The 57,671-nt window shown below is 39.4% G+C and carries 48 protein-coding genes (1 of these 48 running past the window's edge); 28 read left to right on the top strand and 20 right to left on the bottom strand.

What is annotated here, in order from left to right; all coding sequences use genetic code 11:
* Both tsf and rpsB read right to left on the bottom strand, forming a co-directional pair.
* Positions 1-230, bottom strand: the beginning of a protein-coding gene (tsf, locus tag C9J51_RS15900) for a translation elongation factor Ts (RefSeq protein WP_045037470.1). 616 nt of this gene lie to the left of the window's left edge; only the first 230 of its 846 coding nucleotides appear in the window; the start codon lies at positions 228-230; its stop codon lies beyond the left edge, outside the window.
* A 118-nt stretch (positions 231-348) separates the two neighbouring features.
* The gene (rpsB, locus tag C9J51_RS15895; RefSeq protein WP_036793406.1) at positions 349-1,077 is read right to left on the bottom strand and encodes a 30S ribosomal protein S2; all 729 of its coding nucleotides are present in this window, start codon (positions 1,075-1,077) and stop codon (positions 349-351) included.
* Positions 1,078-1,445: 368 nt separating this feature from the next.
* On the opposite strand from rpsB, the gene map reads away from it, so the two are divergent.
* Both map and glnD read left to right on the top strand, forming a co-directional pair.
* A complete protein-coding gene (gene map / locus C9J51_RS15890; protein ID WP_045037471.1) occupies positions 1,446-2,285 on the top strand; it encodes a type I methionyl aminopeptidase in 840 nt (279 codons plus the stop codon).
* Positions 2,286-2,428: 143 nt separating this feature from the next.
* A complete protein-coding gene (glnD, locus tag C9J51_RS15885) occupies positions 2,429-5,050 on the top strand; it encodes a bifunctional uridylyltransferase/uridylyl-removing protein GlnD (protein WP_045037472.1) in 2,622 nt (873 codons plus the stop codon).
* A gap of 103 nt (positions 5,051-5,153) precedes the next feature.
* Here the strand turns inward: glnD and C9J51_RS15880 are convergent, their stop codons facing one another.
* From C9J51_RS15880 to C9J51_RS15870, 3 genes are all read right to left on the bottom strand, one after another.
* Positions 5,154-5,615, bottom strand: a complete 462-nt coding sequence (locus C9J51_RS15880; RefSeq protein ID WP_045037473.1) for a flavodoxin — start codon at positions 5,613-5,615, stop codon at positions 5,154-5,156.
* 147 nt (positions 5,616-5,762) lie between these two features.
* Positions 5,763-6,500: a tRNA pseudouridine(65) synthase TruC gene (gene truC / locus C9J51_RS15875; protein ID WP_045037474.1), complete on the bottom strand. Its 738-nt coding sequence runs from the start codon at positions 6,498-6,500 to the stop codon at positions 5,763-5,765.
* A 9-nt stretch (positions 6,501-6,509) separates the two neighbouring features.
* The gene (locus C9J51_RS15870; RefSeq protein ID WP_322788514.1) at positions 6,510-6,830 is read right to left on the bottom strand and encodes a YqcC family protein; all 321 of its coding nucleotides are present in this window, start codon (positions 6,828-6,830) and stop codon (positions 6,510-6,512) included.
* A 153-nt stretch (positions 6,831-6,983) separates the two neighbouring features.
* On the opposite strand from C9J51_RS15870, the gene C9J51_RS15865 reads away from it, so the two are divergent.
* The 4 genes from C9J51_RS15865 (at position 6,984) to C9J51_RS15845 (ending at position 11,352) form a co-directional block, all read left to right on the top strand.
* Entirely contained in the window at positions 6,984-8,030 is a 1,047-nt protein-coding gene (locus C9J51_RS15865) for a DUF3549 family protein (protein ID WP_082301507.1), read from the top strand.
* Between the two features lie 33 nt (positions 8,031-8,063).
* The gene (locus C9J51_RS15860; protein ID WP_045037476.1) at positions 8,064-8,378 is read left to right on the top strand and encodes a DUF3301 domain-containing protein; all 315 of its coding nucleotides are present in this window, start codon (positions 8,064-8,066) and stop codon (positions 8,376-8,378) included.
* Positions 8,379-10,823: 2,445 nt separating this feature from the next.
* The gene (locus tag C9J51_RS15850; RefSeq protein WP_045037477.1) at positions 10,824-11,054 is read left to right on the top strand and encodes a DUF2789 family protein; all 231 of its coding nucleotides are present in this window, start codon (positions 10,824-10,826) and stop codon (positions 11,052-11,054) included.
* A gap of 22 nt (positions 11,055-11,076) precedes the next feature.
* On the top strand, positions 11,077-11,352 hold the full coding sequence (locus tag C9J51_RS15845) for a hypothetical protein (RefSeq protein WP_373455736.1): 276 nt from the start codon (positions 11,077-11,079) through the stop codon (positions 11,350-11,352).
* A 40-nt stretch (positions 11,353-11,392) separates the two neighbouring features.
* On the opposite strand, the gene C9J51_RS15840 is transcribed toward C9J51_RS15845, so the two are convergent.
* The gene (locus tag C9J51_RS15840) at positions 11,393-12,169 is read right to left on the bottom strand and encodes a Zn-ribbon-containing protein (protein ID WP_045037479.1); all 777 of its coding nucleotides are present in this window, start codon (positions 12,167-12,169) and stop codon (positions 11,393-11,395) included.
* 3 nt (positions 12,170-12,172) lie between these two features.
* Positions 12,173-12,727, bottom strand: a complete 555-nt coding sequence (gene syd, locus C9J51_RS15835) for a SecY-interacting protein (protein WP_045037480.1) — start codon at positions 12,725-12,727, stop codon at positions 12,173-12,175.
* Positions 12,728-12,813: 86 nt separating this feature from the next.
* Between syd and queF the strand changes: the two genes are divergently transcribed.
* The 5 genes from queF to xni all read left to right on the top strand — a co-directional run bounded on the left by queF (position 12,814) and on the right by xni (position 20,199).
* Positions 12,814-13,665 (top strand): NADPH-dependent 7-cyano-7-deazaguanine reductase QueF, encoded by an 852-nt coding sequence (queF, locus tag C9J51_RS15830; protein WP_045037481.1) that lies wholly within the window; start codon positions 12,814-12,816, stop codon positions 13,663-13,665.
* Between the two features lie 121 nt (positions 13,666-13,786).
* Positions 13,787-16,066, top strand: coding sequence for a tetratricopeptide repeat protein (locus tag C9J51_RS15825; RefSeq protein WP_107275242.1), 2,280 nt, complete (start codon positions 13,787-13,789; stop codon positions 16,064-16,066).
* Between the two features lie 131 nt (positions 16,067-16,197).
* Positions 16,198-17,745 carry a GGDEF domain-containing protein gene (locus C9J51_RS15820; RefSeq protein ID WP_107275241.1) on the top strand — a complete coding sequence of 516 codons (1,548 nt, stop codon included), beginning with the start codon at positions 16,198-16,200 and terminating at the stop codon, positions 17,743-17,745.
* A 223-nt stretch (positions 17,746-17,968) separates the two neighbouring features.
* A complete protein-coding gene (gene ppnN, locus C9J51_RS15815) occupies positions 17,969-19,342 on the top strand; it encodes a nucleotide 5'-monophosphate nucleosidase PpnN (protein WP_045037483.1) in 1,374 nt (457 codons plus the stop codon).
* A gap of 77 nt (positions 19,343-19,419) precedes the next feature.
* Positions 19,420-20,199, top strand: a complete 780-nt coding sequence (gene xni, locus C9J51_RS15810) for a flap endonuclease Xni (RefSeq protein ID WP_045037484.1) — start codon at positions 19,420-19,422, stop codon at positions 20,197-20,199.
* 80 nt (positions 20,200-20,279) lie between these two features.
* On the opposite strand, the gene rlmM is transcribed toward xni, so the two are convergent.
* The 4 genes from rlmM to C9J51_RS15790 are packed head-to-tail and all read right to left on the bottom strand — an operon-like array spanning position 20,280 to position 23,381.
* Positions 20,280-21,365, bottom strand: coding sequence for a 23S rRNA (cytidine(2498)-2'-O)-methyltransferase RlmM (rlmM, locus tag C9J51_RS15805; protein WP_045037485.1), 1,086 nt, complete (start codon positions 21,363-21,365; stop codon positions 20,280-20,282).
* Between the two features lie 10 nt (positions 21,366-21,375).
* Positions 21,376-21,780 (bottom strand): DUF423 domain-containing protein, encoded by a 405-nt coding sequence (locus tag C9J51_RS15800; RefSeq protein WP_373455654.1) that lies wholly within the window; start codon positions 21,778-21,780, stop codon positions 21,376-21,378.
* Between the two features lie 10 nt (positions 21,781-21,790).
* On the bottom strand, positions 21,791-22,480 hold the full coding sequence (locus C9J51_RS15795) for an alpha/beta family hydrolase (protein WP_045037486.1): 690 nt from the start codon (positions 22,478-22,480) through the stop codon (positions 21,791-21,793).
* Entirely contained in the window at positions 22,461-23,381 is a 921-nt protein-coding gene (locus tag C9J51_RS15790) for a transcriptional regulator GcvA (protein ID WP_045037487.1), read from the bottom strand. The genes C9J51_RS15795 and C9J51_RS15790 overlap by 20 nt, the downstream gene beginning before the upstream one ends.
* Positions 23,382-23,746: 365 nt before the next feature.
* Between C9J51_RS15790 and csdA the strand changes: the two genes are divergently transcribed.
* Positions 23,747-24,967, top strand: coding sequence for a cysteine desulfurase CsdA (gene csdA / locus C9J51_RS15785; protein ID WP_045040364.1), 1,221 nt, complete (start codon positions 23,747-23,749; stop codon positions 24,965-24,967).
* A 20-nt stretch (positions 24,968-24,987) separates the two neighbouring features.
* On the top strand, positions 24,988-25,425 hold the full coding sequence (csdE, locus tag C9J51_RS15780; protein WP_231579408.1) for a cysteine desulfurase sulfur acceptor subunit CsdE: 438 nt from the start codon (positions 24,988-24,990) through the stop codon (positions 25,423-25,425).
* Between the two features lie 100 nt (positions 25,426-25,525).
* Here csdE and tcdA read toward each other — a convergent pair whose 3' ends face one another.
* Both tcdA and mltA read right to left on the bottom strand, forming a co-directional pair.
* Entirely contained in the window at positions 25,526-26,335 is an 810-nt protein-coding gene (gene tcdA / locus C9J51_RS15775) for a tRNA cyclic N6-threonylcarbamoyladenosine(37) synthase TcdA (protein WP_045037489.1), read from the bottom strand.
* Positions 26,336-26,452: 117 nt separating this feature from the next.
* A complete protein-coding gene (gene mltA / locus C9J51_RS15770; RefSeq protein ID WP_045040365.1) occupies positions 26,453-27,586 on the bottom strand; it encodes a murein transglycosylase A in 1,134 nt (377 codons plus the stop codon).
* A gap of 488 nt (positions 27,587-28,074) precedes the next feature.
* Between mltA and argA the strand changes: the two genes are divergently transcribed.
* From argA to C9J51_RS15755, 5 genes are all read left to right on the top strand, one after another.
* Complete coding sequence (argA, locus tag C9J51_RS15765; protein ID WP_170073320.1) at positions 28,075-29,412, top strand: amino-acid N-acetyltransferase; 1,338 nt, start codon at positions 28,075-28,077, stop codon at positions 29,410-29,412.
* A 126-nt stretch (positions 29,413-29,538) separates the two neighbouring features.
* On the top strand, positions 29,539-29,694 hold the full coding sequence (locus C9J51_RS19670; protein WP_219908204.1) for a DUF5993 family protein: 156 nt from the start codon (positions 29,539-29,541) through the stop codon (positions 29,692-29,694).
* A 9-nt stretch (positions 29,695-29,703) separates the two neighbouring features.
* Positions 29,704-30,243 carry a disulfide bond formation protein B gene (locus tag C9J51_RS15760; protein ID WP_045037492.1) on the top strand — a complete coding sequence of 180 codons (540 nt, stop codon included), beginning with the start codon at positions 29,704-29,706 and terminating at the stop codon, positions 30,241-30,243.
* Between the two features lie 152 nt (positions 30,244-30,395).
* The gene (locus tag C9J51_RS19780; protein WP_373455679.1) at positions 30,396-30,554 is read left to right on the top strand and encodes a DUF5993 family protein; all 159 of its coding nucleotides are present in this window, start codon (positions 30,396-30,398) and stop codon (positions 30,552-30,554) included.
* 7 nt (positions 30,555-30,561) lie between these two features.
* Positions 30,562-31,113, top strand: a complete 552-nt coding sequence (locus tag C9J51_RS15755) for a disulfide bond formation protein B (RefSeq protein WP_045037493.1) — start codon at positions 30,562-30,564, stop codon at positions 31,111-31,113.
* Positions 31,114-31,176: 63 nt separating this feature from the next.
* On the opposite strand, the gene recD is transcribed toward C9J51_RS15755, so the two are convergent.
* From recD to C9J51_RS15735, 4 genes are all read right to left on the bottom strand, one after another.
* Positions 31,177-33,243 carry an exodeoxyribonuclease V subunit alpha gene (gene recD, locus C9J51_RS15750; protein ID WP_045040366.1) on the bottom strand — a complete coding sequence of 689 codons (2,067 nt, stop codon included), beginning with the start codon at positions 33,241-33,243 and terminating at the stop codon, positions 31,177-31,179.
* Positions 33,236-36,856: an exodeoxyribonuclease V subunit beta gene (recB, locus tag C9J51_RS15745; RefSeq protein WP_045040367.1), complete on the bottom strand. Its 3,621-nt coding sequence runs from the start codon at positions 36,854-36,856 to the stop codon at positions 33,236-33,238. Before recB ends, recD begins: the two co-directional genes overlap by 8 nt.
* A 285-nt stretch (positions 36,857-37,141) precedes the next feature.
* Positions 37,142-40,603 (bottom strand): exodeoxyribonuclease V subunit gamma, encoded by a 3,462-nt coding sequence (recC, locus tag C9J51_RS15740; protein ID WP_045040368.1) that lies wholly within the window; start codon positions 40,601-40,603, stop codon positions 37,142-37,144.
* Between the two features lie 214 nt (positions 40,604-40,817).
* Entirely contained in the window at positions 40,818-41,810 is a 993-nt protein-coding gene (locus C9J51_RS15735) for a TDT family transporter (protein ID WP_107237662.1), read from the bottom strand.
* 164 nt (positions 41,811-41,974) lie between these two features.
* Between C9J51_RS15735 and C9J51_RS15730 the strand changes: the two genes are divergently transcribed.
* On the top strand, positions 41,975-42,862 hold the full coding sequence (locus C9J51_RS15730) for a LysR family transcriptional regulator (RefSeq protein ID WP_045040369.1): 888 nt from the start codon (positions 41,975-41,977) through the stop codon (positions 42,860-42,862).
* On the opposite strand, the gene C9J51_RS15725 is transcribed toward C9J51_RS15730, so the two are convergent.
* Positions 42,859-43,545, bottom strand: coding sequence for a DNA-3-methyladenine glycosylase I (locus tag C9J51_RS15725; RefSeq protein ID WP_107237663.1), 687 nt, complete (start codon positions 43,543-43,545; stop codon positions 42,859-42,861). The two genes, C9J51_RS15730 and C9J51_RS15725, sit on opposite strands and share 4 nt — an antisense overlap.
* Positions 43,546-43,627: 82 nt before the next feature.
* On the opposite strand from C9J51_RS15725, the gene C9J51_RS15720 reads away from it, so the two are divergent.
* Entirely contained in the window at positions 43,628-43,930 is a 303-nt protein-coding gene (locus tag C9J51_RS15720) for a YebG family protein (RefSeq protein WP_045040370.1), read from the top strand.
* A gap of 336 nt (positions 43,931-44,266) precedes the next feature.
* Positions 44,267-45,298, top strand: a complete 1,032-nt coding sequence (gene dapD / locus C9J51_RS15715; protein WP_045040371.1) for a 2,3,4,5-tetrahydropyridine-2,6-dicarboxylate N-succinyltransferase — start codon at positions 44,267-44,269, stop codon at positions 45,296-45,298.
* Between the two features lie 79 nt (positions 45,299-45,377).
* On the opposite strand, the gene C9J51_RS15710 is transcribed toward dapD, so the two are convergent.
* Positions 45,378-45,701 carry a hypothetical protein gene (locus tag C9J51_RS15710; RefSeq protein ID WP_045038838.1) on the bottom strand — a complete coding sequence of 108 codons (324 nt, stop codon included), beginning with the start codon at positions 45,699-45,701 and terminating at the stop codon, positions 45,378-45,380.
* A gap of 321 nt (positions 45,702-46,022) precedes the next feature.
* On the opposite strand from C9J51_RS15710, the gene C9J51_RS15705 reads away from it, so the two are divergent.
* The 7 genes from C9J51_RS15705 (at position 46,023) to C9J51_RS15675 (ending at position 55,659) form a co-directional block, all read left to right on the top strand.
* Positions 46,023-47,765: a pyridoxal phosphate-dependent decarboxylase family protein gene (locus tag C9J51_RS15705; protein ID WP_045040373.1), complete on the top strand. Its 1,743-nt coding sequence runs from the start codon at positions 46,023-46,025 to the stop codon at positions 47,763-47,765.
* A gap of 71 nt (positions 47,766-47,836) precedes the next feature.
* Positions 47,837-49,282, top strand: coding sequence for a putative glutamine/gamma-aminobutyrate antiporter GadC (gadC, locus tag C9J51_RS15700; protein ID WP_045040374.1), 1,446 nt, complete (start codon positions 47,837-47,839; stop codon positions 49,280-49,282).
* 56 nt (positions 49,283-49,338) lie between these two features.
* Entirely contained in the window at positions 49,339-50,772 is a 1,434-nt protein-coding gene (gadC, locus tag C9J51_RS15695) for a putative glutamine/gamma-aminobutyrate antiporter GadC (RefSeq protein ID WP_045040375.1), read from the top strand.
* 207 nt (positions 50,773-50,979) lie between these two features.
* Positions 50,980-52,500: a putative glutamine/gamma-aminobutyrate antiporter GadC gene (gene gadC / locus C9J51_RS15690; protein ID WP_082064278.1), complete on the top strand. Its 1,521-nt coding sequence runs from the start codon at positions 50,980-50,982 to the stop codon at positions 52,498-52,500.
* Between the two features lie 16 nt (positions 52,501-52,516).
* Positions 52,517-53,461 (top strand): glutaminase A, encoded by a 945-nt coding sequence (glsA, locus tag C9J51_RS15685; protein WP_045040376.1) that lies wholly within the window; start codon positions 52,517-52,519, stop codon positions 53,459-53,461.
* Between the two features lie 15 nt (positions 53,462-53,476).
* Complete coding sequence (locus C9J51_RS15680; RefSeq protein ID WP_045038833.1) at positions 53,477-54,877, top strand: glutamate decarboxylase; 1,401 nt, start codon at positions 53,477-53,479, stop codon at positions 54,875-54,877.
* 167 nt (positions 54,878-55,044) lie between these two features.
* Positions 55,045-55,659: a trimeric intracellular cation channel family protein gene (locus C9J51_RS15675; RefSeq protein WP_107275239.1), complete on the top strand. Its 615-nt coding sequence runs from the start codon at positions 55,045-55,047 to the stop codon at positions 55,657-55,659.
* Positions 55,660-55,662: 3 nt separating this feature from the next.
* Here C9J51_RS15675 and C9J51_RS15670 read toward each other — a convergent pair whose 3' ends face one another.
* Complete coding sequence (locus C9J51_RS15670; RefSeq protein ID WP_107275238.1) at positions 55,663-56,901, bottom strand: MFS transporter; 1,239 nt, start codon at positions 56,899-56,901, stop codon at positions 55,663-55,665.
* Between the last annotated feature and the right edge of the window lie 770 nt (positions 56,902-57,671).

The raw sequence follows: 57,671 nt of genomic DNA, 5'->3' as shown, positions 1-57,671 counted from the left end.
TTTACTTCAACAAGAGCTGCTTTACCGTCAGCATCTTTGATGATGATAGTACCTTCAGCTGCTACGTTACCTGCTTTTTTAGCAGCTTTAGCAGCACCGCTCTTACGCATGTTTTCGATTGCTAGCTCAATATCAGCGTTAGCTTCTACTAGTGCTTTCTTACAATCCATCATACCTGCGCCAGTACGTTCACGCAGTTCTTTAACTAGGGCAGCTGTAACTGTTGCCATGTGATAATCCTCAGATTTGAATTCGTTGAGTAAAAATCAGGGGCCATTATCGGCCCCTGGTAACCATTCTTAGTTTACGCAAGGTAACTTAAGATGCTTTATGTAAAGCAGCAGGCTATTAAGCTTCAGCTACGAAACCGTCTTCTTCTGCTTGAACAGCGATATCTTGGTTACGAGCTTCTTTAACAGTTTGAGCTACAGCACCAGTGTAAAGCTGAATCGCGCGGATTGCGTCATCGTTACCTGGGATAACGAAGTCAACGCCGTCTGGATCAGAGTTAGTATCAACAACAGCAAATACTGGGATACCTAGGTTGTTAGCTTCTTTGATTGCGATGTGCTCACAGTCAGCGCCGATTACGAACATTGCGTCTGGTAGGCCGCCCATGTTCTTAATACCACCTAGTGATTTCTCAAGCTTTTCCATTTCACGAGTACGCATAAGCGCTTCTTTCTTGGTTAGCTTTTCGAAAGTACCATCAATAGATTGAGCTTCAAGTTCTTTAAGACGCTTGATTGATTGACGAACAGTTTTCCAGTTAGTCAACATACCACCCAACCAACGGTTGTTTACGTAGTACTGGTCACAGCTGATTGCTGCTTCTTTGATTGATTCGCTAGCTGCGCGCTTAGTACCAACGAAAAGAACTTTACCTTTACGTGCAGCAATTTTTTCAATTTCAGCTAGTGCTGCATTGAACATTGGTACAGTTTTTTCTAGGTTGATGATGTGTACACGGTTACGAGCGCCGAAAATGAATGGCTTCATTTTTGGGTTCCAGTAACGAGTTTGGTGACCAAAGTGTACACCAGCCTGAAGCATGTCGCGCATTGATACAGTTGCCATTGAATAATCCTCAAATGGGGTTAGGCGTCCACATATCCCATCTTAAAACCGACCCTATGATGACGTATAGCCATCGTTATCTAGTATAGATAACTGAGCACCCCGGCAGATGTGTCGATATGTGTGAATAATAAATAAAGTATGTGTAATCCAATCAAGTTGCACCATTACACACATTAACCTCACCACTAGGGTTAAATTATTGCTTATAACAGAAACAAAATCACTGTTTACGGCGCGCTTTATACCATAGAACGACCAATAAAATCCAGTCAAAATTGGATATGAGAACTAATCTTATCTTCCCTTTAACCCCTTGCGGCTGGTAATATAGATCCACACAGAAACATACAGATTGAGACGATTTTATGAGCATTAAGATCAAAACGGCTGAAGAAATTGAAAAAATGCGTGTTGCTGGCCGCTTGGCTGCTGACGTATTAGAAATGATCGAACCGCATGTAAAGGCAGGTGTAACGACAGAAGAGCTAGACAAAATCTGTCATGACTACATCACTCAAGTTCAACAAGCGATTCCAGCACCGTTGAACTACCACGGCTTTCCTAAATCTGTGTGTACCTCTATTAACCACGTTGTTTGCCACGGCATTCCTGCATCAGCAGATGAGATTGTTGTAGAAGCTAACGGCAAATATAACAAGCCCGCAATATTAAAAGATGGCGACATCATTAATATTGACGTGACAGTGATTAAAGATGGTTACCACGGTGATACTTCAAAAATGTTTGAAGTAGGTGAAGTATCTCTTGAAGACAAACGCCTTTGTCGTGTTGCTCAAGAAAGCCTTTATCTGGCAATCAAAAAAGTAAAACCGGGCGCGAAAATTGGCGATCTTGGTACCGCCATTCAGAAATTCATTAAAGCGGGTAGTAGTCGTTTTTCTATCGTGAAAGATTATTGTGGTCATGGTATTGGTAACGAATTCCATGAAGAGCCACAAGTGGTTCACTACAAAAATGGTGATCGCACGGTAATGAAAGAAGGCATGTGTTTTACTATTGAGCCAATGATCAATGCGGGTAAATTCAGCTGTGAATCTGACGAACAAGATGGTTGGACAGTTTACACAGTTGATGGTAAAAAATCAGCGCAATGGGAACACACACTACTTGTTACTAAAGATGGCTGTGAAATCTTAACACTACGTAAAGATGAAACCTTGCCACGCTTAATGCATAACGCATAACGCATAATTCGTTATCGGCATTAGCACCGTAACTAAAATCAAAAAAACCGACCGTTTGCGTCGGTTTTTTTATATCTAGCGATACAGTTCACCATTCGAAATGGTTATAGTAAATGTAAGATACCCTTACTGCACGGACAGCCATGACAGATATTTTAGCGACTCAACTTTCTGATTACCTCGACGATGCCATTACTCTCGACAGCTTACGTAGTGCCCTTTCCCATTTTGCTGAACAACAAAAACGACAATTTAAACAGCAAAAATCCATTATCGATTTAGTGACTGAACGCAGTCATTTTATCGATCAATTATTGATTCGGCTATGGCGTTTTTATGGGTTTGAACAACAACCAGATTTAGCTTTAATTGCCGTTGGTGGTTATGGCCGAGGCGAATTACACCCGCTGTCTGATGTCGATCTGCTTATCTTAAGTCAGCACCCATTAGAAGAAGCTGTTGCGGCTAATGTCAGCGCGCTAATAACGTTATTATGGGACTTACGCTTAGAAGTCGGTCAAAGCGTACGAACAGTTGATGAATGTATCGCAGTTGGTAAAGATGATCTTACTGTCGCGACGAATTTAACTGAATCACGCTTTTTATGTGGTAACCAGCAAACCTTTCATCAATTAACGGTGGCGATTAACTCACCGCAGTTTTGGCCAAGCGAAATATTCTTTCAAGCCAAATGTGAAGAACAACGGGTGCGTCATGCCCGCTATCACGATACAACCTATAACCTTGAACCTGATATAAAATCAAGTCCCGGCGGGCTACGTGATATTCATACCTTAAGTTGGGTCGCACGGCGTCATTTTGGTGCCACCAGCTTATTGGAAATGAGTCACCACGGTTTTTTAACTGATGCTGAATACCGCGAACTGGTTGAATGCCAAAATGCGTTATGGCGAATTCGATTTGCACTCCACATTGAATTACGTCGCTATGATAATCGGCTCACCTTTGATCACCAGACATCTGTCGCAGAAAACCTCGATTATCATGGTGAAGGTAATCAAGCAGTCGAAATGATGATGAAGGCTTTTTATCGCATTTTACGTCGCGTGGCAGAACTCAATAAAATGTTACTACAACTGTTTAATGAAGCGATCATTAAACCCGACTCTCGGCTTGCGCCCATTGTACTTAATGATGATTTTCAATTACGCGGTAATTTAATCGAAGCCACCAAACCGGCCTTATTCCAAGCCCGACCAGAAACCATTCTCGATATGTTTCTTCATATTGCGCAAAATTCTGATATTGAAGGTATTGCTGCACCAACATTGCGTCAATTACGCACCGCTAGACGTCGTCTCAATCGTTTTCTCATTGAGATCCCAGCGGCCCGTGAAAAATTCATGGAATTAGTACGTCAACCTAATGCACTTCAAAAGGCATTTCAATTAATGCATCGTCACGGGGTTATTGCCGCCTACTTACCCCAATGGAGCCACATCGTGGGTCAGATGCAATTTGACTTATTTCATGTGTATACCGTTGATGAACACAGTATTCGAGTGATTAAAAATCTACATAAATTTAACGATCCTAATCAGCATTCACAGCATCCGATTTGTTGTGAGGTTTATCCGCGTTTAATCAAAAAAGAAATCTTAATCTTAGCTGCAATATTTCATGATATAGCAAAAGGTCGCGGCGGGGATCACTCTAAATTAGGCGCAGTTGATGCTTATGATTTTTGTATTGAACATGGGTTATCTCACCCCGATGCAGAAACGGTGTCATGGTTAGTACAAAAACATTTATTGATGTCAGTTACGGCTCAACGACGTGATATTTATGATCCTGAAGTGGTGGCAGAATTTGCGAAACAAATGGGTGATGAAGAACATTTAGATTATTTGGTGTGTTTAACCGTGGCTGACATTTGTGCCACCAACCAAGATTTGTGGAATAGTTGGAAACGTACTTTACTAGCAGAACTTTATTACTCAACCCAAAAGACATTACGTCGCGGGTTAGAAAAAACACCCGATATGCGCGATCGCATTCGTCATAATCAACAGTTAGCATCAGCAATATTACGCGGTAAAGGCTTTATGCCACGTGATATTGAAGTGTTATGGCGACGTTTTAAAGCCGATTACTTTCTACGTCATACTCATAAACAACTCGCATGGCATGCACAAGCGTTATTAAAACACAGTGGCGATAAACCAATTATCTTGATGAGTAAGAAAGCTACCCGTGGCGGCACTGAAGTGTTTATCTACAGCAAGGATAAAGCCAAACTATTTGCGATTGTGGTCTCTGAATTGGATAAGAAAAATTTAAGTATCCATGATGCCCAAATCATGAACAGTAAAGATGGCTATACGCTAGATACTTTTATGGTGCTTGATCCCAACGGCAAAGCAATCAATGAGAATCGTCATACGGGGATCATTAGAAATTTAACCAAAGCCCTTACCGCGATGAAATCTGAACGTAAAATTCGCCGAGCACCACGTAAACTGCTTCATTTTAATGTGCCAACAAAGGTTGAGTTTTTATCAACTAAAACTGGACGTAAAACCATGATGGAATTAGTTGCGTTAGATATGCCAGGATTACTAGCGAAGATCGGCGCTGTATTTGCAGATCTTAATGTCAGTTTACAAGCTGCAAAAATAACCACTATCGGTGAGCGAGCAGAAGACTTTTTTATTATCGTTAATGACACGGGTGGGCGCTTAACCAAAGAACAACAACAATTATTACGCCAAACATTAATTACCACAATCAATAAGCATGCCTAAATAATCACAATGCGGTAAAAAGTAAATCCACATACCCCGTTAGTTATTAACGGGGTAACGTTCTATTTTAATATCTATCATCAATGTTAAAGTAACACTGACATTATGCTGCTACTTGATCTGCACTAGCAATAAATTGTGTAAACCAGCTATCGGCAACATCTAATGGATCAAAATGTATCCCAGCATCAATATCTAATCGAGGTTGAACCGACGTTGAATGAAGTTCAGTTAATAACGCATCAAATTTACGTCCTGCACCACAAAAACGATCTTCTCCATAGCTAGAATCACCTAATGCTATTACACCGTAGTGTTGCTTAGGCAATAACGGGAATTGATCTTTCAATGCAACGTACAGAGGCAATAGATTCTCAGGGATCTCACCTTGCCCCGTTGTCGAAGAAATCACTAACACGGTATCAGCATCATAAGCCATAAAATCATCTAACGTTGAGTCAAAAAAAATCTCAACTTGCGCCGATGTTAATTTAGCGGCTAATGTCTCAGCTAACGCTTCTGCTCCACCATATACAGAGCCTACAAATATGCCTAACTTATTCATTTTCCGCTCTCCTTTGCTGTCAGACGTCCTCAATAAGGGACTATTACCAATCTGGCAACTCCACCAAAGAAAAGCAAGTTATGGTGTGAATTAAAACTAATAAATTTGCACTACCGCTCATTCATGACGATTAAGTGCTATTTTATATTACGCATCAAGCAACAGTAATGATGACCAATTAAATCTTGTCAGAACACGTTGCCAAACATCATCAACCTCTGCGCGAATATCAACAGCAGCACCTGTAACAGGATGATTAAATTGTAATCGTGACGCATGTAACATTAATCGATGGCAATCAAGATTTTCGCGAAACATGCGGTTGTGCTTACCATCACCATAATTCACATCACCAATCATATGGTGATCTAAATGATGCATATGGCGGCGTAATTGATGTTTACGTCCTGTTTCTGGTTTCAGCTCGATCAAGCTATAACGACTAGTCGCATAACGTCCCACGGCAATATCCGTTTCAACTGTCGCTAACGGTGAATAAGCGGTTATTGCCTCTTGCGGCTCTTTATCTTCAGTGGCTTTTTTGTCGGCAATTTTATCTAACATGACTTTTAGTGGGTAATCCAACACTGCCGCTTCTTTAATCCAACCTCTCACAATCGCATGATAAGTTTTATGCATTTCTCGACCAGCAAAAACGGGCATCATCATTGCGGCAATTTCACTGGATAAGCCAAATAAAAGGACACCTGATGTTGGCCTATCTAAACGGTGTAATGGAAACACATGTTGACCAATTTGATCACGTAATGTTTGCACCACAAACACAGTTTCATGACTGTCTAACCAAGAGCGATGCACCAACATACCTGCGGGTTTATTAATCGCAATTAACGTATCATCTCGGTATAAAATTTCCAGTTCCATTCTATTCTCTTAGTCTTTAAACAATTGATCAATTTCACGCACTGTCGTCACAATATCTATTGTTCCAACTTGATTTTTCATTGCCTCTTCCACATAAGGCGAAATAGAAAATTGAGTCGGTAACGGTAACCGCTGCACGATCAAATAACGTAATTTGGGAATAAAAATCCATTGTAACCATTGATGACAAGCCAAGGTATCAATCGCAAATGGTTCAATACTCGCTAACGCTTGAGGATCAGGAGCAATAGTTTCCCAATATTGATGTTGTTGTAGAATATTTTCTAATTGAGTGAGTAATTGCTGACTTTGATGATACTTATCCACCATAACCCCTCTTTTATTGATAATAAAAACGGCGCAGGATAGCATTTCAGTTCCAACGCCCCAACTATATTATGGTGATTAGCAACCTATTCACAGGTATGCTGAGCCGATGCTACTAATTATACTGACGAGCTGATTGAAGGAGCTTTATTTATTATGTCCATGGAAACATTTCATACTTTAACCCAACTACTTGATAATGCTGGTTGTCGTTATAATATTTTTGATTTGGGTCGTCGAGTTAATGAAATTGAGAGTGAGCAATTTAAAGCCGTCGAAGAAAATCGTCAGCCTTACCCATGGCCACTTCAGCAGCATGCTCATATTGCTATTTCATTTTGGCAACATCAACAACCACCTTGGGTATGGTTTTTACGCTTACCACTAGATGAACGTGGACTGCTAAAACAAGCCGCTGTCGGTGATTTCATTAAATATGTTATTGAAGCCATGGGCGCGAGCTTAAACAGTACCCCAACCGAAGAAGAACAACAAAAGCTCGCCAATAACCCTTATACATTTAAACCCAATGACGACAAGATGGCGATTTTTAATGCGCAACTACGGGTATTACTTAATTTACCACCAAGTCAATATTATGCAGATGCACAAGCTTATTTATCAGGCCAACAAGATTGGCAGCAATGGCAACATATTGGCTTGCAAGGATTAGCCGATATATGCGCGCGTATATCGCAACACAACAATGCAACCTCGTTACGTAAAGCGTTAAACCATCTACCCATGACGCCTTTGTATGCATTACTAGGTTGCCTTGAGCATTGCTCTATTCCAGCAGCTCTTACCCAACGAATAACAGAACGATTAACGCTAGAATGCCAACAACGACAACCCGATTTATTTTTAATTGCGGCTTTAGTGCGCGCCCTTGCGGGTAGTACTCCACAGCACTTAAAACAAACATTAACCACTATTTTAAACCAACCTTCGTTATGTCACCGAGAGGTACTTATCGCTATCGCTGGTCGGTGTTGGAGTGGCTTTTCTGATATAGACATCGCGTCATTATTTTTATTACGCTTAGCTGAAACTGAAGATCAAACATTGTTTAATCAATTATTTACTGATCTTGTCATGCAACCATTATTACGTGGCATCATGTTACAAATACTTCATGGCCAAGCGGATCCTGCATTGATCATTGCCATTCAAAAATTACAACAGCATGCTAAGAATCACTAATCGCATTCATCGTTTATAAGGGCTTTTTACTCTATGGATAACCTGTTCGGTATTTTAATTATTGCTATTATCGGCTTTTTATTTTGGCAGCAACGACGCCAAACTGAATTAGCGCAGTATTACATTGAGCAGCGTTGTAAAAATATGGGCTTGCAAATGATCAGCTTTGCTCGCGGTGAACAAAAGCTCAAAGATCATCATGGTGAATGGGGGTGGCGGACAGTGTTTGTGTTTGAGTTTTCAACCGATGGTATGGATGTCTATCAAGGCTATATTGAAATGAAACGTTTACGTGCGAGCTATTTTTATGTGCCCCCGCACCGTATTCCAGAAGGCTGTGATTATTAATTTAGCGAGTCAAAAAAGAATGGGCGCGACAATAAATATTGTCACGCCCTTAGATATTACTTTTGCAGCAATCCAGCTACTGTCGTGCTCCCTGCTATCAATCCTTGATATACTTAAATCCCCAGATAAATCTTAACTTCATCCTAGAAGTCATTCTTCGGTAATCCCTGACCCATCAGCATATCCAACACTGACTCTCTCTCCACTGGGAGGTGTCCTTTGCTTCATTAGAAGTTATTCCTGACTTCGTTTTGAAGAGTTCCCTATTCCATCCTAGAATATTGTCATCCTGACTAATAGATATCCTATCTATGGCTCTCTATCCCAGAGAAACCCATGCATCCTAGCTAGATGATTAATCCGTATCACCTATGTGCTCTTCCTGAGCGGCCAACTCCGTGGCTGTTCCTTAATCCTTGTCAGCTCCAGCTGATAACAATATATTACTCGATCATAAAAATGACGCAATAATAAATATTCTATTAATTATCAATCATAATAATTAACAATAATTAACCTTAGCACAAGGCATTGATATATATCATTTTTACCACCTTGCTGTGACAATTTATTGACACTAATAACGAAAAAATCCTACACACTTGTAAGAGATCTCTTACAACATCAATAGAAAAAAGCCATTAATAATAACAATAGGATCATTTAGTGCGAGATGCGAGATGCGAGATGCGAGATGCGAGATGCGAGATGCGAGATGCATGTAAAAACAAGTTACCTAAATGGGTCAAATTTAATATACCGTGATAATTAAATACCTGACTTTTTTGGATCGTACAAAAAAGAGCGGGCGCGACTTTCGTCGCGCCCTGAGGTCTTACTTGCAGCTATCCCGCTACTATGTTGCTCCCTGCATCCATCCTTTGATTGCTGTGTTCCGTCAGCATTATCCTTTGTACTTCATCCTGAAGTTGTTCCTATGGCTATCCTAACCCGTCATCACATCCTGTTCTGACTCTCATCTCCTTCCTGGAGGTGTCCTTTACTTCATCCTGAAGTGATCCTTTATGCCTCAAATCTTAGAGGTGTCCCTTACTTCATCCTGAAGTGATCCTTTATGCCTCAAATCCTAGAGGTGTTCCTTACTTCGTCCTGAAGTGATCCTTTATGCCTCAAATCCTAGAGGTGTTCCTTACTTCGTCCTGAAGTTATCCTAGCCTTCCTGACAGATAAACATCCTGTTTATCTTTTATACCGCATCCCACAGTATTCCTTTCACATTCCATGTTTGATAAACCATCCTAGCTTACCAATATCTCATCCTGAGACTGCCTGTATCCGTGGCGCTTTCCTGTTCCGTTATGTCGTATCCTTTCGACACCACTAATATTATGTGAATTACTTAATAAATCCTACATAGCTCAAAATATCTTTTTTATTATCTTATAATTAACCAAGCGACACATTAAGAATAAAACCAACAATAACAATAAGTTAATACCAAAATACAATTATAGTGTCATTATCCTTATGCTTATCTCCCACAGATTTGTAAGAGATCTCGCACACAGGCAATAGTCAAAAACTATTCATTATTTGTCATACTTTATCACAACAAGTAAAATATCGTTATTACACAAGGAGATAAAGGTGCGAGGTGCGAGGTGCGAGGTGCGAGGTGCGAGGTGCGAGGTGCGAATAAAAGCAAGTTCCCCAAAAAGAATCAGATTTAATACTGCTGCCATTAAATAATTTTATTTGAGGATTATACAAAAAAGAGAGGGCGCGACTTTCGTCGCACCCTTAGGTCTTACGTGCAGCAATCCCGCTACGATGTTGCTCCTTGCATCCTTCCTTTGACTGCTGTGTTCCGTCAGCATTGTCCTTTATACTTCATCCTGAAGTTGTTCCATTGGCCATCCTAACCCGTCATCACATCCTGTTCTGACTCTCATCTCCTTCCTGGAGGTGTCCTTTACTTCATCCTGAAGTGATCCTTTATGCCTCAATCCTAGAGGTGTTCCTTACTTCGTCCTGAAGTTATCCTAGTCTTCCTGACAGATAAACGTCCTGCTTATCTTGATACCATATCCTATGGTGTTCCCTTCACATTCCATATCCGATAAACCATCCTAGTTTACCAGTACCTCATCCTGAGACTGCCTATATCCGTGGCTCTTTCCTGTTCCGTTGTGTCGTATCCTTTCGACACCACTAAGATTACGCTTTTCATTATTAACTACAATCTATACATAAAGGTTTTTTAATATTTTTTTCATTTAATTTCACATTAAAATTAAAAAGTACTTATAAATCAAAAATATAAATATTAACAGATGATAATTAACACCACATATACACTCAATATCTCACGCACTTGTGAGAGATCTCTTACAACGAGACTAGTCATTTGACTAATGGTAACTATTTATACTGATATCCACTATACTCATAAACAAACAAAACATGGCTAAATAAGGAATAAAAATGGAAGCATTCAACCACAATTTAGCGAGTTTATTCAGCCAATTAGGATTAGATAATTCAACCGACTTTATTGAGCATTTTTTACAAACGCATTCATTAACACAACCACAAAAATTAGCAGAAGCGCCCTTTTTCACCGTAGCTCAACAACAGTTTATTAATGAGGCACAACAACAAGATGCTGATTGGTGTGAAGTCATCGATCAATTAGATGTGCTACTGCGAAAATAATCACAATATTGACCAAGGAATCATGATGTCAACCATCACTCAAGAAATAGAACAGGCGATAGCAAGCTTAGTGGCTGAAAATAAACAACCCTCAACGGCATTGATTAAAGCACGTCTTACCACATCACTGCCTATTCCTGTGATTATAAAAGCACTACAAGCATGGCAAAAAAATGCCAAAGTACCGCATATAGAAAAGCAACAACAGGTATTAACGACCGAGCAACGCCTTGAACAACTTGAGCAACAGCTACTGGTACTTTCGACACGTTTAGCGCGATTAGAAGCTGATCGCTAGTCATAAAAAAGCACCTAATTTAAAGGTGCTTTTTTAATTACTATTGAAAGTTCCACGACATATTAGACACAATTCGACAACGATCACATTTAAACTGAAATAAGCCATGTAATGCTTCTGGCACTCGCCATTCACCATCACAACTTGGGCATCGACGGGCAAATTCAGCCGCTTTACTTTCACCGCCAACACGGTATTGATAATAATAAGTTGGTACTTCAGTGGTGGTTTCGATATGACGGCATAATTCGCGCCCACGCACAAACAATTCACTGTCTACATCACCAATTTCAGCCAATGCCATACTCACCGCAGTTGGACTTTTAATCGCCATTTGAATTTCATCAAAAGCTTGCCACTCTGTCTGCCATTTAATAATCGCTTTATAGTCATTATCTGTCGTCGCCCCGGTTTGGTATAACGGGATTGGCAATAATGTGTCACCACTACGAAGTGGTGAGCAACTATGCACATAAGTGGTGTAAAGCACTTGCCATGAAGGTGAAAAACTTTCAGCAACCGAATCAGAATTAAGATCAATCCCTAATATTTTTACTTTAGGTGCCAGTAAACACGCGACCGTTAATTGCTCATAACACTGATCCACTTGCGGACTATTAAATCGAGAATGAAGACTTTCTTTCTCCGGGCACACAACGCGAACGCGAAAGATACCATCATCAATAACGACAGGAAATTCACGTCCAAGTACTTGACCGTTATAGCGCAATGCATCCATTAAGCCATTAATGGCAGTATCTACTTGCGATAACGTTGTGTTATCAAAACATTCAAATTGTAACTCAACAACAAACACGTATTACACCTCAGCGACTAATGGCTGCAATTGCTGTAAGAACATCACTACATCATTTGCTAACACTTGACGAGTATCTTTACCCAATGTTTCTAACACCACTTGGCCGGTCATATTACAAATAGAAATGACTTGTGATTCATCATCTACAACCGCAATAAATACCGTGGGTTTCAGCTTCATTCGGCGTTGAGTCACCAAATGTCCAAGAATATTTTGTTGTAAACGTTCAATATCATCGTCATTAAATGCCTGTAATAAATCCAAAGATAAATCACCAAACATAGCACTCATATCACCACTATATTGCGAGCCATAAAAAGCATTAATGTCACTATGAAGTGATAAATCCATGCCTTTTTCGACGCCATCTAGAGCAATCATAGACTGGCGAACAATGGGTTTCCAAGTTACATTTTGACCATCATCAACAATAACGCAGGGTGAAATAAGCCCCACTAAATGCTCACTTTCGGGAAAACCGCGATCGGCATCACACCATGCTTGTAAATAACGAGCAGAAAAATCAGATAAAGCGCAGGTAACAGGATGATTCATTCGCAACCTCATAAAAGATTCAGTAAACTTTAGGTTTAAACCGTTTCGACGGACATCTATTCTAATCCAAGAGTGTCATAGACAGTATGAGTAAATATAAAGACGCTAAAGAATTAGCAGGTTTAACCCTTGGCAAAAAGACAGAGTATAAAGATCAATATGATCCATCACTACTGCAACCCGTACCAAGAAGCTTAAACCGCACCGATATTAATATCAGCGATGATGCACTGCCATTTACTGGCTATGATATTTGGACATTATACGAATTATCTTGGCTCAATAATAAAGGCTTACCACAAGTTGCCATTGGTGAAGTTCGCTTACCCGTAACAAGCCCAAATCTTATTGAATCAAAATCTTTCAAGCTATACCTTAACAGTTTTAATCAAACCCGTTTTGATAGCTGGCAAGATATTGCAGATACACTGCAAATTGATTTATCTCGCTGTGCTGGTGAAGATGTTGATGTCACCATTCAACCTCTGACTGATTTTAATGAGCAGCCGATTGTTAATTTCTTTGGCGAATGCATTGACGATCAAGACATTGAAATTAACGACTATGCTTTTAAGCCAGAATATCTTGAAGGTGCCGCTGATAACAACGATGTTGTAGAAGAAATTGTTCATAGTCACCTACTAAAATCAAACTGCTTAATCACTAATCAGCCTGATTGGGGTAGTGTACGTATTGCTTATAAAGGCAATCGTATCGACCGTGAAAAATTACTGCGTTACATTGTGTCATTCCGTAATCACAATGAATTCCACGAACAATGTGTTGAACGTATTTTCAACGATATTATGCGTTTCTGCCAACCAGAATTATTAACGGTTTATGCGCGCTATACCCGTCGTGGTGGTTTAGATATTAATCCATACCGTACCAATATGGGTAAAACGCCAAGTGATAATTTCCGCCTAGCACGTCAGTAATTAGATCCTAACGACGAATTCAACATTAAGTCCGGCAAAAATCTTTACTTTGCTGGACTTGATGTATTAACCCAGTAAAATCAACACTATCTTATGTGTTATTCTGCTGTTTTGAGATTATATGAATTTTCGGGGCCTATTTCTTTCTGGGTTAGTATTACTAACAACTTCATTTGATCTTCAAGCAAAACTTTATAGCTCGCCGATCCTCACTGAGGCACATAATTTATTAGTTAATCAGCCACAACGAACACTTATTATCACTCAAAACTATCTCGAACAACGACGTCTTAGCAAACCTCAAGATCCATCCCGAATTCATCTTAACGGTGAAGCTGATCATTCAACCCGCACACCACTTAATACCGTTAATGCACTACAACTTCAAGCTCAAGCTCTATCACTATTACAACGGCCAGAACTAGCGATTAAAGCGATTAGAAAAGCTGAAAAAAAAGCCTTTGATAATAATTTTATGTTCAGTGTTTTTGAAAGCCGTATCTTATTGGCACAATTTTATTGGATTAACTTAAGTAATAGTGCAACTGCCCTAAAAATACTCAACACCCTTAGCGTTGATATAAAACATTCACAACCAATAAAACAAACCCGCCAACAACAAGAATTAAAATATCAATCTTTAATGCTGCGAGCTCGAATTGAGTCAAGTTTAAATAAAGACGAAGCTGCGGAAAAACTATTTATCAAAGCTAAAGGGTATTTAGTTGCTTTTGACGATAAAGATGAAACCATTAATTATCAGCTCACATTAGGCCAACATTATTTACGTCATCATCATTATGATATGGCACTTGATCGCTTATTAAGCGGTTATTGGCTCGCGGTTGAACATGAAGATCAACCCCAAATTGCGCGTGCTAACTATGAATTAGCACAACTGTTTGAAGAACGTCATGTGTTTGATAAAGCATTAGAACATGCGACTCAAGCGGGAGAGTTTTTTGAACGCTATAAACGCACTCAACAATTAGCAAAAACATTAACCTTAATTGCTTCAATCTATGAGCAACAAGGTCGTTATAATCTTGCTTTAGTGCATTATTTTAATGCGCTCGACCAAGAAAACCAGCTTAAACATGATGTTCGTTCAGCCTCTTTACGACTTAATATTGCACGGGTTTACTTACACTTATATAACTACCCAAAAACAGAACAATACATTATTCAAGCGCGTAATCTTGCTCTTCAAAGTGGTAATGAAAATATTGTAGCGGAAAGCCAAATTCTACAAGGGCAATTAGAGCTCGAAAAAGGCGCATTAGACGATGCCATTACTTCATTGCAAGCAGGATTAATTTCAGCCAGTCGTATTGGTGCGACAGATTTGCAATTAATAGGCGAATCAATATTGTCAAAAGCGTTTGAAAAACAAAATGACTATTACAACGCTTTACTCAGCCAACGTCGTTATGAACAACTGTATGTTGGTAAACAAAAAAACGCGACCAAAAGTAATACTGAAGTATTTAAGCAACAACAAAAAATGATGGAACGCTCACTGAAGCTTGAAGAGATGGAACGAGAGCAATTCATTAATAAAAATGCGCTCTATAAACAGCAACAAATATCTTTAGCCCTTATTGGGGGATTGGTTCTTTTATTGTTACTATTATGGCGTCGCCAACATATAAATAAACAATTAAAACAGCAACTTACAAAGCTAACCACCGATTACTATACTCATCCACGTAGTGGGTTACGTAATTTGCGAATGCTTAATGCTCGTTTAGCTAACTCACTCCAACAAAGTAGCGCTAACTTTGAACAATGGCATCTTGGTGAAATTATTAATGAACCGTTAAGTGATCGGTTACGCTTTGCCTTATTTGAAGTCTCTTTTTTAAAAAATATTTATCTGGAAAAAGGTTACCAACAAGGGCTTGCTGCTGAAAAGGAATTTGGTGATTATTTACAACAACAAGTATTAGAACCCGCGCGTATTTATCATTTTTCTGATGCGATGTTTTTATATATCGAACCCAATGCACGTTTGAGCTGTGATCCCAAACAACTTGCCGACTCAATCCAGCAGCTAATTGATAATTATACTTTGCCATTAAATATCGAAACCGCATTACAAATAGGCATGGCCGAATACCCCTTTTTACCACGATCATATACCGCGATTAATGATCAAGAATTAATTGATATTTTACTAATGACTGTTGATGCTGGCGTCAGCCTCAATAATAAATATTCAGGTAGCCACTGGGTTCACTTATCCGCGATTGATGCCGCCCCCGCAGCCAGTTTTGTAAGTGACAATATTCGTCGATCTTGTATTAAAGGAATAGCAAAAGGATTAGTAAAAGTACGCAGTTCAACCAACAATGAAATAATTTGGAACTACGATCACAATATTAACAAAGATATCAACTAAATATATAAATGTTTCAAAAGTTTGTAAAATAGCGCTAACTATTGTCATTTATTTTTGGTAGCCTACTTTAAAAATAACTATAACATTATGAATTAAATGATATTTAAAGTATTAATACAGATACATAACCAATGATAGATATTAGCGAAATTGTTGCTGAAGTTAACACTCTAAAACAACAATTAGACCACGCTCAACTCTCTTACCGTGATTCTAACCTAAAATCGCGGCGTGAAATTGTAATATTAAAACGTCTAATTACTCGCTTAACCATTGCTTGTCGAGGTATTGATAATGAACTCGACAACACCTTGCAATCTATAACCCATGATCTTGAACAACCTTTAGAGATTAGTCGTCTGATTCCTCGGTTAGCGATTGTTGAACGGCTAGTTACTCAACAAGCTGATGTGATCCAACATCAAAATAACCACCTACAGCAACAAATTAATCAACGCAGCCATACCCTGATACAACATCAAAATTTACCCATGTCATTACAGCAAGATTTAGATCATCTTGTTAGCCAACAACCGACCACATTATTAGATAATCATCAGCGTATAGTTCGCTTACTTGAGTTGTATGAGCGCAGTATAAAATCACTAACAGCCACCGATAACAAAAACACATTATCTAATGATAATCAGCCCAACTTTAGTGTTGAATTAGTTGCCGAATTACAACAAATCATCACCGAAATAGACTTTATCAATGATCAAGGTCAGCAACTATTTTCTATTCGCAATCAATTAGCACAAGGTGTCGACCAACAAACACTGCTGGCTTTATTAATCCAAGTTTTACGCCTTATTGTCTCAGGTACCCATAATGAGCGTTACGCATCGCAACGATTTCTAAATACACTGAATAGCGATTTAGCCTCACTCCAAAAAAATACCGCCCAAACGGCCAGTTCTTTTTCTGTATTGCATCAACATCGACATGATTTTAATACTGGTATATCAACGATTGTCTCTAATATTGATCAACAACTTACTACACCAGAGGGCATTACTGCCTCATGGGAAAATATTATTTATGAATTACAACAATTAGCACAGCGTAATAGCCAATTAGAGCAACGGGAACAAGCGTTAATTGAACAGTTAAATCATACCGATAATAAAGTGCAGCAATTACAACAACAAACGTATAGTTATCGCCAACGATTAAGCCAACAAGAACAAAATATTTTTCGAGATAAATTAACCTTAACCTATAACCGCAGCGCGTTTAATGATCGTATTGAACATGAGTATCAACGTTGGCTACGCTATCAAAATCCATTACTGCTAGTGCTGATTGATATCGATAATTTTACCCAGTTAAATAATAACTATGGTCACCATGCGGGTGACAAAGCGCTTAAAATTATCGCACAAACGATTAGTCACCAATTAAATCCAACCGATTTTATTGCTCGCTTTAATGAAGATGCTTTTATATTGCTACTAACCGATATCGATCAGCAACAATGCCAGCAATTAATGAACAATATTCAAACTGCGATCACTCAATTACCATTACATTTTAAAGGTCAGAGTATTTCGATATCGGTGTCTATTTGCACCTCATTTTTCAACCATAATGACACACCTAAAAATGTTATCCAACGTATTGAAACCGCACTGCGTCACAGCCAAATCCAACGTTGTAACACTGTTATTCATCAATAATTAACCCGCCTCAACAATCGTGTCTATCGCGATATTAGGTTCTTATATTATTATTATCATTTACTGGTCAAAGATAAAATCACTGTGTATGGTAATGAAAGAAAAACAAATTATCTTACTGTTCTTTATTTGATTTTTGCACCAGTCCTGTAGTGAATACACCTTGCCTTCTGCCTTATCTTAAAAAAGAACATGCTGTTTCATCATTACCAGGGAGGTTATTATGATAACGCATATCAGCCCTATCGGCGCCATGAACCTATTGTCTCAAATAGAAGCCGACAGCCTAAAAGCAACCGCATCCAGTGATTTATACCGTCTCTATCGAAACTGCTCGCTGGCGGTTTTAAACTCAGGCAGCCATACGGATAATTCCAAAGAATTACTTGAAAAACATCTCGATTTTGCAATTAATTTATTACGTCGTGAACGTGGTATTAAAATCGAGCTGGTGAACCCACCCGAACATGCTTTTGTTGATGGTCGTATTATTCGTGGCATTCAAGAACACATGTTTTCAGTATTACGCGATATTATTTATGTCGATATGCACATCGCACGTCGTAATGATATTGACCTTGCCAGCGCCCCGCACATTACCGATTTTGTGTTTAGTCTGTTACGTAATGCTCGCACCCTACATGCAGGTGAAGATCCTAATATTATCGTATGTTGGGGTGGTCATTCCATTAACCCAATTGAATACCAATATACCCGTGAAGTCGGCAATGAATTAGGGTTACGTGAACTCAACATTTGTACAGGCTGTGGACCAGGCGCCATGGAAGGTCCAATGAAAGGTGCAGCCATTGGCCATGCTAAACAACGTTACTCTGGCAGCCGCTTTATTGGTTTAACTGAACCATCAATTATTGCCGCAGAGCCACCAAACCCGATTGTTAATGAGTTGGTTATTTTACCTGACATAGAAAAACGGTTAGAAGCCTTTGTGCGAGTGGGCCATGGGATCATTATTTTCCCCGGTGGCGCAGGTACAGCAGAAGAACTACTTTATATTTTAGGGATTTTGATGCATCCCGATAACGCTGAACAACCACTGCCATTAATCCTCACCGGTCCCAAAGAAAGTGAAGCCTACTTCCGTACCCTAGATGACTTTATTCGTGACACGTTAGGTGACGCTGCCACCCAGCATTATCAAATTATTATTGATGATCCCACTGAGGTTGCGCAAGTAATGAAAGCATCGATGACGCGAGTAAAAGAACATCGCTTAGCAACGGGTGATGCTTATTGCTTTAACTGGTCACTGACGATCCCTGAAGATTTCCAAATGCCATTTGCACCGACACATAAAGCGATGGCGAGTTTAGATTTACATATGGATCAACCAAAAGAAAAACTGGCGGCTAATTTACGTCGAGCCTTCTCTGGTATCGTGGCTGGTAATGTCAAAGAAGAAGGCATTCATGAAATTGAGCAATATGGTCGATTTAAGATCGACGGTGATAAAGTCCTAATGCAACGGATGGATAAACTATTGAAAAATTTTGTAGAACAACAACGAATGAAATTACCCGGCAGTCAATATGAGCCGTGTTATGAAATCGTTAATACGCATGATCAAACAAAATAATATCGTCATTTGCTCATAGTTTTGCGTACAATAAGGAGCCTAAGCGCTCCTTTTATTCATCTAAATAGAATTTATTTATGGCTATCCACCTTGTTATTATTGATGCATTAAATCTTATTCGCCGCGTTCATGCAGCGCAACCGGGGCAACCCGATGTCGACAACACCGCAAGAGTGTGCTGTCAGGCATTACAGAAAATCATTAATAGCACGGAACCGAGCCATATTGTGGCGGTGTTTGACCATAATAGTGATGATCGCGGTTGGCGAGCAGAATTACTGCCGCATTATAAAGAAGGCCGTAAACCGATGCCGCCTGAACTATTAACGGGCATGAATATTATTCAAGATGCGTTTATGACCATTGGTATTGATTCATTATTATCTGATGGCGATGAAGCAGATGATCTCGTCGCAACACTAGCCTTAAAAGTCGCTTCTCGTCATGAGCAAGTTACTATCGTTTCAACCGACAAAGGCTATTGTCAGTTACTACAACCGACGTTACGTATTCGTGATTACTTCCAACAACGTTGGCTTGATAGCCCTTTTATTGAAAAAGAATACGGGGTTAAACCGCAGTTATTAACTGACTATTGGGGATTAGCAGGCATCAGCTCCAGTAAAATCCCGGGTATTGCAGGCATTGGTCCTAAAGCGGCGGTGGAATTATTAAGCCTCTACCCTAATCTTGACGCGATTCTAACCGCGACCGATCTTGCTCCTAAATGGCAAAAGAAAATCACTGGCAATGAAGAAACAGCACGAGCATCAAAAGCGGTAGCAAGCCTAAAAACTGATTTAGAACTTGGCTTTAATTTACAAGATATCCGTTATCACGATGTCACTCAGAATTAATTCAGCGTAAATTCCAGCCATAAAAAAACGCCACCCTCAAAAGGATGGCGTTAATAATAATCCGTTACGCTACCTTCAAATTAATATGCAGAGCGATTATCCAAGCGTTGAATATGCACCGTGATTTCTTCACGGTCATGGTACAAATGCTTAGCCTGAAGTTTAAACTTAACCCCATTTTTAATCAGTAGTACTTTTAGATTTTCAATATCTTGTAGTACTTCGTCATAACGGCCTTTCATTGGCAGTTTAAGGTTAAAAATAGCTTCTTTGGCCCATGCTTTAATTAACCATTCACCAATAAGGTGCGCCACACGGGCTGGTTTTTCAATCATGTCACACACAATCCACGTAATATTCTTACGTGCTGGCTCATATTTAAAACCATCAACGGCGTGGTATTTAACTTGGCCGGTATCCATTAAGCTTTGCGCCATAGTACCGTTATCAATCGCATGAACAAACATCGAACGTTTCACTAATTGATACGTCCAACCACCAGGACAGGCGCCTAAGTCAACACTCCACATACCTGGGGCTAAACGCTCATCCCACTCTTCACGTGGAATAAACACATGAAATGCTTCTTCTAATTTCAGCGTTGAGCGGCTTGGTGCATCTGATGGGAATTTAAGACGAGGAATACCCATAAAGAACTGTGAGTTATTTTGCGGGTAAGAATAGCCAACAAAACAACAACCAGGAGCAATAAAGCACACGTGTAACACTGGCTTTTTATGGTTATCTTTAACGTATAAAATATTACGCTTACGCATTGCTTGACGTAATGGCACTGTAAATTTACGACAGAACTTTAATAGCTCTTTCGCTTCATTAGTATCCGGTGTTTCAATACGTAAATCACCACAGATAGGGAAATCATCACCAATGGCTTCTAGAATAGGTGAAATACGATCTTCTGTTGGCAAACCAGTTAGCATTGCTGACGTTGCAAACATTTGGCGAGCAAAGATCAACTGCGAGAATGGCTGCAATTGAATAAACTTATTTGCATCACCTGCTTGGTAAAACTCAAATAACACATAACCTGAATTGTTTTTCGCCCGAGGGAAACCAAACAATTCCAGCGTATTTGCTTTGTCTTGAACCTCTCCGGCACATTCTTTCTCAAAGCCAGGACGACAGTACAATAAAACTTGATTCACGTTGGAACCCTCAAGCTGAACGCCAGGCTGCTATTGCAAGCATCACCCAGCCAATAATAAAACATATTCCACCCATCGGAGTGACGGGACCAAACCACTTAATGCTAGTTAAAGCTAACGCATATAAACTGCCACTAAAACAAATTATACCGAGGCCAAAAAACAGCGCCGCGTATGATAACGCTTTTGATGGCAAAAAGCGTGACAATATTCCACAAGCTAATAATGCTAAGGTATGCCATGCCTGATATTGAACCCCAACCTTAAACACATCGAGTAAGTGGGGCGCTAAGCGATGGCTTAACCCATGCGCAGCAAATGCACCCAATGCCACCATGACCACACCACTGCATGCAGCACACACTAACATTAATCGTGATTGATGACGCTGTTTAACGGTTAATTCAACCATCATTAATGTTCCCTTACTCTGCTTCTTCACTATTGACACAATTTTTAATAAAGACCGCTAATGCCTCAATTGCTATTGTGATATTTTCAGCTTCAGTATGACCCGATGCTTTTCGCGGTTTAAAGCCGTGATCACCATCAGCTAAAAACTGGTAACTCACCTGCGGTGAAAATACCCATTGTTCAACTTCACTACGCACCCCAAAGGTATCGCGTTCACCTTGTAAAATAAGGGTGGGAACCGTGATAGTTGCTAGATGATCGCCGCGATAATTTTCAGGCTTCGCTGGCGGATGAAACGGAAAACCAAGACAAGCAACACCGCGAACTTTCGCCGCACAGTTATGAACTAGAGGCGTTTGGGCTGCAATATCCGTCACCATCAAACTCGCCATTCGTCCCCCCATTGATTTACCGCCAATCACTAACTTACCATTATCAAACTGATCAATATGCGTTTGGAAGTCGGCTAATAATTTTGGCTGGCGATCAGGTGGACGCTTTTTACCGTCTTCAGCACGTTTGATCATATAAGGAAAATTAAACCGTACCACTTGAATATTATGGGCTGCTAACCCTTGCGCAACCGTGGTCATGAAAGCATGATCCATCCCTGCACCAGCACCATGGGCAAATAAAAACGTCGCTACAGCATGCTCAGCATTAGGGCCATCAATCAGATACTCACACTTCTTCAATGACATCAGGCATATCCTCTTGCTCTTTACGGGCTTTATTTAAAATCCAATCACGGAAAATTTGAATACGTCCGGTGTCTGCTTGTTTTTCCTGACACACAAAATAAAACGCATTTTTGCTGACCAAAATCTCATCAAATGGACACACTAACCGTCCTGCTTCTAATTCTGGTTGCGCCAACACATTATTACCTAATGCAATACCTTGGCCATGAGCCGCAGCCTGCAATACCATCGTCGAATGACTAAAGATCGGTCCTTGATTCACATTAACGTCTTTCACATCATAATGACGAACATAGTTCTTCCACTCTTTACGAGAAGTATCATGCAGCAAAGTGTGTAATTTTAAATCATCAATAGTGCGTAACGGTTTCGTCCCAACCAATAACATGGGTGAACATACCGGCATCATAAATTCTTGATACAGTTTATCCGCACGTAACCCCGACCAATTACCTCTACCGTAATAAATTGCTACATCAACATCATCAGTTAATGAACCTTCATCAAGATCAACCGCTTTTATACGGACGTCTATTTCAGGGTGTTGTTCATTAAAGTCAGTTAATCTAGGGACCAACCATTGAATCGCAAAACTAGGAGGTAAACTAATGGTTAATGCACCTTTAGAGCCTCTTTCAAGTACTTTATCCGTCGCATCTGAAATTGATGAAAAGACATCTTTAATATCAAGAAAATAGCTTTGCCCTTCTTCAGTTAATAACAATGAACGATTGCGACGACGGAATAACTTTAACCCTAAAAATTCCTCTAAGGCTTTAATTTGATGGCTAACTGCGGCTTGAGTAACAAACAATTCTTCAGCTGCACGAGTGAAACTTAAATGCCTTGCAGCAGCTTCAAACACCTTCAATGAGTTGAGCGGGGGTAAACGTCTTGACATACTTTTCGAGGCTCTCTAATGCATTAGTTTTTTTCATCTCAAACATTATAAATTGTCCATTGTTTAAGTGCTATATAAACCCTATTATTCGTTCCGTAATGTTGATGAACATTTTGTGTTTTGCCCTCTGGCTAACCGCTGAATTGACATTGCGATGTTGTGTTTGCATATTGTCCGGATCCTGCCGGATAGGTAGTTATCTACCTCTTTACTTCCTGTATTTTGACTTATTTGTCAAAGTAATTGTTAGCACTGCGCCCCAACGCAGTGCTATTTTTTTATTCATTTAAAATCACCGCAACACTTGCTCTTCCTCGCATTTATTAGCATCATCGATAATTCAAATTTCTGTAATGTGACTAGCTATGACCATACCATTCGATATCAAGCAAATTCAAACCCAATTTCCTGCACTGCAACATTCAGATGTCGGACCGCAAACGGTTTATTTAGATAGCGCAGCAACAGCTCAAAAGCCTGCGATTGTTATCGATACGCTAACTCATTATTACCGTGGTTATAATGCCAATGTCCATCGTGGTAGCCATAGCTTAACCGCCAATGCGACCCTGACTTTTGAACAAGCACGTGCCACCGTACAACATTTTATTGGTGCTGCCAGTCCTAAAGAAATCATTTGGACTCGTGGTGCAACCGAAGCCTTAAATCTCATTGCGCAAACCTATGCCCGTACCCATTTACAAGCAGGGGATGAGATTTTAGTCAGTGAACTTGAGCACCATGCCAACATTGTGCCTTGGCAAATGGTCGCTGAACAAACCGGGGCTAAAGTCGTTAAAATTCCAATGCGTAAAGATTGCACATTAGATATTGATGCTTATCTGCGTTTATTGTCGAATAAAACCAAAATTGTTGCTGTTGCTCATATCACGAATGTTACTGGTACTCGCAATCCAATTGAATCAATGATAGCCGCAGCTCACCAATATGGCGCAGTGGTCGTGGTTGATGGCGCGCAAGGGATCGCACATGAACCCGTTGATATTCAAGCACTTGATGCCGATTTCTATGTGTTTTCAGGGCATAAAATTTATGCACCCGCAGGTATCGGGGCACTTTATGGTAAACAAGCACTACTTGAAGCGATGCCACCCTGGCACGGCGGCGGTAAAATGGTCGATAAAGTCTCATTTAATGGCACTAGCTATGCGGGTTTACCGGGGAAATTTGAAGCGGGTACCCCCAACGTTGCTGGCAGCTTAGCGCTTGCAGCAGCCATTGACTGGTTACAAAGTATCGATCGCCAAGGCGCAGAACAACACATTGCCGATTTACGTCAACAAGCCTTAGACGGGATTCAGGATATTGATGGATTGCGTATTATTGGTCTTCAACCTCATGCAAGCTTATTTTCTTTTGTCGTCGATGGCGTTCATCATCAAGATATTGCTACATTGCTAGATCAACAGCATATTGCGCTGCGTGCTGGTCATCATTGCGCTCATCCAATGCTTGATGCACTAGGCTTAACAGGAACATTACGGGTATCATTAGCACTTTATAATGATCAACAAGATGTAGCGCGATTTATTGCAGCACTGCATAAAGCCTGTGATTTATTATAGTTACAGCCAAGGAAAACAACATGACCACCACTATGACGCTTCCTCAGCACCCTTTTGGCTCTGAGATCACAACCACTGATATCATTGCCCAAATGCAAACCGCAACGGGGTGGGAAGATCGCTATCGTAACGTTATTCAACTCGGTAAAAAACTACCACAACTGGATGACAGCTATAAGCAAGATCAACTTAAAATCAGCGGCTGTGAATCACAAGTGTGGTTACATCATCAAGTTGTTGATGAACACTATTACTTTATTGCGGATTCAGATGCGCGAATTGTGCGTGGTTTAATTACCTTAGTGCTCGCCGCTTATAATGGTAGAACCGCGGCTGAAATTAACGCTTTTGATATCGATACCTACTTTGATAATTTAGGCCTAATTACCCATCTTAGTCCTTCACGTGGCAATGGTTTAAAGGCAATTGTTGAACAAATAAAACAGCTTGCGCACTAATAATTCATCGAATTAACGCCTATTACTGCCCACTAGATACAAAAAAGCGGACTCCAATGGTGATCCGCTTTTTAGTCTTTATTATCGTGTAGACGACATATTATTGACGATGTTTTTCAATCAACTTCTTAATAATATGTGCCACCGCAACAAAACCAAAACTGGCTGTAACTACCGTTGCCGCACCAAAACCACTGGCACAATCCATTCGTTTAGGCCCTTCTGCCGTCGCTTTTACCGCACATACAGAACCATCTGCTTGGGGGTATTTCAAATGCTCAGTGGAATAAACACAATCAATCCCAAATTTACGCTTAGCATTTTTAGTGAAGTTATGGTGGTGACGCAATGTTTCACGTAATTTTCTAGCCAATGGATCTTGAATCGTTTTGGTTAAATCTGTGACTTGAATTTGAGTAGGATCTGTTTGTCCACCAGCGCCACCGATTGTAATAACTTTAATTTTATTACTTTTACAATACGCCAATAATGATGCTTTTGCTTTAAGGCTATCAATCGCATCTAATACATAATCAAATTCTTTTGATAAATACTGGGCTTGGTTTTCAGGACTAATAAAATCATCAATTAAATTAACTTTACAGTCAGGGTTAATCAATTGAATACGCGCAGCCATTACTTCAATTTTACTTTGACCAATAGTGCCTGTCATTGCATGAATTTGACGGTTGATATTAGTTACACAAACATCATCCATATCAATTAAAGTTAACTCACCCACACCAGATCGTGCTAACGCTTCTGCTGCCCATGAGCCAACACCACCGATACCAATCACACACACATGTGCAGCGCGAAGAATTTCAACTTCACTGTTGCCATATAAACGACGAGTGCCGCCAAAACGTTGATTATAACTATCGGATGCTGGGGTATCTAATTCACGCATACTGGTTCTACACTGCTAGAGATGGATAAACAAAGAGTGCGTTTTTATACGCACTCTCAAAACAATTGTCTAGTCAGACCAAGGAGATCACCGTTGTGAATGCCTCAATCATCACTATTATCGTGGCATTAACCATGGATCTTGAGTTGCTGTACCTTTAAGACCTAAACGCCATACGCGGCCAAAATGCTTATAACGGCCAGCATCAGTACCCGCTTGCTTACCTTTACCATGGTATAAATCAAGATGATTACGCTTCACCGCACCACCTGTATCTAATGCTAATAATAATCGAAGTACATGTTTACCGGTCCAGTTACCTTTCGCATCTAACTGTGGTACTTCTGCTAATAATACCGATCCCATTGGAATATATTTACGATCAGCGGCAACCGCTGCATTGGCTAATAATGGAATACCAGCACTGCCTTTCACATCTAATGTTTTACGTGGTGAGAAAAATACAAATGATGGATTTTGCTCTAATAATTCACGTACTTCACTTTCACTATGATTAGCTACCCAATTTTGAATCGCTTGCAGTGACATCTTTGATTTAGGCACTTCACCACGATCAATTAACACGCGGCCAATACTGACATAACGATGGCCATTTTTACCGGCATAACCAAAATATTGCAGCTGGTTATTATCTTCAAAATGAACAAAACCACTGCCTTGTACTTCCATCATAAACACATCAAGCATCGATTTACTGTAACCCAGCACTAACCCTTTACCCGCTAACGCACCATCATAGATTTGCTCGCGTGAAGGACAACGACCTTTACAGGTTGGCATTGCATAAATCGGGTAACGATAGGCACCCATTGGTTTATGACGTAATTCAATCACTGGAGAGTAATAACCCGTAAACATCACGTTACCTTCACCATTAGCACCCCCCATTTGTGCCGCTTGGATACCGTATTTAGCTAACGTACTTGGATTACCACTGTGCTTAGCCCAATTTTCTACTTGGTTATACAAGGGTTCAAATTTACGCGCCATTGACGATGAACGCGAGGTAACCATTTTTGCTTGTGGGGCAAATGTACTGTAATCATGAGGCTTATTTGATTCAACGTGTGACACTTTATTTAGCACATGATTAAAATGCTGACCTAAATATTGGTGTGCTAACGGATTACCAGCTGTCGCTAAGCTCGGTTTTTCCGTTGTCGTACTCTCTGGGGATGAACACCCTACCAAGCTAAAAAGAATAATTGCAACTGTTGCTTTACGTAACACGATAGATAAGCCTATAAAAGTTTTATAAAAAGGTAAAAAGATGATTACTCGTTTACTTTTGTTACAGCAGTAAACCGATGCCAATACTAACAAACACCATCTACAAATAAGTAATTATTTCACAGAATCTACAAATAAATGACATAACAAGATCGAAATGCTTAAGACTAATAGAGACCAATTAAAGTTCCATTAAAAGAATAAAATATACGCCTATCGCTAAAAAACACACTTTAAGATAAATCTAATTATCTTAAAAGTGCATTTTATTCATAAAGATAAGTATACCTCAATGATAGTTATTAGTATCGAATTCTCAGATTAAGAACCAACTGTATTCATCATTAATACTCAATATTAATAACGACCAATATGAATATTTAATCAACTATAGTGATTATTACTAATTTGACTCAAATCACATTTAAATGCTGCACAAACGAAGTAATTGCTTTAATTTATTGGTTATAAATTAAACATAGATATGGATATCGCTTGTGAATACACGTAAAACCCCCTTGGTAAAAGGATTCCGTCAATCAGCCCCTTATTTAAATGCCCATGTAGGTAAAACCATGGTGATCATGGTTGGGGGTGAAGCCATTGCTGACCCTAATTTTGCCAATATTGTTAATGATATCGCTTTACTGCACAGTTTAGGTATTCATATTGTGATGGTGTACGGCGCTCGACCTCAAATAACCACCCTCTTAGAACAGCAGCATTATAATAGTCCCTACCACAAAGGCATCAGAATCACCGATGCACATAGCCTCGAAATAGCTAAACAAGCCGCAGGGCAACTCCAACTGGATATCACTGCTCGCTTTTCAATGGGGCTTAATAACACCCCGATGGCGGGTTCACAAATTAACGTCATTAGCGGTAACTTTATTATTGCACAACCATTAGGCATCGATGATGGGATTGATTTTTGTCATAGCGGTAAAATTCGCCGTATCAATAACAGCGCCATCACCAGCCAATTAGAACAAGGATCAATTGTATTACTCGGCCCTATTGCCAGCTCTGTCACTGGTGAATGTTTTAATCTTACCTCAGAAGAAATTGCCACTCAGGTCGCGATTCGATTACGGGCTGATAAATTAATTGGCTTTTGTTCAGAACAGGGGGTTATTGATAGTAATAATGACATTATTTCAGAGTTATTACCCCATGACGCAGAACAGGTATTGCGACAGCTGATCGATAATGACGAGCAACAAAGTGGGACTGGCCGTTTTCTTCGCGGCGCGATTACCGCTTGCCATGCTGGCGTACCTCGCAGCCATTTATTGAGCTATAAACAAGATGGCGCACTGATTCAAGAACTGTTTTCGCTCGATGGAATTGGCACTCAGATTGTAATGTCAAACGCAGAGAAAATACGTCGCGCTGATATTAATGATATTGGTGGTATTTTAGATTTGATTCAACCGTTAGAAGCAGAAGGTATTTTAGTTCGCCGTTCTCGTGAACAACTAGAACGTGAAATTACCCTTTTTACCGTCATTGAACTTGATAATCTTATTATTGGTTGTGCCGCTCTTTACCCTTATCCTGATGAAAAAATGGCAGAAATGGCATGTGTTGCGATTCATCCTGATTTTAGAGACGGTGATCGCGGAGTATTGTTACTCAACAAGTTATGTCAACAAGCTCGAGATACAGGTCTTAATAAAATCTTCGTCCTCACCACCCGTAGTGTGCATTGGTTTCGTGAGCAGGGATTTTATGAATGTGATATCGAACAATTACCAATGATAAAAAAAGATCTCTATAACTATCAACGTCGTTCCAAAATACTTATAACAAATATAATCTAATAACCACTAAACTTGTAACAAAATGTTAATTCACCATTCAGTAATGTATGATAGCTTTAAAGTTAGTCACTTTAATGTAACAACAATAACTACTATACATACAAAAGAAAGGTTAAATAATCACTTATGATGAGTTTATTATTTCTACTTGTATTCGTTGCAATGCTCTGCGCGTTTACTGGAATAAAAGGTGCCAGTTATATTATTTTTGCTATCACTGTTGTTTTGGGACTGTATTGGTTCCATCACCATGCAACAGATCCCTTATCAATTTTACTCTAAGGGGGATGCATGAATAATAAAAATGTTGTACTACTTAATACACTTGGTCTATTAGGGATCACCTTCGTTCTATTAATGGCATCAGTACTTCAAGTTGTACTCAATGAATTACCGTGTCCCCTCTGTTTATTACAGCGCTTAGGCTTCATGCTCGTGATGTTTGGTTTTATGCTCAACGTCATTTATGGTCCACAACAACGTCACTATGGCGTATTAATCATCGGTGCACTCTTTGGTGCCGCGACCGCATTACGCCAAGTGTCATTACACGTCATTCCAGGTACGCCGGGATTTGGCAGTCCGATATTTGGGATCCATTATTATACTTGGGCATTTATTATCTTTAGTCTCACTATCGTAGGTATTGCTGTATTGCAACTACTATGGAATAAAGACTGTAATAATAACGATTATAAAATGAATAAGTTTGGTAAGTTTGTATGCTTACTGGCTATTTTTGCCGTAGTGGTTAACGTAGTATCGACATTCATTGAATGTGGTCCTTATCAGTGTCCAGATAATCCAATAACCTATTGGTTATTTAATTAATATAAAAACACGATGACAAACGCCAGCTTATCTTTAATATGCTGGCGTTTTTTATTGTTTTTTTACTGTCAATTTAACGCTATCATCAACAAATACGCATAAGGTATACTGTATAAATTGTATCGTTATTCAAAAAAGGTCTATTGTTATTCATGCTATGTATTTTTGTTTTCTGTCTCATATTAATAACAATGCTAACTGCACTTAAAGGCAAAAAGAAACTGAGTTATGCCATGTTTGTCTTAACATTCATTGCAGCATCTATTCTGCTTAAACATCACATTGTATATACCCTTCCAATTTCAATTTAAGTACGTTATGAACAATCAACTTATTAATCGACTCAATATTTTAGGTTTACTCGGGATCACTGCAATACTTGCGACGGGATCAGTTATTCAATTAGTTTTTCATGAATTACCTTGCCCTTTATGCTTACTACAACGCGTAGGATTCATGATGGTCATGTTTGGCTTTATGCTAAATATTCTTTTTGGTCCTCAGCAACCGCATTACGGTATTATTTTATTTGGCGCATTATTTGGTGCAGCCGCGGCATTACGCCAAGTTTCATTGCACCTATTACCCAATGATCTCGGTTATGGTAGTCCCTTATTAGGAATGCATTATTATACGTGGGCTTTTGTTATTTTCATGATGACAATCATTGGAGTCGCAGCCTTACTATGCCTTTGGCGTCCTGAAAAAAATCCCAGTAATTACCATGTCAAAAGTATGGGTAAATTAGTCTGTTATCTTGCCGTTGCCGTTGTAATTATTAATATTGTATCAACCTTCATTATGACAGGGCCTCATGTTACTCCGGCGGATCCTCATAGCTATTGGTTACTTGATCAATTCAAAAAATAATATTTAAATAACACAATGCCAGCACTGATGCTGGCATTGTTCACTCAAAGATAACCAATAACATTACACTAATAGTTGTGCTAACCCGCTGGCGCGTTCAGTTCGAACTTGCACAGTTTTAGTAATAATGTCCATCGGTGCATACAAGTACAGCCGCGACTTAGCACGCGTAATACCAGTATAAATTAATTCACGGGTTAGTATTGGTGTGTATTCCGCAGGTAATACCATGACTGTATCCGCAAATTCCGAACCTTGTGATTTATGGATCGTCATCGCATACACTACTTCATGCTCAGGAATACGACTCGGTAAAATTCCGCGAACAGTGCCATCTGGCATTTCAAAATACACCCGTAATCGACGCCGACCACCATCAGAATCACCCTCAGGTTCTAACATCGTCATACCAATATCACCGTTAAATAACCCTAATGCGTGATCATTACGCGTGATCATAATCGGACGTCCGACATACCAGGTTTCATCATTGGGTGAAATGCGACCACGATGAGTCAATTCTTTTTCAATCCGTTGGTTTAAGCCAACAACCCCAAAATCCCCTTCACGTAAGGCACATAATAATCTGACATTCGCAAAGGCTTTTAATACCTCAGCCGGCGTTTTATCGATTTTTATCGCATCTAAATAATCAAGATAAAACGTCACCACTTGATTAATCATCGAGACATAAGTTTCAACGCCTAAAGGGGAATGATGAATATCTTTAAATCCTTGCTGAAAGACCTTATTTACCTGTGCAGGTTTACCTAGATTAATCGCTTTAGCTAATTGTCCAATACCCGATAATGCATGGAAACGGTAACTCTTTTGTAGCATGCATAAACAGTCAGTCACCACACTTAAACCGATATTATTTGAATGTAAATCAAACCCAGTCAACTGACTTAATAACTGCCCTTGCTGAGCGCTGTAACCTTGAGTTGCAAAGGAACAGATATCACCTAACACCGCCCCCGCTTCAACGGAGGCTAATTGATCTCGGTCACCCAATAAAATCAATTTAGCCCCTTGTGGCATTGCGTCTAATAATCGCGCCATCATCGGCAAATCGACCATTGAGGCTTCATCAACCACCAGCACATCTAGGTGCAACGGATTATCTTTATGATGCCTAAACTCAACCCGATTTGGAATCGAACCCAATAAACGGTGTAATGTACTTGATTGCGTCGGAATTAAATCTTTAATCGCCTGCGGTACGGCTAATGATTTGATAGCAGTACCAATAGATTCAGTTAAACGCGCCGCCGCCTTACCGGTCGGTGCCACCAGCATAATATTCGGTTTATGTTCACCATTAGCTTGCATCACCAACGCTGCCAATAATTTAGCTACAGTAGTAGTTTTACCTGTACCCGGCCCGCCCGAGATCACTGCAAACTGACGTGTTAGTGCCATTGCTGCGGCTACTTTTTGCCAATTTAAGCAGCTCGTCGTTGGCACCAAACTATCTAATGGTTGTAAATCTGTTATTTGCTGCGCTTGTTGTAATACGCTATCAATCGCCATCCAATCAAGCTGCTGTGGTGTAACAATATTCAAATAATCACAGGTTATTTTCTGGCGTTGTTTAGCGTCAGTCGCACCTTGCAACGCATGGTATAAATGCCCATAGCTTGGCTGAAACAAATCATTCAACGCTTGATGCATCAAACTCAATTGTTGGTCTTGCCACTGGGTGACTTGGCCGTAATTAGTCGCCATATCTACAATCCGCTTTGCAACCGTTTGTTCAAATTGCCAATAACGATTGAGGTATAAACGACCATGATCAAACACCAAAGGACTCGCTTGTAAGCCTTGTGATTGAACATTAGCTACCACATCAAATTGTGATAATAATGGTGCCCATAGGTTTAATTCAGGTAAGCCATCAACTAACGCTACCGATAATCGGCTTGATAAACCAAATAAGTGCTGCACGCGCAATTGATCTAATTGAATACAAACATGGCCTTTGCCTAATTCATAACTCACTAATGCAGCCATTAGTGCTGCCAAATCCTGTTGCGATTGCGGACTGTGTAGTGCCACAAATTTAGCAAACTGATAATCAAGCTGACGTAAGCCACCTTGTTTAGTCAGTGTTTGTAAACGCTTAAGCATGTGATAGCACTCCTTTCATGAGTAAATCCAAATCATCAAGTAATTGTTCACTTGGGCGCGCATAAAAAATACCACTGTCACTCCCCGCCTGAATACCGCGTAAAAACAAGTAATACACCCCACCAAAATGGGTCTCATAGCTGTAATTAGGAATACGACTGCGCAGAAAACGTTGTAATGCCAGAGCATAGATTTGATATTGCAAATCATAACGGTGTTCACGCATCGCGGTTTTCAATTGCTCACCTCGATACACTTGTGGATCATCACCTAAATAATTTGATTTCCAGTCTAAAACGTAATATTTACCTTGATGCTCAAACACTAAATCGATAAAACCTTTTAGCATTCCACTCACGGTTGCAAAGCCTAACTCACCCGCTTTAGCTGACAACGGATCATGTTTTGCGATCACCTTGTTGAGTGCCACTGCTTGTAGGATCTCAATCGGCAATAAAAATTCCATTTCCGTTAATCGTTGCGACGCTGTTTTATCCGCCAACCGCAATGCATCGCCATCAAGCGCACAAGTTAATACATCCTGAATTAGCTGCTGCAACACAGGTAACCACGCTAATTCATAATTTTCTAATTGCAATAATTCCGTTAATTTCGCGACCGTTTCAGGGCAATCAACCGCAGCGGTAAAATCAATTTCTTCAAACACGGTATGCAAAAAGGTACCGGGACGCGCACCACGAGGAAAAGTATAAATCGAGTATTGTGGCTCTAATTCCAACTCATTATCATCGATGTCTTCTGTCACATTTTGCACCGAATCAATATCAAACCCGGGTAAATCTAGACTGCTATCATGAGCCGTTTGATGACCTTGCTTAACCAAATTAGAATAACTGGTCATCCACCAATTACGCTCTAATGAGGCAGAGAACGGTCGTTTAACCAAGGCTTCAGTTACTTCCACCGGTGGTTGCCATGGCACATCACTTAATTGCGGCGGTTCAGTCACAGTGATTGCCCCTTGCGCCTCACACAATTTAGCTAAGGCTAATTCAAGTGCAGCGACACCGCCCGCCTCACCATTCTGTACTAAATGTCCCATTGCTGAGCGATGTAAGCCAGTTGGCTCTTTGGTGCTACGGCCATTACGAATCGGAGCCATACCAACATAACACCCATAAACTGCACGGGTTAATGCCACATAAATTAAGCGTAGATCTTCGGCTAATCGTTCTTGATCGGCTTTTTCGATTGCGGGCGCTTGTTTAGCAATATCAAGTACCGTGATGTTATCCACTTCATCGTGATATTTAACTTCACCTTTACTGTCGACCTCACGGTAACTGCACACAAACGGCATAAAGACTAAATTATATTCCAAGCCTTTTGATTTATGGATAGTAACGATCTGCACCAAATTACGTTCTGATTCTAACCGCATCACTTGATCATCAGCATTGCCGTTTGGCTCAGCAACATGTTCAGCTAACCAGCGCAACAGTGCATAATCACTGTCTAATGTTTGACTCGCCTGTTGCAATAATTCACCAATATGCAGCAAATCAGTCAACTTACGCTCACCGCCATCTTCGGCTAATAATCGCTCTGCAATTTGATTTTTTGCCATCACACTGCGCAACATTGGCATCACACCACGTTTTTGCCACTGTTGGCGATATTGCTTAAAGCTATTAATTGCAATTTCCCACTCATTCTCATCATTATTGAGTTGATCAAGTTCAATTGCAGTGCGCGCAAACAGCCCTGATGCTAACGCCGCGCGTAATATACGATCATCTTCAGGGGTTAATACTGCTTGTAATAAACGTTGAATATCGGCCGCTTCTGGGGTTGAAAACACACTGTCACGGTTAGATAAATAAACACTGGCAATGCCTTGTTTGGATAATGCTTCACGGACTAATCGCCCCTCAGTACCCGTACGCACCAACACCGCTATATCTCCCGCTTCAATACTATGCTGTTGTTCTTTATCTAAGAAATACGCTTGTTGTTGCTGCGATTGAGTCAGAATATGTTGAATTTGTGCCGCAGTGGAAGCGGCCATTGTCGCTTGATAATTACCTTTGGTTATCGGCTTACCATCTAGGCTATCTTGTAACCAAAACGTCAATGCGTGTTGTGCTTCACCCTCTAACCACCAGCTACGTTGAGCGGCGTTAGGGCTATGATCAACCGCTAAAAATTCAATATCTTGATCATAAATAAACGGACTATCAGGCTGTTGAAATACACCATTAACAGCTGCAATCATATTAGCTGTCGAACGCCAGTTAGTGGCTAATGTATAGTGATCAGCGACTTGGCGACGCGCTTGAATATACGTAAAAATATCAGCGCCACGGAACGCATAAATAGCCTGCTTAGGATCACCGATCATAAACAGGCCGCATTCAGGGTGATGACGATAAACATCACTAAAAATACCGTATTGCAGTGGATCGGTATCTTGGAATTCATCAATCATCGCCACTGGATATTGAGCACGAATTTTACTCGCGAGTAGATCATCAACATCATTATCAATCGCAGCGCCTAATTGCGTCAGCAAGTCATCAAACGATAACCATCCTTTACGCGCTTTAGCATCAGCCAATAATTGACGACAATGCTCAATCGCATGGGCTAATAATGGCTCACGTAAATTAGCAGGATGATCTAATAATTCAGCAATGGCATTAAAAACCGCATGCTCAGGTGCATCACCTTTGGCGGTTTTTTCAATTAATGTCTGCTGATGGAAGCGAATCAAATTATCAGGCAGTTCATAACCAACGGTGGGTTGCGCTGCCCATGCGCTGACTTGTTCAATCCAATTAGGTAAACTTTTTTTGGTATAACTGCGTTTATTGATCCCAGAATTGGCAATTAAGGCTTCAAGATCTGCTTGATGCTGACGCCACAACGCTTTTACTTCATCAATCCGCACAATATTTTGCTGGTGTAATTGTTCTAACGATTCGGTCATCGCAGCCACTGACAATCGTACTGGCGCACCAGTTAAACTATTGCCAATTTCTTTCAATAACGCATTGGGCGATGACCAAATTTCACGCACTTCATGGGCTAACGCTGGCGGTAAATGATAAAAACTACTACGCCAATAATCCGCCACCACAATATTTTTAAGCTGGCTTTCATCGGTCACAAATTCATTATTAAAACGGCTACCCGATTCAAACGCATTTTGAGTAAGCATTCGCTGACAGAAACCATGGATAGTATAAATCGCCGCTTCATCCATCTGCCGTTCGGCTTGCAATAAAAGGGTTGCGGCTAATTTATGATCTGGATATTCATTTAATAACGGCTCAATAACAGGATCGTGACTAATACCACGACTAAACGCTAGCCGCGCATCATGAATACGGGCACGAATACGATCGCGTAATTCTGCCGTCGCCGCTTCAGTAAAGGTTACAACTAAAATTTGATCAACCGTCAACTGCTGTTGATGACGAGTGTCCTCATTACCGTGCGCTAGCAATAACCGTAAATACAAACTCGCGATGGTAAATGTCTTACCGGTGCCCGCTGACGCCTCGATCAAACGCGTGCCATGCAATGGAAACGTCATTGGTTGCAGAATATTCGTTAGTACGTCATCCGTTGTTAGTACTTCAGTCGCCATTATGTCACTCATCCCATGGTTGCTATATGTAACAACAGCACCAGCCCGATAATTTTTAATGTCAGTGATCGGGCTAGTTATTATGTGACCCAACACTTATAAGTAAATATTGGCACCTAATATTCTATTGTGTTCCTATAATGTGAGAACTTACTCACGGTTTATACGACAGTGGTTAGTTAGTATCAGCGCCAGAAACTTGGTCACCTCTGGACCTGTGGCCGCACAGCGAACACCCTACAACTAACAATGATTTGCTGGCGGCCACACTACTTCACTACCACGTTATTCTGGCTTAATTTCTTTACTGTTCACCACCACCGCTTGTAGCACCAATGCCGCTAATTGATTCGCATCTTGTGCCACATCGTCATCCCATTGCGGCCATACGCGCTGAATGTAATCATCACTGCCTTCCCCAGCAAACAAGTAACCATCGTTAAAACATTCTGCCATTTTTGTCAGGGCTTTTTGTTCAGTTTCTTCATCACTCTTCCAGCTACCATCACGGCCGATATGAGCTTGTATGGCTGCCATCGCAGTTTTAGGGAAATAGGCTAACGGTTGATTTAAACCTTGGTAATACAGTTCAATCAATTGTTGTAAATAAGCGAGTGCTTGCTGTGGTTCAATCGTTTGTAATTCAAACTGCTTATCAGTACCAATAATATGGGTAACTTGTTGGGTTTCAGGCACCGATATAGCCAAACATAAATGATCAAGCCAAGCCGTTAAAAAATCTTGAGGGCGAATTTTTCCAGTACGGTAACGTAAAAGACCAGACTGATAACGCTGCTTGAGCCAACCTTGTAAAGAGACGTTATGCCCCTTAATCATCACGGTGATCGCCACTTCTTGATCCGCTAATGGTGCATGAATTAATGGCTCAATCACATCGGTTAAATTCGCCACCGCTTGGCGACTAGCCGCTAAATCAAGCTCACCAAATGCCGCGACAGGTAAATTACCTGCGGCACGCTGCTCGGCTGCAAACTGGTTATAAATCACATCAGGATCCGCATTTTTCTGCTTGGCATCTAATAATAATTCCAGCAATTGATCGCGAATTAAATAGCTTTCCAACCCGTTAAGAACAAACGGCTCATCGTCTTCTAATAGTCCCATTGGCGCTTCAAAATACACTTTAAGACGACGGTTAAAAAAGTAACGCACCGGTAAACGCCAAAAACGCTGTAATTCAGCCAGTTCTAAAACCATGCTGTGATCATCTGCCATCGGTTCAGCCATTAATGCATTAAGCTGAAATGGCGCACTTGCCTGCCCATCGCGGTTAGCCGCAGGTAACCATTCAATTGCAAAACTGGCGTGATCGCCAATAAACGCACTGGGGCTAAATGGCACTAACGGGTGATGTTGAATTAACTGTTGTTTGATATTGTTTGCAGAGACATCTACCGCTAACGGTTGATCGCCCGCGCAGCAATAGCCTTGTTGACAATACTCCACCAGCTCACTGACTAACACTGATGGCACTTTTTGAGCGTTATCTTGAATCGAACGGCCAACATAGCTGATATATAATGTTTGTTGAGCGGATAACAAGGCTTCTAAAAATAAATAACGGTCATCATCTCGACGGGAACGATCTCCAGCCTTAGTGCGGCCATTCATAAGATCAAACCCTTCAGGGGCGATGTTACGCGGATAAGCACCATCGTTCATTCCCAATAAACACACCACATTAAAAGGAATAGAACGCATCGGCATCAGGGTACAAAAGTTGACTTGTCCGGCTAAGAAACGCTGGCTAACACGCTCACCAGAGAGCTTATCTTGCAAGTATTGTGTCAGTACCGCTGGCGTGATTTGCCCTTGATAACCCGCATCTTGTAATTGTTGGTGCAACCGCTGCAAGTTATCGCGAATCGATTTTAAAATTAACTCGCCTTCCAACTCAACCACAAAGAAATCATCCAGTAACTGATGTAATAACTCAGCCCATTGATTAACGGTTTGTGATTGTGCCAAAGCACTGCGATATTCAATTAAGCTATCGATAAATCCTGCTAATTGTCCTGCTAATTCAGCATCTAATCCTTGTACTTGCTCATAAGCAGAGATCCCAGCAAATAAACCGGTATCATGCGGCATTGCATAACCCAGCAGCATTCTCTGAATACCAAACAACCATGTATTTTGCAGTTGTTCGGGTAAATCAAACTGACTGGCGGTATGTTGATCAAGTCCCCATCGAATACCCGCTTCTTCAATCCATTGTTTGATTTTTTCAAAGCTAATGCTATCAAAACCAAACTTTTCCATCACCGCGGGTACTTCTAGCAACTCCAATAATTCAGAGGCATGACAGCGACTTTCAGGCAAGGTGAGTAAGCGCAAAAATGCCAATAAAATCGGGTTTTCTTGCTCAGCTGTACGGTCAGAAATAGAGAATGGAATATAACGATTACCCGGCGCATTACCAAATACCGATTGAATTGCAGCACTGTAAGCATTGATGTCAGCTACCATTACAATCACATCACGCGGCTTTAGCTTAGAATCCGCTTCAAACATCGCTAGCAATTTATCATGCAGCACTTCCACTTCACGCATTGGGCTATGACAAGCGTGAATGGTGACCGAATGATCATCAGCAGCAATCGGAAATTTGTGCTCACTGGAATCGAGTTGAGTATCGTCTTGACGATCTTGAAGATGTAAAATATCTGCTTGAATGGCATGCAATAGCGTATCCGCTTCAATATCAACAAAGCCGGCATCGACTTCGTTAACTTCCATTGCCGATAACAGATAAATATTATCTCGTCCAAGTTTCCCCATCGATGCTAATAAGCTATTACCAACAACGTCATTGTGCATGTCATCGTCATAATTATTTTGATCGTTGTCTTTAAGCACTGACAATAACGCATCAACATCATCCGTCGTGGCGATATTTTGTAGCTGTACTCGCTGTCTCGCCGCTAAACGTGCCAGATGTTTACGATCGCGAATATCACCCCAGTAATATTTACAAGGGTTAGTAAACATTAAATGGACATCAATATGTTCACCAATCGCGGCTAACGCATCTAAATAGCGTGGTGGTAAGGAAGAAATACCAAACACAAACAATCGTTGCGGTAACCCCGCCGCCAATAACGCCGCCTTCCCTTCATTACCTGAATAATTGTTCAGCGTTTCAATAAAGTGATCGTACAAATTAGCACGATGATACGGTGATTGTTCTAATGCTAAGGTTTGATCGTAAAGCGCTTGCCATAAGATCGGCTGCCACGGATGCTCATCATTAAGCTCTGCAACGGTTTCGCCCGCTTCCCATTGCTGGATCCATTCAGGGCGATACACTAAATATTGGTCAAAAATATCGGCTATTTTTTCAGACAGTTGGTAACACTTGAGAGAATCACTATCGTTATCTAAATAACGTTGTAATGGTTCAAATTCAGGTTGATCAAACTGTTGTGGCAATACCTGCATTAATTTCCATGTCATCGCCTCTTTATTAAATGCACTTCGCTCGGGCACATCCGCCAAGACTTGAGTAAACATTTTCCAAATAAAAGTCGCAGGTAATGGAAATTCTATATTGGCTGCCACCCCAAATGAGGTCGCCAATTCCATTTTTAGCCATTGTGACATACCTGGGCTTTGTACCAGAATTTGCTCTTTTTCAAACGGATTCGCTAATGGCTGTAAGCGGATCAACTCAACTAATAATGATTTAAGCAGATCAAGCTGATTTGAATGATAGACAGTGAACACGCAGATATTCCACAGCAGAAAAATAGATAATCAAATTGTCTACCATCACTGAGATACTGTAAATAAATACAGTTTAAAAACACCCCAAAGCATCACAATTTATGCCCAGAAGTAACATAAACGCCCATAAAAAAGCCCAGCCAAATTGACTGGGCAACACACTCAACATTTATAGGTACAACAACACATTCGTGAAATTACTGCACCATTGCTATCAAATGTTGTGTGGACAGATTTCACTGCGTTGAAATAATCGACTCACAGGACGATAAAAAGCTAAATATCGAATGGATACATAACCAATAATGATACTCGCTACATATAATTCAATTGTCGCTAAACCATGAACTTGAGCGACATAATGCGCATCAAAGCCATAGCTCTGCATCCAAGCGACTGTTTTAAATAAAGCGGTTGCACCAATTGCCATTGGGAAAGTAAATGCGGCATAACCGGGACTAAAATCTAAGCGTAATAAACGGAAAAAAGCTAAATAGATAACCGTTGTCATTAATACGGCAATACCTCCAAGTAAAGCAACTATCACTGGCGACGGTGTAGCGGTAATGGTTAGATAACCCGCCAAAGACAGACTTGCAGGCGCTGCCATAATCGCAATGGTTGGTTTAGCGCCATCAGGCACTTCATCACGGAACATAAATCGATAAATCATCATCGGTAACATCACGGCATAAGCCATCATACCGAACATTTGCAATGCATAAGCTAATGGATGTAACGCAGCAATACCTGGAAATGAAACGTCTGCAACAATAATACCAATTGGCGGTACAAACCAACTTGGCACCATGTGATGTAAATGAAAATCACGGCCACGATGAAATAAGAATAAAGCTAAAAAAATAACATGCAATCCAACCGCAAATAACCAAACATACACACCAACAGTGATTGAGCCGTAAACACTAATCGCTTTAGATACCACCATTAATGCCATTGCAAATGTCGGTACTACACTGCCGACAACGTGATGTGATAAATCATTCCATAACAACTTTGGATGCACTAAAAATTTAGCGATTAAAATGAGTAGCATCAATGCTGCAATAACTGCGCCTGTTATCTGTCCGTAACCGTGAAGTTGAGCACCACTCTCCCAACACCATAAAATACTGCCAATACCTAACGCTAACCCCGCCATGGGTGTCGGTGCGCTGGCTAATTTTCTTTTTGTTGCTGTAATCATATTTTTACTCCGCTTAGAGGATAGCAATAGCGAATTATTGTTTTGTTGACTACAGTATACATGTTTACCTTTGTTTATAATAATTGAATATATTTAAAACAGTGTTAAAATTATTTTAACAACAAGGTGGCCAGATTCACCTTGCGTCTTTTAATGAGGTAATGATGAATATAGCGTTAAAACAACTCAACGTTTTTGTGACCGTGGCACAAGAAAAAACAATTACCGCAGCCGCAGAAAAATTATTTTTATCAAAGCCCGCTGTGAGCATGGCGCTCTCTGAACTTGAAAAACAACTTGATCACAAACTGTTTAATCGCAACAATAATCGCTTAATAATCAATGAACAAGGTAAACGATTGTTACCTCTTGCGGATGAACTTTTAGCTCGTTCAAATGCGATTGAAAATTTATTTGATCAAGCAGGCCCACTGACAGGTAAATTAAAGATAGGATCAAGTGATACTGTAGGTAATCAGGTAACCCCCTTTTTATTGCGTGATTTTAGACTTGAAACCCAACATCGAGATCAAACATTATTTATCTCAAATACGGCTCAGATCTGTCATAAGTTAACAGAATTTGAATTAGATATTGGTTTAGTTGAAGGAAAGATCCAACATTCCGACCTTGTTGTTCAACCGTGGTTAAGTGATCAAATGGTGATCGCTTGTCATCCACAGCACCCATTAACTAAAATAAAAAACCTACAGTTATCCGATCTCGAAAATTCAGAATGGGTACTACGAGAAATAGGTTCAGGTACACGGGAGTTTTTTCTTAATCGAATTTCACCTCAATTAGAAAAGTGGACCACCTCATTTGAGTTAAATACTACCGAGGCGATCATTAATTGTGTTAGTGCCGGCTTAGGTATTACCTGTATTTCTCAACGTGCAATCACCCATGCGGTTGAAGAACAGCGCGTTGCTATATTAACGATACCCCTTGATATGAACCGTCAATATTGGCTGTTATATCACCAAGAAAAATATCAAAGTCCACTATTAAAACTATTTTTGACCTTTTGCCAACAATGGCAGTTTGATTAAACCCGATTATCACCCACACTAAATGCAATAATTTGGCTGATCTGAGTTAATGATCGGCCTGATTGTTGCTGCCAATCATTGAATGCATTCTGCGCTGCATGTAATGATTTTAACGTATCACGGCCACCATCAATAATATTAGTATGGCGTAAATAAGCCTCAATATCGGGTGTCAGTAAAAAGGTATCTTTACCAAGCCCGCGCAGACTATAAGCGCCCGTTTTACCGCCTAAGCGACAACCTTGTTTTTTTAAATACAACCATAAACCAATGATATTCTGCTCTGGCCAATCGGCTACCATTGCCGAGAATGATCCATATTCCAATGCCGCGCGATGGATCATATTGGCATTCTCAGGGATCGTCATTACCTTTTTTAAATCTCGAATAATGGTTGCATCTTGCGCTTTTCGCTCCCACATTTCAGTTGGCATTAGGCCCATTTTTTCAATATCAAACTCAAAAAACGCCGCCTCAAATGCAGGCCATTTGTTACGTACTACTTGCCATCGAATACCACATTGAAACACTTTTTGAGTAAATTCAGCTAACCAACGGTGATCTGGAATTAGTGTTAATTGCTCATTATTCAACGGGATTGTTAGTCGTTGTTCTACATTTAATTCACCGCCTTTTCTTTCTACAGCACGATGATATATTTGGTTAAATTTTTCTTGGGTCATCACATTCACACGCTTAGCACTAGACTCTCTCACCATACTACTGTATAAGCGTCCAGTAAATAATTTTCAGGAGAGGATGACCATGGCAGTTATCGTCAAATATGTAGTAGAGCGCAACGGGGAAGAAAAGATGACTTTTACCTCTAAATCCGAAGCCGATGCATATGACAAAATGCTTGATATGGCAGATGAGATGTTTGCTTTATTAAGTGAAAGTGACTTATTCGAAGATGAAACAAAGCAAGAAGAACTATCCATGTTCTTAGCGCAAAATCGTGAAGAAGTCTTGGTTGCTTTAGGCGCAAAAAAAGCCAAACCAGCACCAAAAACAAAAGCAGTAAAACCTGAAGTTGTTGCCGATGAGCAACAGCAAGACGCCGCATAATTTTCAGATTATTCAGTTTGTCGTCGAAAGCCTCCTGATGGAGGTTTTTTTTTATCTATTTATATCCTCCTTCAAATGTTCCACTCTCAATGCCATTCTAAACAAATATAAGCGCCAAAATGAATTGTATTCTGTCCGTTTTTCGTCAATAAACCATCATTTTGCTCTGATTATCAGTTCAGCTCTTCTCTATTTTTATAACTGTCTTTATGATAGATAAATTAGCGGTAAATCATCGGTTAACTCAATAAGCAATCACTGACGTTGGTTATTAGTGATCACATTATTTTAATTACCGCATCGTATTATTTTATTTGAAATGGAGAACAGGTAATCATGTCTAGCTTTTCACTTGCCTTAGGTACTGCAACTAAAAACCGTGATGGAAAAATTATTGAAGCGTTTTTTCCAACCCCAACGCTACATCCATCAGAGCAACTAGTAAAAGATATTGCTGCAATTGTTGATTACCACGGTGGTAACCAAGCTATCGATGTTACACCAGAACAATGTGCTGCAATTGCATCTGCATTTGAAGATGCTAACGACGAAATAAGTGCACAATTTGCAGCAAAAGCGACATTGTCTTCACAGCCGCTAGTTATGGTTATGCTTAAAACAGACATCTCACCAGTATCTGTTGCTGAAGGTTTCTTAAAACTACAACTTATCTCGCACCGTTTAGTGAAACCACACGGTTTAGTTCTTGATGGCATCTTTGGTTTATTACACAACATTGCGTGGACAAATCAAGGTCCTATCGACTTACCAGAACTTGCTGAACGCCAAATGGATGCACGTCTTAACGGCGAAACAATCACCGTTGATTGCGTCGATAAATTCCCTAAAATGGTAGACTACATTGTGCCAACAGGCGTGCGTATTGCAGATACTTCACGCGTTCGTTTAGGCGCACATGTTGGTGAAGGTACCACGGTTATGCATGAAGGCTTCATTAACTTCAATGCAGGTACAACGGGTGTCAGCATGGTTGAAGGGCGTATTTCAGCCGGCGTTATGGTCGGTAACGGTTCTGATATCGGTGGTGGTGCTTCAATTATGGGAACACTATCAGGTGGCGGTAAAGTCGTAGTATCAATTGGTGAAAATAGCCTTTTAGGTGCAAACGCCGGTCTTGGTTTCCCACTGGGTGATCGTTGCACTATCGAATCAGGCTTATATGTCACTGCGGGCTCAAAAGTACAAATGCTAGATGCCTCAGGGAAGCCAGTTGAAGTCGCTAAAGCACGTGATCTTGCGGGTAAAGCTGACTTATTGTTCCGTCGTAACTCAATGACTGGCCAAATTGAATGTTTAACCAATAAAACAGCAATTGAATTAAACAGCGAGCTTCACAGCAATAACTAATTAGTGTCTGCTACTCAATGATCGCAAACGGCCGCAATGCTGCTATATATCGATATAGCAGCATTGCGGCCGTTTTTAATTATACTTCAGGCTCAGGTTGTGACTTTTTCTTGATAATATAAATAAAGGGATTGGCAAATGAAAACTTACTCCCTTGAGTGGTTAAGCGCTTATCTCGCATTGCCACTAATACTTCTTTTTGTACTTTGACTAAAGCAAAAAAGCGCAACATCATAAAGCCAATTAAAATCGGTAAAAAGACTGACCCCGCCTCATTTGATTGCAGAATAAAACTAATTGCCATCCAACCCACAATCATCGCTACCAATAAATAGAATGATGCTGTTTTTAATTCAATTCTAACTTCTGAATCCGTTTCATTACGCTGGAAAAAAAATTTCACTCGTCGTCCCATCTAACATTAAATATACATTTGATTATTATGTAATTAGCGAAAAATAACATCACAATTTAAATCTTTATTTGTTAGTTCTATCACAAAATAACAACGCATCAGCATCAAAAAAAATAAGATGTCACATTTCAATTTTACACAGTGACAACAACTCATAAAGTGGTAATTTATAAATCCATGATAACTACTTGAACTGCATAACTAGTTAACATGTAAGCATAATCACTGAGTTACAGCCTACGATTTAATTTTAACCATAGACTTCTCTACAGTGTTCTTTTTGTAATATACATTTAAGGATATTTAAAGATGAAAACATATGAAAGCAATTGGAATTCAGATAATAAAATAAAAGACGATGCAAGTAATTGGGCAAAATATCGTAAAGAAATGCTTAGTGCCTTTCCCGCTTATCAAAAAGAAACACCCGATCCATTAGCGGCTGCAATTGATAAAGCAGTTAAAGCAATTGATCAACTCCGTCCAGAAGCAGAAGGTCCCGCTTATTTAGGTACCAATCCCAAATTAACTATCGACTTTGATCATGTTAAACATATCAGCATGCCAGCCAAAATGAGTTCTGCTGAAAAAGTTATTGATGAAACGGTTGAGTTATTTGAAGGATTACCAAACTGGGGTCATCCTTTAACAATGTGTAATGTTATTCCTCAAGCTAATACAGCATCGATTGTTGCAGCTGTTTTATCTGAAATATACTCACCTAACATTCTTGAAGGCGAATATTCATGGAATGTACACCGTGCCGAATTAGAAAGTGCAGGTATGTTAGGTAATTTATTTGGTTGGAATCCAGATACTACAGGTTGTTTATACACTTACGGTGGTTCAGGTTGTTGGACTTATCATGTTAAATACGCTTTAAGTCGTGTATTACATGATTCGCGCACTAAAGGTGTACGTACAGACGCTAAAGTTATTTGTTCACAACAAGCTCACTACACCATGCTTAACAGTACTGACTGGATGGGTTTAGGAACTGATAACATTATTAAAGTCCGTACCGATGTGAATACAAATGCAATGGATCTTCAACATTTAGAAGAAATTCTAAAAGATTGCCATGAGCAAAATATTCCCGTTGCATCGGTTGTCTGTACCATGGGTACAACTGACGCAAATGCCTTTGATCCTATCGCTCAAGTTCGTGAGTTAATGGACAAATATCCAAATGACAGCACTCAATATGGTAAAGCATTACTTTATGCTGATGCCGTTGTATGTTGGGCATGGTTAGTCTTCCGCGAATATGATTTTGAAAAAAATCCACTTGAGTTTTCTCCTGACGTGCTACCACTAATTAAAGCGAACTGCGAAGCACTTGAAGGCGTGAAATTTGCTGATGCCATTGGTGTCGACTTCCATAAAGCGGGTTGGTCACCATATGCAAGTAGCTGTTTTGTTTATCAAAATAGTGATGAATTTGAAAACCTACTTAAACGTCCAGGCTCTGCATATTTACAACCTCGTTCACCATATAATCCATTAGACTACACACTTGAAGTCTCTCGTGCTGCGACAGGTTCATTGGCTGGATGGGCAACCATGAAGTTCTTTGGTTACGAAGGCTTCCAAGCCATTCTTGGTGGTATCTTAGAAAATCAAAATTTCTTGCGTAGTGTGATTGCATCGCATACTGAAATTGTATGTGTAAACCCTGAAGATCATGGACTTGTCACACTATTCCGTGCCTATCCTGATGGCGTTATTGCGGAAGAAGAATACCGTAAAGAATTAACCGATCCTGCTTATAAAGAACAATTAGTTAAAAACAATATTTTAACTAAAGCTATTGGTGATAAATTATACCATTGGTTCCGTAATGGTAAAAAAGTCAATGGTCGTTGTACTCCATATTTAAGTTTCAGCACTGGTTTCCGTGTTGCTGAATATAATCGTGATGCTTCAGATCCAGAAGCTTGTATTTTTGCATTAAAAGCTTTCCCTATGAATGTTCATATTACTCCAGATATTATGCGTCATGTTATTGATTGCGTTTTAGCGGCAAGAGACGAAGTTATTTCTGAGCAGTAATTTAAGATAAATACAAACACCGATAGTAATATCGGTGTTTTTTTCCATAACTTATTTTTATGGGGTGAGATATGTCAACGGATGTATCAACAAATAAAGCATCAACCAAAAAAAAAATAACAGTTGCAACATTAGCAATAATGAATATAACAACTGTTGTCAGTTTACGTGGTTTTTCAGCAGAAGCTGAATACGGCATTACTGCTGTATTTTATTATATTTTTGCCGCTATCGTATTTCTTATTCCCGTTGCATTATGTGCGGCAGAATTAGCAACAGGCTGGCCACAAAAAGGGGGAATATTTAATTGGGTAAGTAAAGCATTTGGTAACCGTTTCGGATTTTTAGCTATTTATTTACAATGGCTAGCAACTACAATTTGGTTTCCGACAGTACTTATTTTTGCTGGGGTTGCTTTAGCATTTATCGGTCCAGATCAAACATTTGATCAGGCACTAGCTGCAAATCGCTTCTATAGTGGATTAGTTGTTTTAGTTGTTTATTGGTTTGCAACATTTATCAGTTTAAAAGGATTAAAAACAGCAGCAAAAATAAGCTCCGTTGCAGGTTTAATCGGTACGATCATTCCCGGTATTATTTTAGTTACCCTTGCTGGTATTTATATTGCAAATGGTAACCCTATTCATTTTAATCCATCAATACATGGGTTTATACCCGACTTTAGCAATTTTAATAACCTTGTTTTAGCGGCCAGTATTTTTCTTTTCTTTGCGGGTATGGAAATTAATGCCGTACATGTTACTGAAGTTGATAACCCATCTAAAAATTATCCAATAGCGATTATTTGTGCAACAATATTCACCGTTATTATCTTTATTTTTGGTACGCTTTCAATCGCAACAATCATTCCAAAAGGTCAGATTAATTTAGTCCAAAGTTTGTTAGTCGCATATGATAAGTTATTTGCACACTTTGGCCTTGGTTGGTTAGGTAATGTAACGGCACTTGCTCTTGCTTTAGGTGTTCTTGGTCAAATAATTGCCATTATCTCTGGCCCGTCAGCAGGTATATTGCAAGTTGGACGTGAAGGATATTTACCGTTATCACTTCAAAAAGTAAATAAAAATGGCGTTCAAAAAAATATTCTAATGTGTCAAGGTGGGATCGTAACAGCACTCGTTATTATCATGATGATATTACCGTCAGTACAAGCAGCTTATCAAATGATTAGTCAGCTAGCGGTTATATTATATCTTGCCATGTATATTATGTTGTTTTTATCTGTTATTTATTTACGTTATAAAGAGCCAAACACTCCTCGTCCATACAAATTACCTGGCGGTATGGTTGGTTTATGGATAATTGCAGGGCTTGGTTTATTGGGTTCTATTCTAGCCTTTGTTTTAAGCTTTATTCCACCATCACAAATATCTGTTGGATCACCTTCAACTTATATTGGAATTCTAGTTGTAGGAACAATCGGGTTTGTAATAATACCCTTTATTATTTATGCCTATCGTAAAAAAGATTGGTTAACTACGACTGATAACAATTAACTAAATAACATGCTGTAGGTATTAAATAAATATCTACAGCATGTCTGTGAGTCATCATGGATATTAAGTCTAAAAATAATATAACAAAAAATATAAAGCTTGGAATTTTAACGTTTATTGTTATGAATACAATTACCGTATTAAGTCCAAGAGGATTCGCGCCTGAAGCAATGTATGGATTAACTTCTGTATTTTATTATATCTTTGCTGCTGTCTGTTTTTTAATTCCCGTATCACTTGTTTCAGCAGAGCTAGCTACAGGCTGGCCACAAAAAGGGGGGGTATTTAATTGGGTTGGTGCGGCATTTGGAAAACAAATAGGATTTGTCGCTATTTATTTACAATGGTTAGCAACAACAATTTGTTTTCCTACAATGTTAATATTTATTGCTGTTTCCATTGCCTTTATTGATGTGAAACATGCCCACTTATTATCAACTAATAAATATTACACTCTATCTATTATCCTCTTTTTCTATTGGTTTTCCGTATTCACTACATCTAAAGGTGTTAAATCTGCCGCTAAAATAGGATCTATCGCAGGCATTATTGGTACAATAATACCATTGGCAATTCTATTTATTAGTGGTATCGCTTATGTTTATTTAAAAGGTACCATTGATTTTACTGTCTCTAGCCAACAATTATTCCCTAACATTTTACATTTTCACAATTTGGTACTAGCAGCCAGTGTTTTCTTATTCTATTCCGGTATGGAAATAAATGCAGTTCATGTTCAAAGCATGAATAATCCTTTAAAAAATTATCCAATATCTGTTGCTATAGCGGCAAGCCTCGTCGTTATTTGTCATATTATAGGCACATTATTGATAAGTGCGATTATCCCACACGATCAAATTAACATTGTTAATAGTTTATTTACTACTTATGACACCATATTTAAATATTTCCATATTTCATGGATGGGTGAAATTATTACAGCCGCAATTGCTATCGGTGCATTTGCTCAGATTACAGTAATTATCGCAGGACCATCTACAGGTTTATTTCAAGTCGGACAAAAAGGTTATTTACCACCAACACTACAAAAAAGTAATCAACATGGCGTACAAATGCCTCTTCTTTATCTTCAAGGTGCGATTGTTACCACGTTATCTTTCTTACTTATTATTTTGCCATCCATACAATCAACTTTTCAAATATTAGGACAATTAGCTTCTATTTTATATTTAATTATGTATTTGTTATTATTTTCTAGTGCTATTTATCTCCGCTATAAAAAACCTAACATTGATCGACCATATAAAGTTCCATTTGGAAATATTGGTATGTGGATAATTGGATCTCTCGGGTTTATTTCTAGTCTTTTAGCATTATGCTTGAGTTTTATTCCACCAAACCAACTTAATATTGGGAGTAACTTGTCATACATTGCTATATTGACAATATTAACAATACTATTCTTGTTGGTACCTATTCTTATTTATAACAACAGAAAAGCATCTTGGATAATAGAAATTAAAAGTTAGCAGTCACATATTAAACAATAACATTTCATTAATGAAAATAATAAAAAACGCATATTTATGCTCGCACAACAATCTACATAAATGAAACATAAACAATTACTTTTATAAATTTACCAATGTCACTACGCAATGCTATTTTATCAACTTAAACAATAAGAAAAATAGATATTCATATCTATTCAATTCATAAAAATATATAGGTTAATTATGGCTAGTGTAGAAAAAGTCAAAAAAGGGGGGATCAGCATATTTGCGTTAGCAATGTTAAATATCGTTGCGGTAGTAAGTTTGCGAGGTCTTCCAGCAGAAGCTGAATACGGTTTAAGTTCCATTTTTTATTATATTTTTGCTGCCGTAGTCTTTTTGGTTCCAGTTTCATTAGTTGCCGCTGAACTGGCAACGGGTTGGTCTGAAAAAGGCGGGGTATTTCGCTGGGTGGGTGAAGCATTTGGCCCTCGTCTAGCATTAGTTGCTATTTTCATGTTATGGATTGAAGTAACAGTATGGTTTCCAACCGCACTGACTTTTGGTTCTGTATCACTTGCTTTTGTTGGCCCTCATCAATCATGGGACCAAGCATTATCTCAAAATAAATTTTTCGTACTTGGCATTGTATTAGCGATTTATTGGTTAGCAACGTTCATTGCTCTTCGTGGTACAGCTGCATTCTCAAAAGTCGCTAAATGGGGCGGTTTAGTAGGTACAGTTATTCCTGGTATTGTGTTAATTGTATTAGGTTTCTCTTACCTTTTCTTTTCTGGTCGCGCACCAGAAGTTCAATTGTCTTGGCATGATGTTATCCCTGATTTTTCTAACTTTAATAACGTTGTTTTAGCGGCAAGTATTTTCTTGTTTTATGCCGGTATGGAAATGAACGCTATTCACGTTAAAGAAGTTGATGATGCGCCACGTAACTACCCACTTGCAATCGCCATTGCCGCTATTGGTACTGTGTGTGTATTTGTTTTAGGTACATTAGCTATCGCTTTTGTTATTCCTCAAAAAGATATTAACTTAACCCAAAGCTTATTAGTTGCTTACGATGATATGTTTGCTTGGGCTGGTATCAGTTGGGCTGCTCCAATTATGGCAGCATGTTTAGCGCTTGGTGTTCTTGCTGGTGTTGTTGGCTGGGTTGCGGGTCCTTCATCTGCCTTGCTTGTTGTTGCGAAAGGCGGTTACCTTCCTCGTTTTTGGCAATACACCAACAAAAATGGTATGGCAACCCATATCATGATGGCACAAGCCTTCTTAGTTACTATGATATCAACCGTGTTTGTCGTATTACCATCAGTACAAGCGGCTTATCAAATCTTGAGCCAATTAACCGTTGTGCTTTATCTCATCATGTACTTATTAATGTTTGCAGCGGCTATTCACTTACGTTACAGCCAACCTAATCGCCCCCGTCCATATAAAATTCCAGGCGGAGATATGGGTATGTGGATCATCGCAGGTGTCGGTTTTTCTGGCTCATTATTAGCATTCATCTTCTCTTTCATTCCACCAAGTCAAATTTCTGTGGGTAGTCCTGAGGAATATGTTGGCTTCTTAGTCGTATTAACCATCATTTTCGTATCAGTTCCATTATTTATTTACAAAGCCCGTCAACCACACTGGAAAGATCCAGCAGTCACTGACTTTGCACCCTTTACTTGGGAAATTGAAAAAGTTCACCCTGGTGTTATTAACCCATCAAACAAAATTACTCATACATTGAATCAATAGCGTTAAGGATGCGTCAATGTCACAACTAAATGAAAAGCTTGCTGTCGTTATGCAGCAAGCGCTAGATGAAGCAAAAACAAATATGGCAGGTGAAAATGCCTCATATATTCCTTTTTTAGCTTCCGTACCATCAGAACTAACCGGACTGGCTTTTGTTTCTGTTACTGGTGAAGTGATTCAATTACAAGATACTGATTATAAATTTGCGATTGAGTCTATTTCTAAAATAATGACATTAGGTTTAGTACTGGAACAATCAGGCGCTGATGCACTACATACAAAGGTAGGTGCAGAACCTACAGGTATGCCATTTAATTCAGTATTGGCACTTGAATTACATCAAGGTAAGCCATTAACACCGCTCGTCAATGCGGGTGCAATGGCAACTGTAAGTTTAGTTAAAGCAACAGATAAAGAACAACGCTGGCAGCAAATTTTGAATTTTCAATCACTATTAGCAAATAGCGATATTGTGTTATCTGATGAAGTGAATCAATCAGAACAAACCACCAATACTCATAATCGTGCCATCGCATTATTATTAGAGTCATCAGGTCGTATGTACTCAGAGCCACTTGAAGCGTGTGATGTTTATACTCGCCAATGTTCAACCCTATTTAATGCAGTAGATTTAGCAACCGTCGGTGCAACACTCGCCAATGGTGGTAAAAACCCTTGTTCAGGCAAGCAATTAATTCAGCCACAAAATATTCCTCATATCCTCGCTGAAATGGCGATGGAAGGTCTTTACGACACATCAGGTGACTGGGCGTATGACGTTGGTCTTCCTGGTAAAAGTGGTGTCGGCGGTGGTTTATTAACCGTGATTCCCAACATTGGTGCACTTGCTGCATTCTCACCACGACTAGACCCATTTGGTAATAGTATTCGTGGTCAACAAATGATTAAACATGTTACTCAAGCAATGGCTTGGAACCTATTTAGTAGTATGCAACATTAAGGTAGGAAGAAAATTATGGCTCTTCACGAAGTAAACCGTCAATCAGAAAATGATCCAATCTTTGGTTCAGAAGCGATTAATAACGTTGCGGCAACTACCAAGCTACCACAGCAAGAACAAGCACCAAACGTGATCTACCAAATGATCCGTGATGAACTTTACCTTGATGGTAATTCACGTCAAAACTTAGCCACGTTTTGTCAAACATGGGAAGAAGACGAAGTTCATAAATTAATGGATCTTTCTATTGATAAGAACATGATCGATAAAGATGAATACCCTCAGTCAGCTGAAATTGAAGGACGTTGTGTCCATATGTTAGCGGATTTATGGAATTCACCTGAGTCAGTAACAACCGTTGGTACCTCAACAACAGGTTCAAGTGAAGCTTGTATGCTGGGTGGTTTGGCTGCACTTTGGCGCTGGCGTGAAAAACGTCGTGCACTTGGTCAACCAACAGATAAACCAAATATGGTTTGTGGTCCGGTTCAAGTCTGCTGGGAAAAATTTGCCCGCTACTGGGACGTAGAAATGCGTGAAACCAAAATGAACGAAGGTCATTATTTTATGACCCCTGAAGATATGTTAGAGCTTGTCGATGCTAACACTATTATGGTCGTTCCTACTTTTGGTCAAACCTTTACCGGTTTATACGAAACAGTCAAACCATTATCAGATGCACTTGATACTTACGAGCATGATACTGGTAACTCTATCGACATTCACGTTGATGGTGCAAGCGGCGCTATGCTAGCACCATTCTGTGCACCCAATATTGAACCTTGGGACTTCCGCCTAGAACGTGTGAAATCAATCAGTACTTCTGGCCATAAATTTGGTTTATCACCATTAGGTGTGGGCTGGGTTGTATGGCGTAATAAAGAAGATTTACCCGAAGGATTAGTATTCCACGTCAACTACTTAGGTGGCGACATGCCAACCTTCGCTCTAAACTTCTCTCGCCCTGCGGGTCAAATTATATCTCAATACTATAATTTCCTTCGTCTAGGCTTTGAAGGTTACCAACGTATTCATAATGCAAGCTACGATGTGTGTGAATACTTAGTTAAAGAGCTTAATAAGTTTAATCTATTTGAGTTCTTATTTGATGGTAACCGTGAGAAAGGTATTCCTGCAATTTCATGGCGTTTAAAAACCGATGCAAATGTACCGTTTACTCTTTATGACGTTGCAGATCGTTTACGTACTCGTGGATGGTTAGTACCAGCCTATACATTGCCAGCCAATGTTCAACAAATTGTTGTACAGCGTATTTTAGCCAAACAAGGTCTTACCATTGATCTTGCTAACTTATTAATCGCCGATTTTAAACGTTCTATTGATTTTCTAACGTCACATGCCGCGTCTCAATGTACAGCAGAAGATGTAAAAACATTTGATCATAGCGGCCGATAATATTTTCTAATCTCACGTATAAACATCATAAAAAAGGTCGGATTTCCGGCCTTTTTTTTATTTTTGAAAACACTATCACCATTTTTACTCTCTGGTATGAACACCACTGCATGTTAGTATCAAGTTTAAATTTATTCCCGTGATATTAATATGTTATAGGCTTATTTATGCTAATTCACACCATTGAAATTATCTGTATCGTTGCCTTTGCATTAAGTGCTGTAATAAGTGAAGCTAACATAGGTAAAGATATTGTTAGTGTTATGGTATTAGGCTGGATAACTGCACTTGGTGGCGGTACTGTACGAGATATTATTCTTTCAACAGGACAAGTATTTTGGATTAGGGATCCCTCTTATTTTTGGACGGCACTGATTACTTCTTTTATAGGGTTTTTCCTCGCACCCCACCTTCGTAAAATAAAAGCCGAACGTTTAATCGTTGTACTCGATGCCATTGGAATTGCAATGTTTTCCGTACTCGTCACTAAGAATATGGTTGCCGAGCATTATGCAGGTTATGTTGCAGTTACTATGGGAATGATCACCGCAGTCTTTGGTGGTGTCTTACGTGATGTTATTCTGGCTCGGCCAACAATGTTCAATAATACTGAATTTTATGCCAGCCCGGTCATTATTGGTTGCTACCTTTATATTCTTCAACTTAAATTTTCAATCAGTCCTAATATCGCCACTCTAACCAGTATTAGCTTTATTATTATTGTAAGAATGTATATCGTAATTAAAAAAATAACCTTCCCTAACTGGTTGCTTTTAAAGTAATTTTTAATCTGTAGCATTTAACATCGCATAAGCCTGACTATACTTACCTATTATCGCTAATATCAATCCAATGAATGCTGTTAATATAATCAATATCGCTAATGATAAAATATGATCAAAACCTGCATATATAAAAAACAATATAAATAAAGCAGCTGAAATCATTTGCCCACTGCCAGATAATGCACTAACTGTTCCAAATTTATTACTATACGGTACAAGTAGTAATGATTGAGAACAAGGATAAATAAAAGCTTGCGCAACAGCTATACCAATAAAACCGCAAGTAATAATGAAAAGATTTGAAGGATAAAGAAAAAACAACAGACCAACAACAAATTGGATAAAAGGTGCAATAAATACAATATGATGAGTACCATAAGATTTACGAAAGATAAAACATAAAAAGCTAGATAATAGAAAAGCAACTGCGGGTATAATAGTCCAGTAAGCATAAGCTTCTGAACTTAAACCAAATTGACGTTCAAAAATAAATGGCGATAATGCACCACAAAAAATAACTAAAGCCCAATTAATCCATCCCATAATAGCATAAGATAAAAAATATCTATCCGTTAATAAGTCTCGGTAATATAAAACAATTGGAATAAAAGATATTTTATCTCTAGATGTTTTTAATGTCTCTGGTAAATAAAAAACCAATACCAGATACCCTAAAATAATATAAATTAATAAGACATTAAAAACAGCCACCCATCCGAAATTATGATTAACCAATCCACCGACAATAGGTGAAAAAATAGGAATAAAAGCCGAAATTATAGATAATCCAGTTACAACTGTTAAAAAAAACTTATTTTTATAACTATCATGTAGAATCGAACGGGCAATTACAGATTCACAACCACTCCCAACGCCTTGAATAAAACGACCAATCACTAAACAATAAAACTCATTTGAAAATAAAAATATTATCATTAACCCTAATATAGAAATAAATAGCCCTACAAATAAAGTAAGTCGCCGACCATAAATATAAGATAATGGCCCATATATTAATTGAGAAGGCCCATAACCCAATAAATATCCTATAATCACCCATTCAACAACACGCTGATTAATATCAAAACTATCACTAATCCAAGGAAGAAGAGGAAATATCAGACCTAAACTTAGCTGGCCCATACTTATAATTAATATAGTTAAAAAGAAAATATCCCATTTATCTTGAATAATGGCTTTTACCTGAGTAACTAAAGGTGTTGCTGGTGAAATCCCCATACCAAAATAGTTTAACCTTCAATAAAATGATAAACATGGCTAATTTTATGCTTCATTTATTAAAAGTTTCAGGTTAGTTGCTCAATATAAGTTTACCTATAGCAATAAAAGTCAAACCAACTAAATGACCATGCTATCGTTACCATTTCCTATAAACGAAAAAACCTGAATCTATCGATTCAGGTTTCTTAAATAAATGTGAAGCTAACGTTACAACCAGAGCATCAACGCGTCCATTTTCCATAAAATAAGAGTCGTGACTGGCCGCTAAGCTTCTCAATAAAAAGTCGAACCAACTGAACTACCACTCCGTAGTGTCTATTCTGCATCATCTTACTTTTATACAGACGAAAAAAAACCTGAATCGTTAGATTCAGGCTTCTTCAATAATGTGAAGTGGACGGGACTGCCATCGCTAACATTACAACCAGAGCATCAGCGCGACCATTACCATCAAAGAATAGCCGTGACAGGCCGCTAAGCTTCCTATTTATAACTACCGTCATTCCCTACAGTGAGGTTACGAACGAGATAGGGAATCTATTATCAGCATGTTGTAGAGTTATTGTTTTTACTGCTGTTTTAGCTGATTTTTTATTGGTATCTTTAATGCTCAAATACGTGATGAGTAGATCACGGATAGCTCAATGGTATGGACTCCCCACCTTACTGACATTGTCAGCTAAAGTTATAGTGTCAACCAAAAAGGAGCCCATACCATGAATAAGCCTAGCACTATTTGTATTGATCTCGCTAAAAACGTTTTTCAA

The sequence above is a fragment of the Photobacterium iliopiscarium genome, from assembly GCF_003026395.1.
In the GTDB taxonomy this organism is placed as follows: Bacteria; Pseudomonadota; Gammaproteobacteria; order Enterobacterales; family Vibrionaceae; genus Photobacterium; species Photobacterium iliopiscarium.
This window is presented reverse-complemented; position numbering and strand designations above follow the sequence as displayed.

Coding starts and splice junctions, on each gene's coding strand:
- rpsB (WP_036793406.1), bottom strand. CDS start 1,077: ATGGCAACTGTATCAATGCGCGACATGCTTCAGGCTGGTGTACACTTT.
- map (WP_045037471.1), top strand. CDS start 1,446: ATGAGCATTAAGATCAAAACGGCTGAAGAAATTGAAAAAATGCGTGTT.
- glnD (WP_045037472.1), top strand. CDS start 2,429: ATGACAGATATTTTAGCGACTCAACTTTCTGATTACCTCGACGATGCC.
- C9J51_RS15880 (WP_045037473.1), bottom strand. CDS start 5,615: ATGAATAAGTTAGGCATATTTGTAGGCTCTGTATATGGTGGAGCAGAA.
- truC (WP_045037474.1), bottom strand. CDS start 6,500: ATGGAACTGGAAATTTTATACCGAGATGATACGTTAATTGCGATTAAT.
- C9J51_RS15870 (WP_322788514.1), bottom strand. CDS start 6,830: ATGGTGGATAAGTATCATCAAAGTCAGCAATTACTCACTCAATTAGAA.
- C9J51_RS15865 (WP_082301507.1), top strand. CDS start 6,984: ATGTCCATGGAAACATTTCATACTTTAACCCAACTACTTGATAATGCT.
- C9J51_RS15860 (WP_045037476.1), top strand. CDS start 8,064: ATGGATAACCTGTTCGGTATTTTAATTATTGCTATTATCGGCTTTTTA.
- C9J51_RS15850 (WP_045037477.1), top strand. CDS start 10,824: ATGGAAGCATTCAACCACAATTTAGCGAGTTTATTCAGCCAATTAGGA.
- C9J51_RS15845 (WP_373455736.1), top strand. CDS start 11,077: ATGATGTCAACCATCACTCAAGAAATAGAACAGGCGATAGCAAGCTTA.
- syd (WP_045037480.1), bottom strand. CDS start 12,727: ATGAATCATCCTGTTACCTGCGCTTTATCTGATTTTTCTGCTCGTTAT.
- queF (WP_045037481.1), top strand. CDS start 12,814: ATGAGTAAATATAAAGACGCTAAAGAATTAGCAGGTTTAACCCTTGGC.
- C9J51_RS15825 (WP_107275242.1), top strand. CDS start 13,787: ATGAATTTTCGGGGCCTATTTCTTTCTGGGTTAGTATTACTAACAACT.
- C9J51_RS15820 (WP_107275241.1), top strand. CDS start 16,198: ATGATAGATATTAGCGAAATTGTTGCTGAAGTTAACACTCTAAAACAA.
- ppnN (WP_045037483.1), top strand. CDS start 17,969: ATGATAACGCATATCAGCCCTATCGGCGCCATGAACCTATTGTCTCAA.
- xni (WP_045037484.1), top strand. CDS start 19,420: ATGGCTATCCACCTTGTTATTATTGATGCATTAAATCTTATTCGCCGC.
- C9J51_RS15800 (WP_373455654.1), bottom strand. CDS start 21,780: ATGATGGTTGAATTAACCGTTAAACAGCGTCATCAATCACGATTAATG.
- C9J51_RS15795 (WP_045037486.1), bottom strand. CDS start 22,480: ATGTCATTGAAGAAGTGTGAGTATCTGATTGATGGCCCTAATGCTGAG.
- C9J51_RS15790 (WP_045037487.1), bottom strand. CDS start 23,381: ATGTCAAGACGTTTACCCCCGCTCAACTCATTGAAGGTGTTTGAAGCT.
- csdA (WP_045040364.1), top strand. CDS start 23,747: ATGACCATACCATTCGATATCAAGCAAATTCAAACCCAATTTCCTGCA.
- csdE (WP_231579408.1), top strand. CDS start 24,988: ATGACCACCACTATGACGCTTCCTCAGCACCCTTTTGGCTCTGAGATC.
- tcdA (WP_045037489.1), bottom strand. CDS start 26,335: ATGCGTGAATTAGATACCCCAGCATCCGATAGTTATAATCAACGTTTT.
- C9J51_RS19670 (WP_219908204.1), top strand. CDS start 29,539: ATGATGAGTTTATTATTTCTACTTGTATTCGTTGCAATGCTCTGCGCG.
- C9J51_RS15760 (WP_045037492.1), top strand. CDS start 29,704: ATGAATAATAAAAATGTTGTACTACTTAATACACTTGGTCTATTAGGG.
- C9J51_RS19780 (WP_373455679.1), top strand. CDS start 30,396: ATGCTATGTATTTTTGTTTTCTGTCTCATATTAATAACAATGCTAACT.
- C9J51_RS15755 (WP_045037493.1), top strand. CDS start 30,562: ATGAACAATCAACTTATTAATCGACTCAATATTTTAGGTTTACTCGGG.
- recD (WP_045040366.1), bottom strand. CDS start 33,243: ATGCTTAAGCGTTTACAAACACTGACTAAACAAGGTGGCTTACGTCAG.
- recB (WP_045040367.1), bottom strand. CDS start 36,856: ATGGCGACTGAAGTACTAACAACGGATGACGTACTAACGAATATTCTG.
- C9J51_RS15735 (WP_107237662.1), bottom strand. CDS start 41,810: ATGATTACAGCAACAAAAAGAAAATTAGCCAGCGCACCGACACCCATG.
- C9J51_RS15730 (WP_045040369.1), top strand. CDS start 41,975: ATGAATATAGCGTTAAAACAACTCAACGTTTTTGTGACCGTGGCACAA.
- C9J51_RS15725 (WP_107237663.1), bottom strand. CDS start 43,545: ATGACCCAAGAAAAATTTAACCAAATATATCATCGTGCTGTAGAAAGA.
- C9J51_RS15720 (WP_045040370.1), top strand. CDS start 43,628: ATGGCAGTTATCGTCAAATATGTAGTAGAGCGCAACGGGGAAGAAAAG.
- dapD (WP_045040371.1), top strand. CDS start 44,267: ATGTCTAGCTTTTCACTTGCCTTAGGTACTGCAACTAAAAACCGTGAT.
- C9J51_RS15705 (WP_045040373.1), top strand. CDS start 46,023: ATGAAAACATATGAAAGCAATTGGAATTCAGATAATAAAATAAAAGAC.
- gadC (WP_045040374.1), top strand. CDS start 47,837: ATGTCAACGGATGTATCAACAAATAAAGCATCAACCAAAAAAAAAATA.
- gadC (WP_045040375.1), top strand. CDS start 49,339: ATGGATATTAAGTCTAAAAATAATATAACAAAAAATATAAAGCTTGGA.
- gadC (WP_082064278.1), top strand. CDS start 50,980: ATGGCTAGTGTAGAAAAAGTCAAAAAAGGGGGGATCAGCATATTTGCG.
- glsA (WP_045040376.1), top strand. CDS start 52,517: ATGTCACAACTAAATGAAAAGCTTGCTGTCGTTATGCAGCAAGCGCTA.
- C9J51_RS15680 (WP_045038833.1), top strand. CDS start 53,477: ATGGCTCTTCACGAAGTAAACCGTCAATCAGAAAATGATCCAATCTTT.
- C9J51_RS15675 (WP_107275239.1), top strand. CDS start 55,045: ATGCTAATTCACACCATTGAAATTATCTGTATCGTTGCCTTTGCATTA.
- C9J51_RS15670 (WP_107275238.1), bottom strand. CDS start 56,901: ATGGGGATTTCACCAGCAACACCTTTAGTTACTCAGGTAAAAGCCATT.